Origin of the sequence: Bacillus sp. NPDC094064 (assembly GCF_050279585.1) — a bacterium.
Lineage (GTDB): Bacteria > Bacillota > Bacilli > Bacillales > Bacillaceae_G > Bacillus_A.
Genome location: NZ_JBNNUI010000004.1, coordinates 250,454 through 308,124, shown reverse-complemented (window position 1 = coordinate 308,124; position 57,671 = coordinate 250,454). Strand labels below are relative to the sequence as shown.

Annotated in this window: 47 protein-coding genes, 2 pseudogenes, 1 riboswitch and 1 other annotated feature (1 of these 51 cut by a window edge); of the genes and pseudogenes, 30 read left to right on the top strand and 19 right to left on the bottom strand. The window is 37.7% G+C overall.

Annotated features, from left to right (window positions below):
- On the top strand, positions 1 to 597 hold the 3' portion of the coding sequence (locus ACQKNI_RS12125; protein ID WP_088232324.1) for an ABC transporter permease subunit. 264 nt of this gene lie to the left of the window's left edge; 597 of the gene's 861 nt are visible here — the last part of the coding sequence; its start codon lies beyond the left edge, outside the window; the stop codon is at positions 595 to 597.
- Positions 587 to 1,612, top strand: a complete 1,026-nt coding sequence (locus ACQKNI_RS12120) for an ABC transporter permease subunit (RefSeq protein WP_427282407.1) — start codon at positions 587 to 589, stop codon at positions 1,610 to 1,612. The genes ACQKNI_RS12125 and ACQKNI_RS12120 overlap by 11 nt, the downstream gene beginning before the upstream one ends.
- A 49-nt stretch (positions 1,613 to 1,661) precedes the next feature.
- Here the strand turns inward: ACQKNI_RS12120 and ACQKNI_RS12115 are convergent, their stop codons facing one another.
- Together ACQKNI_RS12115 and ACQKNI_RS12110 are read right to left on the bottom strand one after the other, a co-directional pair.
- A complete protein-coding gene (locus ACQKNI_RS12115; protein ID WP_088232322.1) occupies positions 1,662 to 2,471 on the bottom strand; it encodes an alpha/beta fold hydrolase in 810 nt (269 codons plus the stop codon).
- Between the two features lie 21 nt (positions 2,472 to 2,492).
- On the bottom strand, positions 2,493 to 4,520 hold the full coding sequence (locus tag ACQKNI_RS12110; RefSeq protein WP_427282406.1) for a catalase: 2,028 nt from the start codon (positions 4,518 to 4,520) through the stop codon (positions 2,493 to 2,495).
- 182 nt (positions 4,521 to 4,702) lie between these two features.
- Between ACQKNI_RS12110 and ACQKNI_RS12105 the strand changes: the two genes are divergently transcribed.
- Both ACQKNI_RS12105 and ACQKNI_RS12100 read left to right on the top strand, forming a co-directional pair.
- The gene (locus ACQKNI_RS12105; protein ID WP_098252766.1) at positions 4,703 to 5,956 is read left to right on the top strand and encodes a sensor histidine kinase; all 1,254 of its coding nucleotides are present in this window, start codon (positions 4,703 to 4,705) and stop codon (positions 5,954 to 5,956) included.
- On the top strand, positions 5,953 to 7,170 hold the full coding sequence (locus tag ACQKNI_RS12100; protein ID WP_427282405.1) for an ATP-binding protein: 1,218 nt from the start codon (positions 5,953 to 5,955) through the stop codon (positions 7,168 to 7,170). The genes ACQKNI_RS12105 and ACQKNI_RS12100 overlap by 4 nt, the downstream gene beginning before the upstream one ends.
- A 132-nt stretch (positions 7,171 to 7,302) precedes the next feature.
- Here the strand turns inward: ACQKNI_RS12100 and ACQKNI_RS12095 are convergent, their stop codons facing one another.
- Positions 7,303 to 8,223 (bottom strand): Nif3-like dinuclear metal center hexameric protein, encoded by a 921-nt coding sequence (locus ACQKNI_RS12095; RefSeq protein ID WP_098945663.1) that lies wholly within the window; start codon positions 8,221 to 8,223, stop codon positions 7,303 to 7,305.
- Between the two features lie 117 nt (positions 8,224 to 8,340).
- Here ACQKNI_RS12095 and ACQKNI_RS12090 point away from each other — a divergent pair, with 117 nt between their 5' ends.
- Both ACQKNI_RS12090 and ACQKNI_RS12085 read left to right on the top strand, forming a co-directional pair.
- Positions 8,341 to 8,664 (top strand): iron-sulfur cluster biosynthesis family protein, encoded by a 324-nt coding sequence (locus tag ACQKNI_RS12090; RefSeq protein WP_088232315.1) that lies wholly within the window; start codon positions 8,341 to 8,343, stop codon positions 8,662 to 8,664.
- 175 nt (positions 8,665 to 8,839) lie between these two features.
- The gene (locus tag ACQKNI_RS12085) at positions 8,840 to 9,745 is read left to right on the top strand and encodes a DMT family transporter (protein ID WP_088232314.1); all 906 of its coding nucleotides are present in this window, start codon (positions 8,840 to 8,842) and stop codon (positions 9,743 to 9,745) included.
- Positions 9,746 to 9,773: 28 nt separating this feature from the next.
- Here ACQKNI_RS12085 and ACQKNI_RS12080 read toward each other — a convergent pair whose 3' ends face one another.
- Positions 9,774 to 9,995 (bottom strand): hypothetical protein, encoded by a 222-nt coding sequence (locus tag ACQKNI_RS12080; RefSeq protein ID WP_098252762.1) that lies wholly within the window; start codon positions 9,993 to 9,995, stop codon positions 9,774 to 9,776.
- Between the two features lie 279 nt (positions 9,996 to 10,274).
- Here ACQKNI_RS12080 and ACQKNI_RS12075 point away from each other — a divergent pair, with 279 nt between their 5' ends.
- Positions 10,275 to 10,658 (top strand): ATP synthase subunit I, encoded by a 384-nt coding sequence (locus tag ACQKNI_RS12075; protein WP_098252761.1) that lies wholly within the window; start codon positions 10,275 to 10,277, stop codon positions 10,656 to 10,658.
- A 575-nt stretch (positions 10,659 to 11,233) separates the two neighbouring features.
- Here the strand turns inward: ACQKNI_RS12075 and pckA are convergent.
- On the bottom strand, positions 11,234 to 12,820 hold the full coding sequence (pckA, locus tag ACQKNI_RS12070; RefSeq protein WP_088232312.1) for a phosphoenolpyruvate carboxykinase (ATP): 1,587 nt from the start codon (positions 12,818 to 12,820) through the stop codon (positions 11,234 to 11,236).
- 240 nt (positions 12,821 to 13,060) lie between these two features.
- Positions 13,061 to 13,182, top strand: a riboswitch (SAM riboswitch).
- 169 nt (positions 13,183 to 13,351) lie between these two features.
- Here pckA and metK point away from each other — a divergent pair.
- Positions 13,352 to 14,551, top strand: coding sequence for a methionine adenosyltransferase (metK, locus tag ACQKNI_RS12065; RefSeq protein ID WP_088232311.1), 1,200 nt, complete (start codon positions 13,352 to 13,354; stop codon positions 14,549 to 14,551).
- Positions 14,552 to 14,592: 41 nt separating this feature from the next.
- On the opposite strand, the gene ACQKNI_RS12060 is transcribed toward metK, so the two are convergent.
- Both ACQKNI_RS12060 and ACQKNI_RS12055 read right to left on the bottom strand, forming a co-directional pair.
- Complete coding sequence (locus ACQKNI_RS12060) at positions 14,593 to 14,772, bottom strand: hypothetical protein (protein WP_088232310.1); 180 nt, start codon at positions 14,770 to 14,772, stop codon at positions 14,593 to 14,595.
- A 6-nt stretch (positions 14,773 to 14,778) separates the two neighbouring features.
- Positions 14,779 to 14,958 carry a hypothetical protein gene (locus ACQKNI_RS12055; protein ID WP_000424805.1) on the bottom strand — a complete coding sequence of 60 codons (180 nt, stop codon included), beginning with the start codon at positions 14,956 to 14,958 and terminating at the stop codon, positions 14,779 to 14,781.
- A 330-nt stretch (positions 14,959 to 15,288) separates the two neighbouring features.
- Between ACQKNI_RS12055 and ACQKNI_RS12050 the strand changes: the two genes are divergently transcribed.
- The 8 genes from ACQKNI_RS12050 to ACQKNI_RS12015 all read left to right on the top strand — a co-directional run bounded on the left by ACQKNI_RS12050 (position 15,289) and on the right by ACQKNI_RS12015 (position 33,317).
- On the top strand, positions 15,289 to 15,798 hold the full coding sequence (locus ACQKNI_RS12050; RefSeq protein ID WP_088232309.1) for a MogA/MoaB family molybdenum cofactor biosynthesis protein: 510 nt from the start codon (positions 15,289 to 15,291) through the stop codon (positions 15,796 to 15,798).
- A complete protein-coding gene (locus ACQKNI_RS12045) occupies positions 15,795 to 16,397 on the top strand; it encodes a molybdenum cofactor guanylyltransferase (RefSeq protein WP_098252760.1) in 603 nt (200 codons plus the stop codon). The genes ACQKNI_RS12050 and ACQKNI_RS12045 overlap by 4 nt, the downstream gene beginning before the upstream one ends.
- A 518-nt stretch (positions 16,398 to 16,915) precedes the next feature.
- Positions 16,916 to 18,775, top strand: coding sequence for a GAF domain-containing sensor histidine kinase (locus tag ACQKNI_RS12040; RefSeq protein WP_088232307.1), 1,860 nt, complete (start codon positions 16,916 to 16,918; stop codon positions 18,773 to 18,775).
- Positions 18,750 to 19,388 (top strand): response regulator, encoded by a 639-nt coding sequence (locus tag ACQKNI_RS12035; protein WP_088232306.1) that lies wholly within the window; start codon positions 18,750 to 18,752, stop codon positions 19,386 to 19,388. Before ACQKNI_RS12040 ends, ACQKNI_RS12035 begins: the two co-directional genes overlap by 26 nt.
- Before the next feature lie 242 nt (positions 19,389 to 19,630).
- Positions 19,631 to 23,770, top strand: a complete 4,140-nt coding sequence (locus ACQKNI_RS12030) for a S8 family serine peptidase (protein WP_088232305.1) — start codon at positions 19,631 to 19,633, stop codon at positions 23,768 to 23,770.
- 216 nt (positions 23,771 to 23,986) lie between these two features.
- Positions 23,987 to 28,150 carry a S8 family serine peptidase gene (locus ACQKNI_RS12025; protein WP_427282404.1) on the top strand — a complete coding sequence of 1,388 codons (4,164 nt, stop codon included), beginning with the start codon at positions 23,987 to 23,989 and terminating at the stop codon, positions 28,148 to 28,150.
- A gap of 214 nt (positions 28,151 to 28,364) precedes the next feature.
- Complete coding sequence (locus ACQKNI_RS12020) at positions 28,365 to 32,501, top strand: S8 family serine peptidase (RefSeq protein ID WP_427282403.1); 4,137 nt, start codon at positions 28,365 to 28,367, stop codon at positions 32,499 to 32,501.
- Between the two features lie 216 nt (positions 32,502 to 32,717).
- Positions 32,718 to 33,317, top strand: a complete 600-nt coding sequence (locus ACQKNI_RS12015; protein ID WP_088232302.1) for a TasA family protein — start codon at positions 32,718 to 32,720, stop codon at positions 33,315 to 33,317.
- 127 nt (positions 33,318 to 33,444) lie between these two features.
- On the opposite strand, the gene ACQKNI_RS12010 is transcribed toward ACQKNI_RS12015, so the two are convergent.
- The 3 genes from ACQKNI_RS12010 to ACQKNI_RS12000 all read right to left on the bottom strand — a co-directional run bounded on the left by ACQKNI_RS12010 (position 33,445) and on the right by ACQKNI_RS12000 (position 35,788).
- A complete protein-coding gene (locus ACQKNI_RS12010; RefSeq protein ID WP_098252756.1) occupies positions 33,445 to 34,587 on the bottom strand; it encodes a glycosyltransferase family 4 protein in 1,143 nt (380 codons plus the stop codon).
- A 12-nt stretch (positions 34,588 to 34,599) separates the two neighbouring features.
- Positions 34,600 to 35,133, bottom strand: a complete 534-nt coding sequence (locus tag ACQKNI_RS12005; protein WP_427282402.1) for a phosphatase PAP2 family protein — start codon at positions 35,131 to 35,133, stop codon at positions 34,600 to 34,602.
- A 142-nt stretch (positions 35,134 to 35,275) separates the two neighbouring features.
- A complete protein-coding gene (locus tag ACQKNI_RS12000) occupies positions 35,276 to 35,788 on the bottom strand; it encodes a gamma carbonic anhydrase family protein (protein ID WP_088232299.1) in 513 nt (170 codons plus the stop codon).
- Positions 35,789 to 35,862: 74 nt separating this feature from the next.
- On the opposite strand from ACQKNI_RS12000, the gene ACQKNI_RS11995 reads away from it, so the two are divergent.
- Genes ACQKNI_RS11995 through ACQKNI_RS11985 form a run of 3 tightly spaced genes read left to right on the top strand, consistent with a single transcriptional unit; the run spans position 35,863 to position 38,041 of the window.
- Entirely contained in the window at positions 35,863 to 36,666 is an 804-nt protein-coding gene (locus ACQKNI_RS11995) for an alpha/beta hydrolase (protein WP_088232298.1), read from the top strand.
- A 37-nt stretch (positions 36,667 to 36,703) separates the two neighbouring features.
- On the top strand, positions 36,704 to 37,768 hold the full coding sequence (locus ACQKNI_RS11990) for a tetraprenyl-beta-curcumene synthase family protein (RefSeq protein WP_140417465.1): 1,065 nt from the start codon (positions 36,704 to 36,706) through the stop codon (positions 37,766 to 37,768).
- Positions 37,769 to 37,807: 39 nt separating this feature from the next.
- Positions 37,808 to 38,041, top strand: a complete 234-nt coding sequence (locus ACQKNI_RS11985; protein WP_140417464.1) for a hypothetical protein — start codon at positions 37,808 to 37,810, stop codon at positions 38,039 to 38,041.
- A gap of 36 nt (positions 38,042 to 38,077) precedes the next feature.
- Here ACQKNI_RS11985 and ACQKNI_RS11980 read toward each other — a convergent pair whose 3' ends face one another.
- The 4 genes from ACQKNI_RS11980 to ACQKNI_RS11965 all read right to left on the bottom strand — a co-directional run bounded on the left by ACQKNI_RS11980 (position 38,078) and on the right by ACQKNI_RS11965 (position 41,820).
- Complete coding sequence (locus tag ACQKNI_RS11980; RefSeq protein WP_098356926.1) at positions 38,078 to 39,379, bottom strand: PepSY-associated TM helix domain-containing protein; 1,302 nt, start codon at positions 39,377 to 39,379, stop codon at positions 38,078 to 38,080.
- Positions 39,380 to 39,488: 109 nt separating this feature from the next.
- The gene (locus tag ACQKNI_RS11975; protein ID WP_427282401.1) at positions 39,489 to 40,163 is read right to left on the bottom strand and encodes an aspartate/glutamate racemase family protein; all 675 of its coding nucleotides are present in this window, start codon (positions 40,161 to 40,163) and stop codon (positions 39,489 to 39,491) included.
- 128 nt (positions 40,164 to 40,291) lie between these two features.
- Positions 40,292 to 40,864 carry a class I SAM-dependent methyltransferase gene (locus ACQKNI_RS11970; protein ID WP_427282400.1) on the bottom strand — a complete coding sequence of 191 codons (573 nt, stop codon included), beginning with the start codon at positions 40,862 to 40,864 and terminating at the stop codon, positions 40,292 to 40,294.
- The gene (locus tag ACQKNI_RS11965) at positions 40,861 to 41,820 is read right to left on the bottom strand and encodes a TIGR01212 family radical SAM protein (RefSeq protein WP_088232292.1); all 960 of its coding nucleotides are present in this window, start codon (positions 41,818 to 41,820) and stop codon (positions 40,861 to 40,863) included. Before ACQKNI_RS11965 ends, ACQKNI_RS11970 begins: the two co-directional genes overlap by 4 nt.
- 111 nt (positions 41,821 to 41,931) lie before the next feature.
- Here ACQKNI_RS11965 and ACQKNI_RS11960 point away from each other — a divergent pair, with 111 nt between their 5' ends.
- The 11 genes and pseudogenes from ACQKNI_RS11960 to ACQKNI_RS11910 all read left to right on the top strand — a co-directional run bounded on the left by ACQKNI_RS11960 (position 41,932) and on the right by ACQKNI_RS11910 (position 52,942).
- Positions 41,932 to 42,195, top strand: coding sequence for a YtzC family protein (locus ACQKNI_RS11960; protein ID WP_000840873.1), 264 nt, complete (start codon positions 41,932 to 41,934; stop codon positions 42,193 to 42,195).
- A gap of 15 nt (positions 42,196 to 42,210) precedes the next feature.
- Entirely contained in the window at positions 42,211 to 42,360 is a 150-nt protein-coding gene (locus tag ACQKNI_RS11955) for a hypothetical protein (protein WP_001129345.1), read from the top strand.
- A 136-nt stretch (positions 42,361 to 42,496) separates the two neighbouring features.
- Positions 42,497 to 43,519 carry a DUF418 domain-containing protein gene (locus ACQKNI_RS11950; RefSeq protein ID WP_427282399.1) on the top strand — a complete coding sequence of 341 codons (1,023 nt, stop codon included), beginning with the start codon at positions 42,497 to 42,499 and terminating at the stop codon, positions 43,517 to 43,519.
- A 315-nt stretch (positions 43,520 to 43,834) separates the two neighbouring features.
- On the top strand, positions 43,835 to 44,596 hold the full coding sequence (locus ACQKNI_RS11945; protein ID WP_427282398.1) for an ABC transporter ATP-binding protein: 762 nt from the start codon (positions 43,835 to 43,837) through the stop codon (positions 44,594 to 44,596).
- Positions 44,597 to 44,613: 17 nt separating this feature from the next.
- Entirely contained in the window at positions 44,614 to 46,473 is a 1,860-nt protein-coding gene (locus tag ACQKNI_RS11940; RefSeq protein WP_088232289.1) for an FtsX-like permease family protein, read from the top strand.
- Positions 46,474 to 46,677: 204 nt separating this feature from the next.
- Entirely contained in the window at positions 46,678 to 47,244 is a 567-nt protein-coding gene (locus ACQKNI_RS11935) for a tyrosine-type recombinase/integrase (protein WP_088232288.1), read from the top strand.
- Between the two features lie 34 nt (positions 47,245 to 47,278).
- Positions 47,279 to 47,470, top strand: a pseudogene (locus ACQKNI_RS11930) (cation:proton antiporter regulatory subunit); the annotation flags it as partial.
- A pseudogene (locus tag ACQKNI_RS11925) lies at positions 47,409 to 47,606 on the top strand (cation/H(+) antiporter); the annotation flags it as partial. The pseudogenes ACQKNI_RS11930 and ACQKNI_RS11925, both read left to right, overlap by 62 nt.
- 243 nt (positions 47,607 to 47,849) lie before the next feature.
- The gene (locus ACQKNI_RS11920) at positions 47,850 to 49,043 is read left to right on the top strand and encodes an MDR family MFS transporter (protein WP_088232287.1); all 1,194 of its coding nucleotides are present in this window, start codon (positions 47,850 to 47,852) and stop codon (positions 49,041 to 49,043) included.
- A gap of 187 nt (positions 49,044 to 49,230) precedes the next feature.
- Positions 49,231 to 49,449: a binding site (T-box leader), on the top strand.
- A gap of 65 nt (positions 49,450 to 49,514) precedes the next feature.
- A complete protein-coding gene (gene leuS, locus ACQKNI_RS11915; protein WP_088232286.1) occupies positions 49,515 to 51,923 on the top strand; it encodes a leucine--tRNA ligase in 2,409 nt (802 codons plus the stop codon).
- Between the two features lie 149 nt (positions 51,924 to 52,072).
- Positions 52,073 to 52,942, top strand: a complete 870-nt coding sequence (locus ACQKNI_RS11910; protein ID WP_427282397.1) for a VrrB protein — start codon at positions 52,073 to 52,075, stop codon at positions 52,940 to 52,942.
- A gap of 166 nt (positions 52,943 to 53,108) precedes the next feature.
- On the opposite strand, the gene ACQKNI_RS11905 is transcribed toward ACQKNI_RS11910, so the two are convergent.
- The 5 genes from ACQKNI_RS11905 to ACQKNI_RS11885 all read right to left on the bottom strand — a co-directional run.
- Positions 53,109 to 53,537 carry an HAD family hydrolase gene (locus tag ACQKNI_RS11905; protein ID WP_088232285.1) on the bottom strand — a complete coding sequence of 143 codons (429 nt, stop codon included), beginning with the start codon at positions 53,535 to 53,537 and terminating at the stop codon, positions 53,109 to 53,111.
- A gap of 97 nt (positions 53,538 to 53,634) precedes the next feature.
- On the bottom strand, positions 53,635 to 53,820 hold the full coding sequence (locus ACQKNI_RS11900; protein WP_088232284.1) for a hypothetical protein: 186 nt from the start codon (positions 53,818 to 53,820) through the stop codon (positions 53,635 to 53,637).
- Between the two features lie 92 nt (positions 53,821 to 53,912).
- Positions 53,913 to 54,992 (bottom strand): Ger(x)C family spore germination protein, encoded by a 1,080-nt coding sequence (locus ACQKNI_RS11895; protein WP_088232283.1) that lies wholly within the window; start codon positions 54,990 to 54,992, stop codon positions 53,913 to 53,915.
- Positions 54,968 to 56,062: a spore germination protein gene (locus ACQKNI_RS11890; RefSeq protein ID WP_088232282.1), complete on the bottom strand. Its 1,095-nt coding sequence runs from the start codon at positions 56,060 to 56,062 to the stop codon at positions 54,968 to 54,970. Before ACQKNI_RS11890 ends, ACQKNI_RS11895 begins: the two co-directional genes overlap by 25 nt.
- Positions 56,063 to 56,078: 16 nt before the next feature.
- A partial coding sequence (locus ACQKNI_RS11885; protein WP_427282395.1) for a spore germination protein occupies positions 56,079 to 57,671 on the bottom strand: 1,593 nt, incomplete at its 5' end.

Genomic DNA, 57,671 nt, shown 5'->3' with positions numbered 1-57,671 from the left:
TCAATTAGCCTTTCATTCGTATACTTATTAGTTTCCTCTAAAGTTAAAAAGGGGATTGAGAGTTGTTTAATTTTAGTAGAATCAGTTCCAGATTTATTATTATTTTTTAGTTTGCAATTATTCGTTGTATGGTTGTATAAACAGACAGGATATCGCCTCGTTACTATTTATGCGTTTAATGATGAACGTGCCTATTTCTTACCTATTCTTTGTATGACTATCGTCCCAACTCTGCATTTTTTCCGTATTATCGTTTTATTTTTAATGGAAGAGAAGAATAAGCCTTATGTGGAATTTGCTCGTGCGAAAGGGTTTAGTAATCAATATATACTGTATGTGCATTTATTACGTAATATTATGTACCACCTGTTAAATCACTTACAGCCACTTTTTTTATTCATGATTTCAAGCCTTTTAATGGTAGAGGGAGCTTTTAATATTACGGGATATATGTCTTTCTTAGTAAGGGCAGGCACTTTAAACCCTTTAACGATGGCATGGTGGATTCTTTTATTATTTGTTCCATTCTATATTCTATTTGCCATTATACATTACCGAGTAAATCGTATTACAGGAGGGGCTTCTCATGATATATAGAAACTTTCGCTCCAAACGTTTTTTGTTTGGTGTCCTGTACTTTGTAGGGATTGTTGTAATTAGTTATCTTATTACGTGGTTTGGTAAGGATTTATATACGGGTAAGACAATCTGGATGAGAGATGAGAGTGGGAATGTTGTTGGGGCCGCTCCGTTTAGTCCACTTACAATACCACCGTTCGGTACAGATCGTAACGGTTTTAATTTGTTTTTTCAATTATTAGTAGGGGCGAAGTTTACTATTTTATTCGTATTTGGCATATGTGTTGTACAAGTGTTTCTCGGTACGATATTAGGTGTAGCATTAGCTCATACACCATCTATCGTACAAAATTTATTTCAAAAAATATGTAAAGTGTATTTCTTTATCCCGACAGTGCTATGGGCGATTTTGTGGATGTTTCCAATCATGTTGCACAGTGAATTAACTGGATTTAATATAGATATCATTATAAAGCAGTTTACTGTTCTTTGTTTTGCGCTACTGCCAGCTGTTATTCTTTATGTGAATCAAGAAATCAATTTATTTATGAAAAATGAGTTTGTTACTACTTCGAAAATATTAGGTGCTTCAAGGTTCCGGATTATTAGAAAGCATATATGGTTGTATTTAAAAGAAATTCTTGTCGTTCTTTTTTTACAACAGTTTGTTCAATTATTTACGTTATTAATTCATCTAGCGTTTTTTGGGATTTTAATAGGGGGACGAGGTATAGATTATGATACGAGGAAACCATACTCACTTACGAATGAATGGGCTGGGTTAATTGGTCTATACAAAAATGAATTTTTAGCGGCACCATGGATTGTCATTGCGCCACTACTATTCTTTACTGTTTCTATATTCGTTTTACATCTAATGATTAAAGGAATAAAGAAAGAGCAAGGTAGAGGCTTATATTCTATAGATAAAAAGACAAAGAATGAGCCATATGAACAAGGAAAGGAAAAGAAAGAAATAGATAAAGCTTTGTTCATTCCGGTATCGTCTAAATCGATAGAAAAAGGTAGTTAAGAAAAAAGAATTTGCTGTAAGGGCAAATTCTTTTTTTACTGCAGCGGGACTATGAATTTAAAAATTTTATAAGTTCCGTATTTAATTCATCTGCTTGATCGATTGGGGAGCCGTGGCCACTATTTGTCAGAGCATGTAGTTGTGCATTTTTAATCCGCTTTTGCGTAAGCTCAGCACTTTTATACGGGATAAGTTGATCGTGAACGCCGTGAAATATTTTTGTCGGAACTTTAATTTTGCTTAAATCTTTCGTTACGTCTTCGTTTGCAGCTGCTTGCAAAATTTTGATGAGAGCATAGGAAGCGGACTGCATACCGAGATAAGAAAACCATTCTAACGTAGCAGCCCCTAAGTTTCTATTAAAAAATGATAAAGATACGTCACTTAAAAACTTTGGTAAATTTGCATACATTTGATTAATGAGCGCATCTGCTTGTTCTTTTGATACACCGTAAGGGGATTCTTGATTTTTAACGAATGAAGGAGAGACCGCATCAATTAAAGCGAGCTTAGAAATGCGGCGACCATTATAGCGGGACATGTAGCGAATAGAAAGAGCACCACCGACTGAAAAACCGACTAACGTAGCGTTTTCTACTTGGAGTGCTTCTAGAACAATCGCGATATCATCGGCTAAGCGATCATATGTGTAACCAGTCCACGGTTTATCAGATTGACCATTTCCACGTATATCCATGGCGATGCAGCGAAAGCCATGCTGTGGTAAAACATTGAGTTGATATTGATACATTTGATGATTTAAAGGCCAGCCATGGACGAAAAAAACAGTTTTACTACCAGGACCGGGATTAACGTCTTGCACAAAAATATGCACATCTTTCTCGACCGTAACAAACATGTAGTATCCCCCTTATGTGTATTAAAATGCTCTATCCCAAAAGCGTTGTTTTGTCATCGCTTTAATAAATTCATTCGCAAGTTGTGTAGGGGCTGATTCTGTTAAGACACCAGGCTTTCCTTCAATACGTAAAGATTGAATAATAGTAGAACCATTTTGAAAAGCACCAATTGGTTTAAAGTGGTTATATGATTCTACGACAAATGAACTTGCTTTATTAAGAAAATGATCATCCATCTTGCCACCAATAAGAAGGAGACCGTCGTAAAGAAGTGGAGATCCGGTTAGGAAAGTATCATTTACTTCCCACTGTACATTTTGTGTTCCTTGCACTGTGCCTAGTTTTTCAGAAATAATGACTGGTTGAAGGCCAACTTGCTTCAATTGATTTATTATATATTGTGCATTTTGGCCATCATATCCGTTTGCAACGATGATACCTACTCGTAATGTATTCGGACTAAATGTCGTATTTGCCATGCTAAGTGCTGGAGAGACCGTTGTAACGTTGGACTCTTGAACATTTGGGACTTTTGCTCCGACTGCTTCGGCTACTAATGTGGCTAATTCTGTACTAATATGACCGATCATATTTACGACTTGTTGGCGGACAGATTTACTTTTAACTTTTCCTAATTCAAAGGAGAAGGCTTGCATAATATGAACTTTTTCGACGTGACTCATACTATTCCAAAATAAACGAGCTTGAGAGAAATGGTCTTTGAAACTAGCGGCTGTTTCTCTCGTTTTATGCCCAGATACAGTAGAAGGATATGTAACGAAACCGCCTTTTGTCCCAGGCACAGTGTAAGGAGAATTATTTGCTAAGGAGTTATTATGGTAAGCAACTTTTCCTTTATCGATTATATATTTAGAAGCGCCATCTCTTTGGTTATTATGAAAAGGACATACCGGACGATTAATCGGTAACTCTTGATAATTTGTACCAACGCGTGCTAATTGTGTATCAGTGTAAGAAAAGAGTCTACCTTGTAAGAGAGGATCATTGGTAAAATCAATACCGCGGACGATACTTCCGGGATGTAGTGCAACTTGTTCTGTTTCGGCGAATACATTATCGACGTTACGATTTAACGTCATTTTTCCGATGATTTTAACTGGAAAATCTTCTTCGGGCCAAATTTTCGTTGCATCTAATATGTCGAAATCGTATTTAAATTCATCCTCTTCTTCTAAAATTTGAATGCCAAGTTCATATTCAGGATAGTTTCCAGCATTAATATTTTCCCACAAATCACGGCGATGATAATCTGGATCAGCACCGCCTAACTTTTGAGCTTCATCCCAAATTAATGAATGGACACCGAGCTTTGGTTTCCAGTGAAATTTTACAAAACGGGACTTTCCATTTTTATTCACTAAGCGGAATGTATGAACACCGAAGCCTTGCATCATTCGAAAACTTCGCGGAATCGTACGGTCGGACATAATCCACATCATCATCGCAGCGGATTCTTGATTATTGGCGATGAAATCCCAAAACGTATCGTGCGCTGTTTGTCCTTGTGGAATTTCATTATGAGGTTCGGATTTAAGAGCGTGGATAAGATCGGGAAATTTAATGCCATCTTGAATGAAAAATATCGGGATGTTGTTACCAACTAAATCGAAATTACCTTCTTCTGTATAAAATTTAACAGCGAACCCTCTTACATCTCGATTCGTTTCATTTGCGCCTTTTGATCCCGCTACTTCAGAGAAACGAACGAAAAGTGGCGTTTTTTTTGAAGGATCTTGTAGAAAATGGGCCATTGTTAATTCTTCTAAGGATTCATATAGTTCGAAAATGCCATGTGCGCCGTACCCACGTGCATGAACGACTCTTTCAGGAATTCGTTCACGATCAAAATGAGCAAGCTTTTCTCGCATAAGGAAATCTTCTAGAAGGGTAGGACCACGATCGCCGACGGTTAAAGAGTTTTCATCATTTGAAATTTTAACACCTGTATTTGTTGTCATTTCCTTTCCTTCATTATTACGTGTAAAGGATTCGAGCTGTTCGGTCTTCTTATTTTCTTTGCCGTCCATATAAAACACCTCCCATAATATACGTATTATTGTTTATAGTTTTTATGCGTACATATAGCCTGAAGATATTGCTATTTTGGGATGATTTTCCTCAAATGTTCGATTTATCTTTGTTTGTCTATGAAAATCATTTATTATAATAAATGGTATTCTTCGAGATATTATTTTGAAGGGGTGTTGAAGTGAGAGAAAGTTTTCTATCATATAAAGAAGAAGAAAGGAATGCAAAAATCTTTTTATGGGTGCTATCTGTCATTGTTGTTGTATACCAAGTTCTTTATGCAATCCTATTAGAAAATAAAGCCCCAATGGAAAATTGGCATCGAGAAATGTGGCAAGCTATATGCGGAGTAGCAATACTGTGCGTGAATATATACTTAATAAAAAAAGAGAAAGCAAATCTTATTAAATACGCTGGGATCCTCGTATACATAGGGATAGAAATCGCTAATATACTTTTGTATATGATTTATAATAAGGTGGCATTTGATGGGACGAATGTAATAGAAATTATTCTCATTTTCTTTGTACCTATATTTTTAAATAAAAAATATTTTGTGTGCTTACTGGCGGCTATTATAGGGAAATATTTGATTTATTTATTTGTATTAGAGGAAGTAAAAGCGTTTATGTTTATTATTATGTACACACTTGTATTAATAGCAGCATACATCATTTTAAATCGATTTTTGCAATATCTTTCAGCTGTACAGGAAAGCATTAAGATTGCTGGTGAATCACAAAAACTAGCAGTGATCGGAAAAATGGCAGCGACAGTTGGACATGAAATTAAAAACCCACTCGCTTCATTAAAAGGATTTACACAATTGCAGCGAGAGAAGCATGAGGAAGATCCAATTTATAAACGGATGATTCTTGAAATAGAAAATATGAATAATATGATTAGCGAATTGATGGAAGTTGCTACATGCAAACCTTCTGTTTATAAGCAACATGATGTAGGGGAGATTGTATTACAAGCAGCAACAACTTTTCGCGAAAAAATGTGTGAGTCAAATGTTCAACTTATTTCTAATGTAGAAGAAAAAAAGTTAGAAGTTGAATGTGATGAACGAAAAATAAAAGGCGTATTTATGTATATTATAAAAAATGCTCTGGAGGCAATGGAGCAAGGCGGAATATTAGATTTACGAATAGAAAATAAAAATCAAGATTATGTAATGATCAGTATAATCGATAATGGCTATGGAATTAAGGAAGAATATATAACGCGTGTTACAGAGGCTTTCTATACAACAAAACACGATAAAATCGGCCTGGGGCTGACGGTGGCCAAGCGAATTGTTACCGAGCACTTTGGTGAATTACGTATTTCAAGTGAAAGAAATATTGGAACGAGAATAGACATTTTTCTCCCAAAAAAGTATGGAAATAATGAAATACAGGTAGAGGAAAAGCTAGGAGTTACCATATGAATAAAGACTATATATTTGAAAATGAAGAGATAAAGGCGCTCAAATCATTTTTAAGCTTATTTTTTATTATATTTTTTGTGTATGATCTTGCCTATGAATTTATCGTACCCTTAATAGGAGCAGAACAAGAAGGGGTAGGAGAATTTGAAGATGGTTTAGGTTTATGGCTTTATGTTTTGATGGTAATCTTATTTTGCACCGGAATATATTTTATGAAATGGAAGAATCCATTTGTGGTAAAGTATATGATTCTAATTGGCTATAATCTGTTAGATTTTATCCATAATATTATGATTTACTATGGTAGCGATGCTGAGTTTGATGGTGGAAATATAGTAGAAGGATTTTTTATTTTCTTTGCACCAATCTTTGTGAGTAAAAGATATTTCTGGTTAGTTGCAGGGATATTAGTTGGAAAGTACGCTCTTATAGGGATCATTATTCAATCTGCTCTCGTATTAATCCCAATGGTATTATGTAGCGTATTTGCTATTATATGTTGGATTATATTTTTGAGATTGCAGTCTTACGTTCGTACGCTTGAGATGATGGATAAAGAAATAAAACAAACAGAAAAACTAGCAACTGTTGGGAAAATGGCGACAGTTATTAGTTATAAAATTAGAAGACCTCTAGCAAATTTGAAAAAACTTGTGAATAAGCAAGCGAACAAATATCCAGAAGATAAGATTTATAGTGATATTATGAAACAAGAGGTAGATCGAATTCATACAATTGCTACAGAACTCAGTGGATTGGAGAAATCTAACTCGATAGAATCAGAAACTCATAATATACAAGAAATTATCTCTTACGTTATTCAAGTGATGGGCAAACCCGCTTTAGAACAAGGGGTACACATACAAGGTATTTACAGTAAAGACATACCGTCAATCACATGCGATGAAAAAAGATTAAAACAAGTATTTTTTAATTTAATTAAAAATGCGATTGAATCCATGTCAATTGGCGGAACGATTACGATTAAAGTTACCGTAGAAGATGGAATCATTGTTCAAGTGAAAGATGAAGGTTGCGGTATTCCAAAAGATAAACTTCCGAAGTTAAATGAAGCTTTTTATACAACGAAAGAAACGGGAACAGGCCTAGGATTAGTGGTCACAGAAAAAATTATTAAAGACCACAACGGTAAGATGAGTTTTGAAAGTGAAGTTGGGGTTGGAACGACAGTTAACATTATGTTGCCGATATAATGGTGAAATTTAAAAAAGGGAAATCACTTGTTTGAGAGTGATTTCCCTTTTTATCTCCCTATTTGAGGTCAATAAAATTTTGATTATTATAGACAGAACATCTTTGATTAAAGATTTACTTTATATAAGAGTTTATAACCACCATTTCTCCTGCGGAACGAAAATAACATCCATATCAAAATGCTCTTTAAACCAATCATATATCAATGTCTTTTTCACTAAATATTCAGAGGCAGAGTGTGACACACCGATGAGTGACATATTCGTTTCTTTTACGTAATCCATAATGAGCGAGTATTTATGTTTACCGTAATCATTGTCGATATGGCAATGGATTTCTCCTGTGATATATGCTTCCGCACCTTTTTCTTCTGCTTCTTTCATTAAAGAGACGACATCGCCACATCCAGCGATAATTGCAATTTTTTGGATGGAATCATGTTGTTTACCTTCGAAGTCTGTGTAAGGAATATGAAAGAGATTTTTTAGACGCTTTTGGAGTGCTTCTGTTGATGTTTCATCTATTTCGCAAATAAGGCCAACTGGTTCGTGTTCTGGTCCTCCATATGCAAAGCCGTCAACTACATGAGCATTTAATGCTTTCGCAATTGAAATGCTCGTTCCATACGTTTGATGAAAATCCATTGGACCGTGACATGTATATATAGAAAGGTGTTTTTCTTTTATCGCCTGCAAATATTTTTCTGGAATGGGAACAAAACCACGACCTGATTTTCCAAGCGGATCACCGCACTCCATTACAATTGGATGGTGCATAAAGAGTAAATCACCGGGCGCAGATTGTGAAATGAATGCTTCAAGAACGTCATCGGTAGGGAAGACAGCCAAAAATACTTTATTTACATTTTCAGCTCCTCGTATCATAAGACCGTTAAATAGCTCTACAAAATTTTCTTCAAAAAATTGTTGCCATGGAAATTTGATAGGATCATATACAGCCGGGATAAATCGACTAAAGGCAGTGTCTTTTCCGTATTTTTCGATTTGGAATAAATGATTGAGTGATTGTTCTATCATTTTTAATGATGGCATTGTGATGCCTCCTTTACCATTGTTATTGTATCATTAGTCTTAATTTTCTGTATATAAAATTCAAGAAAAATAGTGGTACAATATATGAATGATACGAGAGAGGATGAACATTAACATATGTACGTTACTGTAACAGAAGCAGCATATAAAAAGATTATGGACACGATTCCGAACGAAGCGAAATATATAAAGTTATTTTACGATAATGAAGGTTGCGGTTGTGTTATGAGCGGAATTATCGATTTAGTAGCTGTAGCAGAAAAAGATGAGCGTGATGTAGATATTGAATCAAGCCTACTTAGCTTTATCGCAGATCGTACAAAGCTTGTATTTATGGATGATAAGTTAACGGTCGATTGGCATGAAGGTGGAGGAACTTTTCAGTTGAAAAGCCCGAGCCAGTTTTATAATCCAAATATGAAGTTACATGTTCGAGTGTAGGAAAGGAAAGGTGGTTCCAAAATGTGTTTTGGAACCACCTTTTTTTGTTGATAAGTCGATATAATTTCATGTGCCAAAGCAAGGGCCTCCATACAATTACGAGGATTTTTTTCACATAATGAAATGTACATATGATTGAATTTTCTGTATAATTTTATTTGCGGAGGGGATACGCATGAGAAGATGGGGAATTGAGTTGTTAATTTTAAGTGTCGTTATTATTTGGGGTATTAACTATACGATTGCAAAATACGGACTTTTAGAATTTACCGCAATTGAGTTTACCGCGCTTCGAATGATGGCTGCGGCACCACTACTGTTATTACTTACATTCTTTATTGAAAAGTCGCTTTACATGGAGCGAAAGGATATACCTAGATTAATCATTGTTAGCGTTGTAGGGATTGTACTGTATCAAACGCTATTTATGGAAACTGTCCAATATACATCCGCTACAAATGCCTCTTTACTCATTTCTATTTCACCAATTTTCACAACTGTATTTGCGATTTTCTTGAAACAAGAAAAGTTTTCTTCTCGAAAGTTCATCGGTTCTATCATTGCCTTTACTGGTGCTGCATTAGTTTTAGTAGCGGGGCATTCACTTGCTAGTTCTTTTTACGGAAATGGAATTGGACTTATTACATCGATCTGTTGGGGACTTTATCCTGTTTTAGCAGGGCCATTAATTAAAAAGTATTCCGCACTACGTGTTACAGCATGGTCGGCATTAGTTGGAGCGATTCCGCTTTTATTGTTAAGTGGTCCACATATATTTGTTATGCCATTTCACATTACACACGGAATGACACTATTTGCCTTACTATATTCTATTTTCTTTGTAACAGTATTCGGCTTAGTGATGTGGTATGTTGGTATCCAAAAAATTGGAGCATCACATACGATGGTATATATGTATATTACACCGCTTGTAGCGGTTTTATTTGCAGCTGTATGGGCAAAGGAATATGTATCGTTACAACAAATAATCGGCGGGATGATTATTTTCTTCGGTTTATGGTTTGTGAAATCAGAGAAAGTAAAAGTGCATTCTACTGCGGGGGAGCCTATATCAAAATAGGAAAACAGATCACCTGTGATCTGCTTTCCTATTTTTTTATTTTTGGTAAGAAGATGAGAAATAAGATCGCAGTAATAAGTGGAATTAAGTTTAAAAATGGAATACGGAAGAGTGTAATAAGAATAATACCTGGAAGAAGAACACCGAGGACAGCATAGAAAATACTATGATTTTTCGTGTACCAATACAATGAAAGTCCAATAAGTGCAGGGACAACGAGATGAATGAGAGCCATTAAAAAATAAATCATTAGACGCCCCCTTTATTTGTGTACTCATTACATCATATCCATATGTTCATAGATTGATATCACTTTTTTCATAAATGGACGAAAAATGTTTGGAAAAACGTCACAAATTATGAGAATATGACGTTTGAAATCTTGTATAATATTATTTTCTAAAAACATTCAAACAACATAAACATTGTGTTTATGTTGTTTTTAATTTGAGTGAAATGGATTTCAGTAGTATGAACTGGAAAGGAATGTGTTGTTGGATAGATAAAAACTAATGAAGAGGAGTACAGCATGATTAGTATGTCATTAAGGTCGTTTAAAATTCAATCGTATTATTTATTAGGTATTTTGTTGCTAGGATGGATGTTAACACCATTTTCAGCGCATTTTTTAGGTGCTGGAATTGGACTTGTTGTAAGTATGTATTGTGTTTGGCTTTTAGGAAGACGGATTGAGAAGCTTGGAGATAGCATTGTAAAGAAGACGAAAGCACCGACGCTCGGTATGTTTAATCGTTTTGCCGCTGCCATTTTGGGTGCTATTATTATGTACGAAATTGAGCATCATATGGTTATGTGGGCATTTGCAGTAGGGATTATGGGCGGTTATTTCTTAATCGTTATTAATTTAGGCTACTATAGCATGAAAGATGAGAAAGAATTAACGAAAAGATGAAGAAAAAGCTAAAAAGCTAAAAAGCTTTTTTAGATGGAATAGAGGATCCAGCGAGGGATAGAAGCGGTCAGAGCCTATTTTAGCCCCATGCGGAGTAAAACCAGAAGGATGTAGTGAGTAGAAATATAATTTATATGTTTGAAGCCATGTTTTGCATGTGTGAAAATCTGAGTATATGAACTGAAAGTTGGTTTAAGTTGGAATAGAGGATCCAGCGAGGGATAGAAGCGGTCAGAGCCTATTTTAGCCCTATGCGGAGTAAAACCAGAAGGATGTAGTGAGTAGAAATATAATTTATATGTTCGAAGCTATGTTTTGCATGTGTGAAAATCTAAGTGTATAAATTGAAAGTTGGTTTAAGTTGGAATAGAGGATCTAGCGGTGGATGAAAGCAGTCAGAGCCTTTTATGAAACATATAAAGAAAGAAGCTTACGTTTTCACGTAAGCTTCTTTTTTATGTAAGTGTGTGTAACCGTTAAGCCGCATTGGGTTTTGTCGGTGAGTACGCGAAACTTTACGGTTACACAGCACTTATTCATATGAGTAAAGGGTTATTTCAACAGAAAATTTGTAATTAAGCGATTGGACCGCCTAAGTTAATAATGTCTTCAGAAACGCTTTCGAACTTTTTGAAGTTCTCTTTGAATTCATTTGCAAGTTCAAGTGCTTTTACTTTGTAAGCATCTTTATCAGCCCATGTTTGTTCAGGCATTAACACTTCGTCAGGTACACCTGGTACGTGAAGTGGAACTTCAAGACCGAAGATGTCGTGTTTTGCTGTTTCAGCTTTTGCAAGTTCACCGCTTAGTGCTGCTTGAATCATTGCACGAGTGTAACCTAAGTTCATACGCTTACCAACGCCGTATTCGCCACCAGTCCAGCCAGTGTTTACTAAGAATACTTTCGCATCGTGTTTCTCGATTTTTTCACCAAGCATTTCAGCATAGCGAGATGCATCAAGTGGTAAGAATGGTGAACCGAAGCAAGTTGAGAATGTAGCTTGCGGAGATGTAACGCCGCGCTCTGTTCCCGCTAATTTACTAGTGTAACCACTTAAGAAATGGTACATAGCTTGTTCTTTTGATAACTTACTGATTGGAGGCAATACGCCAGATGCATCAGCAGTTAAGAAAATAATTGTATTCGGATGTCCAGCAACACTTGGCAGTACGATATTGTCAATCGCATGCATAGGGTATGCAGCACGTGTATTTTCTGTTAAAGTAGTATCGTTATAGTCAGCGACACGTGTTTGGTCATTAATGACAACGTTTTCTAAAACTGAACCGAATTTGATTGCATCGAAGATTTGTGGTTCTTTCTCATGAGAAAGGTTTACACATTTCGCATAGCAACCGCCTTCAATATTGAATACGCCGTTATCAGACCAGCCATGCTCATCATCACCGATTAATTTACGGTTTGGATCAGCAGATAATGTTGTTTTACCTGTTCCAGATAAACCGAAGAATAGTGCTACGTCGCCTTCTTCGCCTACGTTTGCAGAGCAATGCATAGAAAGAATATCTTGTTCAGGTAGTAAGAAGTTCATAATAGAGAAGATTGATTTTTTCATTTCTCCAGCGTACTCTGTGCCACCGATCAGTACGATACGTTTTTCGAATGAAACCATAATGAACGCTTCAGAATTTGTGCCGTCAATTGCTGGATCTGCTTTGAAGTTCGGTGCAGAAACGATTGTAAATTCTGACTCGTGAGTTGTTAATTCTTCTTCAGTTGGACGAATAAATAATTGGTGTACGAACAAATTATGCCATGCGTATTCGTTAACAACTTGAATTGGTAGGCGATAGTTACGGTCAGCGCCAGCAAATCCTTTGAAGACGAATAACTCTTCTTTTTCTTTTAAGTATTCTAATACTTTTGTATATAATTTATTAAAATGTTCTTCAGAAATCGGTTGGTTTACTGCTCCCCAAGCAATTTTGTCAGCAACCGATGCTTCTTTCACAATAAATTTATCTTTAGGAGAACGTCCTGTGTATTTTCCTGTTGAAGCAGAAACTGCACCAGTAGAAGTTAATTTCCCTTCATTTCGCATTAATACTTTTTCCACTAATTGCGGAACACTTAATTGAATCTGTGCATTGCTTCCGTTCAATAATTCATGTAAACCAATTTGGACATTCACAGTACTCATATTTATATACCATCCTTTTCATTTTCATTTTCATCTAATGAAATATTTCTCGTAATCCCCACCAAGAGTATAACACAATTATATAAATAATGTATACTATTTATTTATTTTTGTTTGTGTGAATGTATGATTTCCTTATTAATATTTCATTCTATACGTATTGAGAAAAACTTTCGGGAAAATGTGAATATTAATTGACAAATGAATATCATTTCTTTAGTATAGGTTGGGACGGATACTCTCTTATCCCGAGCTGGCGGAGGGACAGGCCCGATGAAGCCCAGCAACCTCATCTGTATTGGTAAATACAGGTGAATAGGTGCTAAAACCTGTGCGAGGCTACAGGTCTCGAACGATAAGAGCGAAGGGCAAAAAGCAGTATGCAAGTAGCAAATTAAACCTTTCCTCTATGTAAAGTGGGAAAGGTTTTTCTGTATGCTTGTGTGGGAGAATAAATGTATGTCGCAGTTTGTGGCAAATTAAGGATGAGTTCCGTACAATATATACAATTACTGTAGGGAGGTTTACCACATGACAAAAAAACGTCATCTGTTCACATCTGAGTCTGTAACTGAAGGACATCCAGATAAAATTTGTGACCAAATTTCTGATTCAATTTTAGATGCGATCTTATCAAAAGACGCAAATGCACGTGTGGCTTGTGAAACAACTGTAACAACTGGTTTAGTATTGGTAGCGGGGGAAATTACGACTTCTACTTATGTAGACATTCCGAAAATCGTTCGTGAAACAATTCAAGGCATTGGTTACACACGCGCAAAATACGGATTCGATGCAGAAACTTGTGCAGTTTTAACATCTATCGATGAGCAATCTGCTGACATCGCTATGGGTGTTGACCAAGCGCTAGAAGCACGCGAAGGTCTAATGACTGACGCTGAGATTGAGGCAATTGGTGCAGGAGACCAAGGTTTAATGTTTGGTTTTGCATGTAATGAAACACAAGAATTAATGCCACTTCCAATCTCGCTTGCTCACAAATTAGCTCGCCGTTTAACTGAAGTACGTAAAGATGACACATTATCATACTTACGTCCGGATGGAAAAACGCAAGTTACAGTTGAGTATGATGAAAATGGTAAACCTGTACGTGTGGATACAATTGTAATTTCTACACAGCATCACCCAGATGTTACATGGGAAGAAATCGATCGTGACTTAAAAGAGCACGTAATTAAAGCTGTAGTTCCAGCAGAATTAATGGATGGAGAAACGAAATTCTTCATTAATCCAACTGGCCGCTTCGTAATTGGTGGACCACAAGGTGATGCTGGTTTAACAGGACGTAAAATCATCGTTGATACTTACGGTGGATACGCTCGCCACGGTGGCGGTGCATTCTCTGGTAAAGATGCAACGAAAGTTGACCGTTCAGCAGCATATGCAGCTCGTTATGTTGCGAAAAACATCGTAGCAGCTGGTCTTGCTGAAAAAGCAGAAGTACAACTTGCATACGCAATTGGCGTAGCACAACCGGTATCAATTTCAGTTGATACATTTGGCACTGGTAAAGTATCTGAAGACGTACTAGTAGAACTAGTTCGTAACAACTTCGATCTTCGCCCAGCTGGTATTATTAAAATGCTAGACTTACGTCGCCCAATTTACAAACAAACAGCAGCTTACGGCCACTTTGGACGTACTGATGTAGATCTTTCATGGGAACGTACAGACAAAGCTGCAGCTTTAAAAGAGCAAGCTGGTCTATAATATATGAAAAAAAGCTTTGCGCGGTGAGCGCAAAGCTTTTTTTATTTTGTTTTACTTATTATTTGGATACATGAATTACAATATGTTTTTCCTTCTAGCTCAATATACTTTTTCATATTTGTCAGTCCGCTTGTCGGAAATGGCATATAAATCCATGCTTTTTCATGCGTTTGTATTTCTTTTTCGCATGATTTACAAAGGATCGGTTTCTTCTGGAACATATGTAATCAACCTTTCATTTGACGTGCTTTACCCGCGCAAAATGCACTGCTTAGTAAAAATAACGTTGCAAATATAATGCTCACTAATGTAGCGTATGGAATTGCTCCTTTTAGAGAAAAGCCAACAGTAATGGAAGCGACGAATAAGAGGATGAATGTTGTTGTTAATTTTTTATAAAGTTCCATAATAGGTAGACCTCCGTATTTAGAAATAGAACGCTTAAAAATAAAATCCACTATATAGGCAAGGGCAAGTGGAATGGCTGTACTAGTCAAATAGTAACGAATACCACCATCAGGCATCAGTACATACAATTTTAAAAAATTAATATCAAACCCGTAAGCGATGGATTGAAAAAGGGATAATATAATTAAGAATGGTATAATAGGTACATATCGTTTTATGTTATAAAACACGAAAAACTCCTTTATATGGATAAATATACTTATATTGTATCATGTTGAATTATTTGCTTCATACATAATTTTACAAGAAAGTGAAAGGGAAGATGAAAAATGAGTGTCAATGAACATAAAAAACAAGCGCCAAAAGAAGTGCGCTGCAAGATCGTGACGATTTCCGATACACGTACGGAAGAGACAGATAAGAGCGGCCAGCTATTACATGAACTGTTAAAAGAGGCGGGGCATATCGTTACTGCTTATGAAATTGTAAAAGATGATAAAGAGAGTATTCAGCAAGCTGTGTTAGCTGGTTATCATAGGGAAGACGTTGATGTTGTATTAACGAATGGCGGAACTGGTATTACGAAACGTGATGTAACGATTGAAGCAGTATCAGTGCTATTAGATAAAGAAATTGTCGGATTTGGTGAGTTGTTCCGCATGATTAGTTATTTAGAAGATATCGGAAGCAGCGCAATGTTAAGTAGAGCAATCGGCGGTACAATTGGGCGCAAAGTTGTCTTTTCAATGCCAGGGTCTAGCGGAGCAGTTCGTCTTGCGATGAATAAGTTAATTTTACCGGAATTAGGTCATATTACATTTGAGTTGCATCGCCAATGAGTAAGTTTGCTGGAATTGTATTAGCGGGTGGTATGTCGAGCAGATTCGGTGAACCGAAAGCGTTGGCGAGCTGGCAAGGGAGTACTTTTATTGAGCATATTTTAAAAGTGATGATAACTGCGATGCAAGAAGTTGTAGTCATTAGTCACTCCGATATAAAAGAGCGAGTAGAGCAATTCGTACAAGTTCCTGTTATAGAAGATATTCCGCATTATAAAGGAAACGGCCCACTTGCTGGAATTGTATCAGGAATGGAATATATCGAAGCAGATTGGTACGTGATTATGCCTTGCGATGCGCCAAATGTTTCAAAAGAGTGGTTTCTTATTTTATTAAAGCAAACGGGTGACGAGTATGATGCGGTTGTACCTATTATTAATGGAAGAAAACAGCCGTTACTTGCAGCGTATCATAACCGTGTGAAAGAGAAGATTTACACTTTACTTCAAGAAGAGAAAAGAAGTATGGGGCAGCTTTTATCACAATGTAATGTGAAATATGTTGCTGGAGAAGATGTACAAGCGAATGCAGATTGGTTTATGAATGTGAATACGAAAGAAGAGTATGTACAGGCTCAAAAAAACCTTTCAAATGAATGAAAGGTTTTTTGATATACAGAAATTGGGGAACAATTACTGTATAAAGGTATGTGAGTAAGTTGATTTTAAGGGGAATTTCTTAAAATCATCATACAGTAAAAATACTGTATAACCATATTTTAATTTTTATGGGTTTTTATTACAAGTCTGTTTAGTTATGTATATTTTCGTTATAATGAATATAGAAATAAAATGATATTTCACCTTATGTATCATTTAGTGAACGAAGTTTTATAATTGTGTAAGAAACTCCCTCTGTCTAGTTGAAGGGAGTTTTTTTGTTATGAAATTGATTTATATACATCTTTAGTTCTATACGATAGACATAGAATATATTTACAAATATAACATTTGATGGGTAGCTGAAATGGAGAGTCCTGTTTTATACTAATATTGTGTCACCCCTTCTAAGGGACAGTGCACAACCGGTGATTGGCTAATGGGAACATTCTCATTTTGCCAGTGCCGGTTTTTTATTAGATAATGATGGTAATAAATTTTTTGAGGGAGGGATCGTTTTGAAAAAGATAGATTTTACTTCTATGAGAGAGAAAGTAGCTAGTTTTTATATTTATTCTATCTCTTTTCTTGGTTTAATTGCTGTTGTCATTTCCTTATTTTTAAGTGAAATGCCTTCCCATTTTATACTACTTTTGTTGTTAATTATGTTTATGGGAATTACTGAGTATTTTCCTATCCGCATTTGGAGAGGGGGGATCACACTCAGTCTTACGCTTATTTATACAATGAATTGGCAGTTTGGAATGCATATAACTGTTGTTTCGTGTGTGGGTGTGATGTTATGTATCCAATTGTTTCGCCGATTACCTATGCAAAGGACGGTATTTAATTGTGCGCAACTTGCTCTTAGTATCGTATTGGCAGAATGGTTTTCCAGTGGATGTTTCTCATTGTTTATTTCTGGAATGAATCTTTCGGTTTTGTATGAAAAATTCATAATTTTGTTTTTATTCAGCGCATTTCTGTGCCTTTTTAACAGTTTATTTTACGATCTTTTAATCATACTGCTTCCTCAGCCCTATCCGCTAGAAGAGTGGCGTAATAAGAATATGTTAGTACTCTTGAGTTTGAGTTTTTGTTTGTTTTATTCTTCACTTATACATATGTTAGATTACCGATATCGCGGAGTGATGGATGAAATTATGGTTCTGTTCTTCTTTTTCCCGCTTGTGGCAATCTGTATCATTAGCTCTTTCGTTAGACAAATACGGGTGGAAAAAGAAAGATTATATAAGCTTTTTTCCATTACGACGGAATTAAGTCGTGGACTATCTGCCGGCAACTTACAGCAGATGAAACAATCACTGAAAGGATTTCTAGGAATACAGGCATATGTTTTATGGGCGAAAGATGAAGAGAACTGGACACTTTTATTAAAGGATGGAAAAGTACATCGTGATATTTCTAATTATTCTGACCTACATAAGGAGTTTGAAGAGATATCAGAAACTGTTGTTGTTACTGATTGGAAAACAGGTATGGCTCCGGGAGATGAAGTGTTTGAAAATACGATGCGCTCTCTTGTGTATTTACCTCTTAAGGTAAATCATGAATTAGTTGGAATGTTTGTGGCAGGGAAAAGCAGAAGTGCGAGTTTTATTACTGAAGATGTACAAACTTTAGCTACGTTTGCCAATCAATTAGGCAGCTTGCTTAAAACACGGACACTCATTTCTGAACAGGAAAAAAGAACGATTTTAGAAGAAAGAAATCGAATTGCTCGTGAAATCCACGATGGAATCGCACAAGCATTGGCCGGAGTGATATTTCAGATGGAGTCAGCTCAGAAAAAATATGCAGATCGACCAAAAGACATGCAGCAAGTGGTAGATACAAGCATAAAAAAATTACGGAAGAGTTTAAGTGAAGTTCGTTATTCTATTTATGCTTTAAAGCCATATCCAACACAAAGATTAGGACTAAAACAAGCAATTATAAATAAAGTTCAATCCTTAAAACAAGAATATGGTCTAGCCATTACATATCATGAAAGAGGCCGTTCTCGAAAACTTAGTTTTACGAAAGAAAGAGTTATCTTCGATACTTTGCAGGAAAGCTTGCAGAACATTATAAAGCATGCAAGGGCAGATAAAGTTGACATTCTATTAAGCTATCAACGGGAACATGTACTTTTAAAGGTAAAGGATAACGGAATTGGTTTTTCTCTTTTTGAATCGATGATTAAAGCAAAGCATGAGCCGCACTATGGTATATTACATATGAATGAACAGGCTGAACAGCTAGGGGCTGTCCTTCAAATAGATAGTTCAGCAGGAAAAGGGACAGAAATCACATTGTTAATTCCAGATTCAGAAATGGGGGAGGATTACCATGATTCGAATATTAGTAGTGGATGATCATACTGTTTTGCGTGATGGAATTCGAAGTATATTGGAACTCGAATCTGATATGCGAGTAGTTGGAGAAGCTGTTTCCGGGGATGAAGTAGTAAAAAAAGTGGAAGAGTGTAGGCCCGATTGTATCTTAATGGATATTAATTTACCGGGGAAAAATGGTATCGAGGCTACATCACTCGTGAAAGATCAGTATCCGAGCTGCCGTGTTCTCGTATTGACTATGTATGAACATGATGAATACTTGATGGCTGCTCTTCGGGCAGGTGCAGACGGTTATTTACTGAAGGATTCATCATCCGAGCAGGTAGTGGCGGCAATCCGAATGGTATTACAAGGAGATTCTGTGATTCATCCGCGTATGACTAAAAAGTTGATTACATATCATCAGCAAACGAAATCAGAATCAAATGAAAATGAACTAACAGAGCGTGAAAAAGAAATACTGTTTGAATTGGTTAAAGGTCTTAGTAATAAGGAAATTGCTGAAGCTCTATATATCAGTGATAAGACAGTTAAAATCCATATTAATAAGATTTTCAGAAAACTGAATGTAAAAAGCCGTTCACAAGCAGTCATATATGCTGTGCGAAATCAGCTTGTTCCATTTTCTTAAATAAAAATCATTTAAAAGAACTACCCTGCACTTTATTATTTTACTCAAAATAATAAAGTACGGGGTAGTTCTTTTGTACTATACGGTATAGAACTAATAACTAAAAAAATATTACTTTTTGATAATTTTCAGAAAAGTTTTAATTTTATAAGATAAGAAAGTAGATTTGTAGCCTAATAGCTTCGGAAATTTATGTTATGCAATAACTACAGATATAAATAAATTTAGATGGGGGAACTTGTATGAAGAGAGGGAAATTTGGGAGGGTTCTTACAGGAACGTTAGTTGCTGGTATGCTATTGTCACAAGGTGTTCCGTATAATGTATTGGCAGAAAGCGCGGTTGAACTGAAGCCAGTTGATAATGCGGAACAGGTACTAATGAATCTGTCTTCAGAACAAAGAAAGGCGTTGGAACAGTTAGATGTAAGTCCTAATTTTACGATTTCACCTGATATTGACTCTAATAGTTCTGAATTAGTTAACGTTATCGTGGAGTTCAATCAGGCTCCAGCAAAAATTGAAGTGATGAAACAAGCGGCGAAAGGGAAGAAAATAGCTGCTACTACTGCGCAAGCAAAAGTGGATGAAGAACATAAAGTGTTTAAGCAACATATCGAATCTTTAAAATCGAAGAAGGATGCTAGCACGTACGATATGAAAAAAGTGGAAATCACACGTGAATATAAAAATGCGATTAACGGCGTAGCGATGACGTTACCGGGTGTGGCAGTGCAAGAGTTGATCGAATCTGGAGTCGTAAAACGCGTCTTTAAAGATTACGAGGTAAAAGTGGAACCTCCGGTAGAAACGAAAGAAACGGTTGATCCGAAAATGGCGGACAGCATTCCACAAATTGGCGTGGACAAGCTTCATGCAGAAAATATTATGGGTAAAGGAATTAAAGTTGGCGTTCTTGATACAGGTGTGGACTACAATCATCCTGACTTAAAAGATGCTTATAAAGGTGGGTATGATTTTGTAGATAACGATGCAGATCCGATGGAAACGACGTACGAGGATTGGATAAAAGCTGGTAAGCCACAATATCCAGGCTTAGTGTACTATACAAACCATGGTACACATGTAGCGGGGACAATTGCAGCTCAAAAGAAAAACAATGCAGATTACGCTGTAAAAGGTGTAGCACCTGAAGTTGACCTATATTCTTACAGAGTATTAGGCCCTTGGGGCGGAGGGAATTCTGCGGGAATCCTTGCTGGAATCGATAAAGCAATTGCAGATGGTATGGATGTCATCAACATGTCGCTAGGTGCGCAGACGAACGATCCGTTATATGCCACTTCTGTTGCAGTAAATAACGCCATGCTTTCAGGTGTGGTGACAGTTGTTGCTGCAGGTAACGCCGGGCCAAACGAAAAAACACTAGGTTCCCCGGGAACGGCAGCTCTTGGTATTTCAGTAGGGGCAAGTGATGCTGCCATGTCTATTCCTACATTCAGCGGGAGTGTATCTAACGAAAAGTTTGAAAATATGCAGCTATTAGGTAAAGATTTTCCTGATAAGTTAGAAGATTTAGAGGGACAATCGTTACCAATTGTATTTGCGGGACTTGGTAAACCAGCTGATTTTACGGGGAAAGATCTTAACGGAAAAATTGCGTTAATTCAGCGCGGAGAAATTACGTTTGATGAAAAAATTAAAAATGCAAAAAATGCTGGAGCAAAAGCGGTTATCGTATATAACAATGTCGACGGACAAATATCTGCCTACTTAGGTGAAGGAGTAGGTCTTATTCCATCTTTCCGTCTGTCAAAAGCGGATGGAGAACGGTTAAAAGGACTAGGTGAAGTATCTTTCAAATTCGAAACGCTGAGCAATACAAAAACGGAAGGTGATCACTTAGCTGATTTCAGCTCACGTGGACCAGTAAACGGAAATTATGACATTAAGCCGGATGTAGTCGCTCCGGGTGTGTCGGTTTTCTCTACTGCACCGGAATACATCAATGATCCGCAGGACGGCATAAATTACGGCAATGCATATGTACGCTTGTCTGGTACTTCTATGGCGTCTCCTCACGTAGCGGGTACAGCTGCATTGATTTTGCAGGAGCATCCAGAATACACACCTTTCGATGTAAAAGCGGCTCTTATGAATACATCGGATGATTTGAATGGCCAGAACTCCGTATACGAAGTAGGTGCGGGGCGCATTGATGCGTATCAAGCTGTTCATACGGATACATCTATCAAAGTATTGGACAAAACAAAAAATATTGAGAACGGAAATGTTGTTGAAATTGACGAACAAACAGGTTCTATTATGTTTGGCAGACATTTTAAGCAAGATGATAAACCAATTGAAGCAAGCAAAAAAGTAAATGTCCAAAACAACGGTAAAGAAGAAAAATCCTTTAAAGTAGAAGTAGAGTATCACGGTGAACGTACAGGCATTCAAGATGCAGTGAAGAATGGAATACAAGTTGAGGTGCCTGCATCTCTTACAGTGGCAAGCGGACAATCGCAGGAGCTGCAGCCAAAAATTACGATTCCTTCTAGTGCAGCGAAAGGCAGGTATGAAGGATATATTCATGTAACGAATGCGAACAATCCATCCGAAACATATCAAATCCCATTCGCTGTCATGGTGACAGAAAAGGGATTTGAATATATAAAAACGAGTACACCATCCGTAACGAATAATACACCTTTCTGGGATCTTTTAAACACTACGGTCCACGGCATAATGAAGTTGAATAGTCCGATGCAAACAATCGATGTGCTTGTTAAGGACAGTAAGACAGGGAAAGCTGTAGGTTTTGTAGGAACAGCGAACACTAGTAAGTTGCAAACGGACAAAGAAACTTTTCTTGTAGGAGCATTCAATGGTATTGTCTATCCATTTACAAATGATCCTTCCAAGCCGATTAGTGATATTCCTGTGAAGCTTCCAGCAGGCGATTATATACTGGAAACGATTGGGCACGATGAGGAAGGAAAATCATATGTTGCACATAATCCGCTTATTTTGGACAATACAGCACCGGAAGTGAACATGGATAAAAAACCGGGTGTGATTGAAGTGAATGACTCCATGTTTACGGAAGAAGATGGAAAGAAAGCAGTATGGGTGCATGGAACGGCTAAGGATGCGACAGTGGATCTATTGAAGTCCAAAGGCTTGAACGTTGATCAATCATCCAACACCATGGAGTACTATGCAAACTCTGGAATGGTAGGTGGAAGCTTCCCAATCCAAGCAAATGGAGATGTGAAATTCGGTATTGAGGCAAATGATATTGCAAAAAAACCTCTAAATTTGACTTTGAATACGTTTGATATTGCAACGACATTTAATAAGCAAAGCTATGTCTTCGTAAAAGAAGGTACGGAATATACGACTTCTAGTTATGATAAGAAAGACGTAAGAGTCGGCGATACAGTTACGATGACACTTAGTCTCAATAATGTGAAGCAATTTGTATCTGGGGAATTCCAGGTCGAATTCATGAACGATTTATATAAGTTTGAGAATGTGAAATTGAACAATGCGGTAAATGAGTACGCGAAAGAAAATGGCTTGGAAGTATCGCTGCAAGAACCTGTGGTGAAAGAAGGAACTAACACCAATACGGTGAAAGTCGGCGCATCTATGAAAGGGAATGCATTTAACGGTATGGACGGTGATATGCCTTTCCTTGATGTAACGCTCAAATTAGTAAGTGATGCATATTACAATAATGCTACCAAATTTAATGTACCACAGGCGTCTTATATGAAAGCGGGACAAACAGCTGCTACTGCCATTTCTTATTTAAATACGGAGAGCTTTAACATCATTCCAACGCATTCGAGAGTGCTGGGTCCTATCAAGCCAGAAGCATTCTTGACAGCAAGCGGTTCTTTGAAATCAGGAGATTATACAAAAATAGGTGCCGAAGTATATGTGCTGTCCCCAAAAGGTAAAAAATATAAGGGAACAATTGATAGTAAAGGGGCATATACGATTAATGGTATCCCAGCTTCTACTGAAGCACACACAGTTGTTGTCGATGTTCCGGGACATCTGAAAGCGATGAATAAATTTATTCCTGGATATTCTGTAAACGGTGAGGTGCGCGGGCAATATTTCAGATTAGGCACTAAAGGTCTTGCAGGAGATGTGAATGGTGACAGATTGATTGATATTCGAGATATGCAAAGCGTAGTTGATGTATACGGTAAAAAGGATGCATCCATCTTGCCGCAAGATCTCAATCAAGACGGTGTCGTAGATGAGACAGATGTCCGCTTTATTGAGAAAAACTTCTTGCAAAAAGAAGTCGATGTTCCAGAAGTGGTTAAGCCGAAAGAAACAATCGGTAAAAAAGGTCTGGCAGACTTCCTGCGTCAGATTGGTTTAGAGCCGAAATCAAAGTAATAGAGTGAAACTTCTATTAGTGGGGGATTTTCTTCATCCCTCACTAATGATTTCTCACTTAATCTAATGATAGATTGTATCTACTATATTTTTATACAAAGTAAGATCAATAGCTTTAAAGGTTACTTCTTTTGTTTGATTTTCAGAATGGCATCTTAGTTTACTAGTTTCACGGATTGTTTGTAAAACAATTATATGAAGAAAAGAGGATGAGCTATGAAGAGAAGAAAAAGTGGGAAGCTTCTTATAGGAACGTTAGCTGTGGGTATGCTATTGTCACAGGGTATTCCGTATAACGTATTGGCAGAAAGTCCGGCTGAACTGAAGTCAGTTGATAATGTGGAGACAGTCCTGAAGGGCCTATCGGCAGAACAAAGAAAGGCTTTAGAGCAATTGGATGCAAATCCTAACTTTACGATTTCACCTGATATTGATACGAATAGTTCTAAATTAGTTAACGTTATCGTGGAATTCAAGCAGGCTCCGGCGAAAATTGAAGTGATGAAACAAGCGGCGAAAGGAAAGAAAATAGCTGCTACTACTGCGCAAGCAAAAGTGGATGAAGAGCATAAAGTGTTCAAACAACATGTCGAATCTTTAAAATCGAAGAAAGATGTTGGCATTTACGATACGAAAAAAATGGAAATCACACGCGAATATAAAAATGCAATCAACGGTGTAGCGATGACTTTACCTGGTGTGGCTGTGCAGGAGTTGGTCCAATCTGGAGTAGTAAACCGTGTTTTTAAAGACTATGAGGTAAAAGTGGAACCTCCAGTAGAAACGAAAGAAACAATTGATCCGAAAATGGCGGACAGTATTCCGCAAATTGGTGTGGACAAGCTTCATGCAGAAAACATTACAGGTAAAGGGATTAAAGTCGGCGTTCTTGATACAGGTGTTGACTATAATCATCCAGATTTAAAAGATGCTTATAAAGGCGGATATGATTTTGTAGATAACGATGCAGATCCAATGGAAACGACCTACGCTGATTGGATAAAAGCTGGTAAGCCACAATCTCCAGGCTTAGTGTACTATACAAACCATGGTACACATGTAGCAGGAACAATTGCAGCCCAAAAGAAAAACAATACAGATTACGCTGTAAAAGGTGTGGCACCTGATGTAGATTTATATGCTTATAGAGTACTAGGACCATGGGGCGGAGGAAATACAGCGGGAATCCTTGCTGGGATGGATAAAGCAATTGCGGATGGTATGGATGTCATCAACATGTCACTAGGTGCGCAGAAAAATGATCCGCTATATGCTACTTCTGTCGCAGTAAATAACGCCATGCTTTCAGGTGTGGTGACAGTTGTTGCCGCAGGTAACGCTGGACCAAACGAAAAAACACTCGGTTCTCCTGGAACGGCGGCTCTTGGTATTTCAGTAGGGGCAAGTGATGCTGCCATGTCTATTCCTACATTCAGCGGGAGTGCATCTAATGAAAAATTTGAAGGTATGCAGCTATTAGGTAAAGATTTTCCTGATAAGTTAGAAGATCTTGGGGGACAATCCTTCCCGATTGTATTTGCAGGACTTGGTAAAGAAGCTGATTTTACAGGTAAAGATTTAAACGGAAAAATTGCGCTGATTCAGCGCGGGGAAATTACGTTTGATGAAAAAATTAAAAATGCTAAAAAAGCTGGAGCGAAAGCGGTTATCGTGTATAACAATGCTGACGGACAAATATCTGCCTACTTAGGTGAAGGAGTAGGTCTTATTCCATCCTTCCGCCTGTCAAAAGCAGATGGTGAACGGTTAAAGGCACTAGGTGAAGTATCTTTCAAATTCGAAACATTGAGCAATACAAAAACGGAAGGTGATCACTTAGCTGATTTCAGCTCACGCGGACCGGTAAACGGAAATTATGACATTAAGCCAGATGTAGTCGCTCCTGGTGTGTCGGTTTTCTCTACCGCACCGGAATATATTAACGATCCGCAGGACGGCATAAATTACGGCAATGCATATGTACGCTTGTCTGGTACTTCTATGGCTACTCCTCACGTAGCGGGTACAGTAGCATTGATCCTGCAGCAGCATCCAGAATACACACCTTTCGATGTAAAAGCGGCTCTTATGAATACATCTGATGATTTGAATGGCCAGAATTCTGTATACGAAGTAGGCGCAGGGCGCATCGATGCATATGAAGCTGTTCATACGGACACATCCATTAAAGTATTAGACAAAACACAAAATGTCGAGAACGGCAAGGTTGTCGAAATTGACGAACAAACAGGTTCCATCGTGTTTGGCAGACATGTTAAGCAAGATGATAAACCAATTGAAGCGAGCAAAAAGGTGGTTGTCCAGAACAATAGTAAAGACGAAAAATCCTTTAAAGTAGAAGTGGAGTATCACGGTGAGCGTACAGGCATTCAAGATGCAGTAAAGAACGGTATACAAGTTGAGGTGCCGGCGTCCCTTACAGTGGGAAGCGGACAATCACAGGAACTACAGCCGAAAATTACGATTCCTGCTAGCGCAGCGAAAGGCAGATACGAAGGATATATTCATGTAACGAATGCGAACAATCCGGCTGAAACATATCAAATCCCGTTCGCTGTCATGGTGACGGAAAAGGGATTTGAATATTTAAAAACGACTTCACCAGCCGTAACAAATAATACACCTTTCTGGCTATATTTAGCCCCTCCTGTGGTTCACGGAATAATGAAGATGAATAGCTCAATGCAAACAATCGATGTGCTTGTTAAGGATAGTAAAACAGGGAAAGCTGTAGGTTTTATAGGAACAGCGAATACTAGTAAATTAATGACAGACGTAGAAACTTATCTTATGAATGCATTCGGCGGTACTGTCTATCCATTTACAAATGATCCTTCCAAGCCGATTAGCGATCTTCCTGTGAAGCTTCCAGCAGGCGATTATATACTGGAAACGATTGGGCACGATGAGGAAGGGAAATCATATGTTGTAGACAATCCGCTTATTGTGGACAATACAGCACCAGAAGTGAACATGGATAAAAAACCGGGTGTAATTGAGGTTAATGACTCCATGTTTACAGTAGAGGATGGACAAAAAGCGGTATGGCTGCATGGAACAGCTAAAGATTCCACAGTAGATGTATTGAAATCGAAAGGTTTAAACTATGATCAGTCTTCCAACAGCATGGCTTACGCTGTAAATCCTATGTTCATAGATGATGGGTATTTTCCGATTCAACCGAATGGAGATGTAAAATTCGGAATTGAAGAAAGTGATATTGCAACAAAACCGTTACAATTGAAGTTGACTACGTTTGATATTGCAACGGCAGTTGATACACAAAAATATGTCTTTGTGAAAGAAGGTACGGAATATACGACTTCTAGTTACGATAAGAAGGATGTAAAAATTGACGATACAGTTACGATGACACTGAGCCTCAATAATGTAAAGCAGCTTGTATCTGGAGAATTCCAAGTCGAATTTAGCAAAGATTTTTTCAAGTTTGAGAATGTGAAGCTGAACAATGCGGCAAACGAGTACGCGAAGGAAAAAGGCTTGGAAGTATCACTGCAAGAACCTGTGGTGACAGAAGGAACTTTCAAGAATACGGTGAAAGTTGGCGCATCTATGAAAGGGAATGCATTTAGCGGTATGGACGGCGATATGCCTTTCCTTGATGTAACATTCAAATTAGTAAGTGATGCAGATTTCGATAATGATATTAAATTTGATGTAAAGCAGGCGTCTTATATGAAAGCAGGACAAACAGCAGCTACTGCCATTCCCAATTTCAGTACGGAAAGCTTTAAAGTCATTCCAACGCATTCGAGAGTACAGGGTTCTATCTGGCCGGAAGCATTTTTGAATCGGGATGGGAGCTATGAATATTTGAGAAAAGTGGATTATACAAAAGTCGGTGCTCAAATATATGCGATGTCTCCAAAAGGGAAAAAATATCAGGGAACAATTGATGATAAAGGACGATACGTCATTAACGGTATCCCAGCTTCTACTGAAGCATACACAGTTGTTTTAGATGTTCCGGGACATCTTAAAGCGATGAAGAAGTTTATTCCTGGATATCCTGTAAACGGTGAGATGCGCGGACAACATTTTACATTCGGTGCTTCTTCTCTGAAAAATCTTGCAGGGGACGTGAATGGTGATAGATTGATTGACATTCGCGATATGCAAAGTGTAGTTGAAGCATACGGCAAGAAAGATGCATCTATCTTGCCACAAGATCTCAACCAAGACGGTGTCGTAGACGAGACAGATGTCCGCTTCATTGAGAAAAACTTCTTGCAAAAAGAAGTCGGTGTCCCAGAAGTAGTTAAACCGAAAGAAACAATTGGTAAAAAAGGACTGGCAGATTTCTTACGTCAGATCGGTTTGGCGCCAAAATCAAAGTAATGCAGTGAAACTTCCATTAGTGGGGCCTTTCTTCATTCCCCACTAATGATTCCTCACTTAATCTAATGATAGATTTTATCCGCTATATCTTTACAAAAAGTGAGATCAATAGCTTTAAAGATTACTTCTTTTGTTTGATTTTCAGAATGGCATCTTAGTTACTAGCTTCACAGATTGTTTGTAAAACAATTATATGAGGAAAAGAGGATGAGCTATGAAGAGAAGAAAAAAAGGGAAGCTTCTTATAGGAACGTTAGCTGTAGGCATGCTATTGTCACAAGGTATTCCATATAACGTATTGGCAGAAAGTCCGGTTGAACTGAATCCAGTTGATAATGTGGAGAAAATCTTGACGAACCTGTCGGCAGATCAAAGAAAGGCTTTAGAGCAATTAGATGTAAACCCTAACTTTACAATTTCGCCTGATATTGATGCTAGTAGTCCTGAACTAGTCAAAGTTATCGTGGAATTCAATCAGGCGCCAGCGAAAATTGAAGTGATGAAACAAGCGGCGAAAGGAAAGAAAATCGCTGCTACTACTGCGCAAGCAAAAGTGGATGAAGAACATAAAGTGTTTAAGCAACATGTCGAATCTTTAAAATCGAAGAAGGACGCTGGCACTTATGATACGCAAAAAGTGGAAATCACACGCGAATATAAGAATGCAATCAACGGTGTAGCGATGACTCTACCTGGTGTTGCAGTGCAAGAGCTGATCCAATCTGGAGTCGTAAAACGTGTTTATAAAGATTACGAGGTAAAAGTGGAACCGCCGGTAGAAACGAAGGAAACAATCAATCCGAAAATGGCAGACAGCATCCCGCAAATTGGTGTGGACAAGCTTCATGCAGAAAATATTATGGGTAAAGGGGTTAAAGTCGGCGTTCTTGATACAGGTGTTGACTACAATCATCCTGACTTAAAAGGTGCCTATAAAGGCGGATATGATTTTGTTGATAACGATGCAGATCCGATGGAAACAACATACGAGGATTGGATAAAAGCTGGTAAGCCAGAATATCCTGGCTATAAGTATTACACAAATCATGGTACACATGTAGCGGGGACGATTGCAGCTCAAAAGAAAAATAACGCGGATTATGCTGTGAAAGGTGTAGCACCTGAAGTAGATTTATATGCTTACAGAGTACTAGGCCCTTGGGGAGCAGGATCTACAGAAGGAATTCTTGCTGGAATCGATAAAGCGATTGCAGATGGTATGGACGTTATCAACATGTCGCTAGGTGCGCAGACGAACAATCCGCTATACGCTACTTCTGTCGCAGTAAATAACGCCATGCTTTCAGGTGTGGTAACAGTTGTTGCTGCAGGTAACGCCGGGCCAAACGAAAAAACACTCGGTTCCCCGGGAACGGCAGCTCTTGGTATTTCAGTAGGAGCAAGTGATGCTGCCATGTCTATTCCTACATTCAGCGGGAGTGCTGCGAACGAAAAGTTTGAAGGTATGCAGCTATTAGGTAAAGATTTTCCTGATAAGTTAGAAGATTTCGAAGGACAATCCTTACCGGTTGTATTTGCAGGACTTGGTAAAGAAGCAGATTTTACTGGAAAAGACCTCAATGGAAAAATTGCGTTGATTCAGCGCGGGGAAATAACGTTTGATGAAAAAATCAAAAACGCCAAAAAAGCCGGAGCGAAGGCTGCTATCGTGTATAACAATGTAGACGGACAAATATCTGCCTACTTAGGTGAGGGGGTAGGTCTTCTTCCATCTTTCCGCCTGTCAAAAGCGGATGGCGAACGGTTAAAAGGACTAGGTGAAGTATCTTTCAAATTCGAAACGCTGAGCAATACAAAAACGGAAGGCGATCACTTAGCTGATTTTAGTTCACGTGGACCGGTAGAAGGAAACTACGATATTAAGCCAGATGTAGTCGCTCCGGGTGTGTCTGTTTTCTCTACTGCACCGGAATATATTAATGATCCACAGGACGGCGTAAATTACAGCAATGCATATGTACGCTTGTCTGGTACTTCTATGGCTACTCCTCACGTAGCGGGTACAGTAGCATTGATCCTGCAGGAGCATCCGGAATATACACCATTTGATGTAAAAGCGGCTCTTATGAATACATCTGATGATTTGAATGGGGACTATTCCGTATACGAGGCGGGTGCTGGGCGCATTGATGCGTATGAAGCCGTTCATACGGACACATCCATTAAAGTATTAGACAAAACACAAAATGTCGAGAATGGAAATGTTGTCGAAATTGATGAACAAACAGGTTCTATCGTGTTTGGCAGACATGTTAGGCAAGGGGATAAACCGATTGAAGCGAGCAAAAAAGTAAATGTCCAAAACAACGGCAAAGAAGAAAAATCATTTAAAGTAGAAGTAGAGTATCACGGCGAACGTACAGGTATTCAAGATGCGGTGAAGAACGGTGTACAAGTTGAGGTGCCGGCATCTCTTACAGTAGCAAGTGGAAAATCACAGGAGCTACAGCCGAAAATCACGGTTCCTTCTAGCGCCGCGGCAGGCAGATACGAAGGATATATTCATGTAACGAATGCGAACAATCCGGCCGAAACGTATCAAATTCCGTTCGCCGTCATGGTGACGGAAAAGGGATTTGCCTATATGGAAACGGAACGACCATCAGTAACAAATAATACGCCTTTCTGGCAATACATGAGGCCATTCATCTTTGGACTCATGAAGTTGAATAGCCCAATGGAAACAATCGATATCGTTGTCAAAGACAGCAAATCGGGGAAAGCTGTAGGATTGACTGGAACGATAGACGCCAGCAATATGATGACAGATATAGATTATGCTGGAATAGTATTCAATAGCTATGTCTATCCATTTACAAATGATCCTTCCAAGCCAATCGGAGATGTCCCTGTAAAACTTCCAGAAGGAGACTATACAATTGAAATGATCGGGCATGATGAGGAAGGAAAATCATATGTGGTAGGCAAACCGATGATCGTGGATAATACAGCACCAGAAGTAAACATGGATAAAAAACCAGGTATAATCGAGATTAACGACTCCATGTTTACAGTAGAGGATGGACAAAAAGCGGTATGGCTCCATGGAACAGCTAAAGATTACACAATAGATGTATTACAATCGAAAGGCTTAAACTATGATCAATCTTCCAATACAATGGCTTACTATTTAGAGTCTGGATTTATAGGTGGATTCTTCCCGATACAAGCAAACGGAGATGTGAAATTTGGTATTGAGGAAAGCGACATTGCAACAAAACCTTTAAGTTTGAAGTTGACTACGTTTGATATCGCAACGGCAGTTGGTAGACAAAACTATATCTTCATGAAAGAAGGTACAGAGTATACGACTTCTAGTTACGATAAGAAGGATTTAAAAGTCGGCGATCCTGTAACAATGACACTGAGCTTGAATAATGTAAAGCAGCTTGTATCTGGGGAATTCCAGGTAGAGTTCATCAAAGATTTGTTTAAGTTTGAAAATGTGAAGCTGAACAATGCGGCAAACGAGTATGCGAAGGAAAAGGGCTTGGAAGTATCACTGCAAGAGCCTGTAGTGACGGAAGGAAATTACTTTAGTACGGTGAAAGTCGGTGCATCTATGACAGGGGATACGTTCAGCGGTATGGACGGAGATATGCCTTTCCTTGATGTTACGTTCAAAGCAGTACATGATGAATGGTATAGTGACCCTATCTTTATGGATGTAAAACAGGTATCTTATATGAAAGCGGGGCAAACAGCCGCTACTGCTATTCCTTTTTACAACACGGAAAATGTAAACATCATTACGAAGCATTCAAGTGTGTCAGGTTATATTGGGCCGGAAGCCTTTTTGACAGAAGGCGGTTATTTGAAAAAGGGAGACTATACAAAAATTGGTGCCCAAGTATATGCGCTGTCTCCAAGCGGTAAAAAATATAAGGGAACCATTGATACAAAAGGAAAATATCGTATCGATGGTATCCCGGCTTCTGATGAAGTATTCACAGTTGTTGCCGAGGTTCCGGGACATTTTAAAGCAATGAGGAATTTTATTCCTGGATATTTTGTAAACGGTGAACAGCGTGGGCAAAACTTTAATTTTGCTTCCCTAAAAGGTCGTGCAGGGGACGTGAATGGTGATAGATTGATTGACATTCGCGATATACAAAGTGTAGTCGATGTATATGGTAAGAAGGATGCATCTATCGTGCCGCAAGACATCAATCAAGACGGTGTCGTAGATGAGACAGATGTCCGGTTCGTTGAGAAAAACTTCTTGCAAAAAGAAGTCGGCGTCCCAGAAGTAGTTAAACCAAAAGAAACAATCGGTAAAAAAGGCCTGGCAGATTTCTTACGTCAGATCGGTCTAGAACCGAAGAAATAAAATAGGGTGACCTAGGAGTGGTTGTTGATAAAAGAGGGGGGAATTTCATCTTCTGCAAATATCGATAGTCGCTCTTAAATAAAACACTAAGTTCTTTATTAAGAACTTAGTGGCTATCTAAAAGGCATCAAATAAGGAAATAATTCGTTTTTACTTCATATGGGCTTATCAGCTTTTGAGTGGTTTAAATATTATAAAAATAGGGGGATTATTAAAATGAGTCTTAAGAAAAAAATTGGTATGGGTGTTGTATCTGCAGCTCTTGGTTTATCTTTAATCGGAGGCGGAACGTTTGCGTACTTTAGTGATAAAGAAGTATCAGAAAACACGTTTGCGGCTGGTACGTTAGATTTGAGCATTGATCCACAAGTTATCATCGATGTTGACAAAATCAAACCAGGTGATCAAATAGAACGTGATTTCCACTTAATCAACAGCGGTACTTTGAAAATTAAGGACGTTCATCTTCTTACTGATTACACTGTAATAGATGCAAAAGGTGATAATGGAAATGCTGATTTCGGTGATCATGTCAAAGTAGAGTTTTTATGGAACATAGACAAAAATACAGTTCCTGTATGGGAAACTACTTTGTCTGAATTGAAAAAGGCCACTGCTGATGGCAGCTTTCCTGATCTTGTAGAAAAAGGTGTCGTAAACTGGGAAGGAAACGGACTTGCTCCGGGCAAGGATGACAGTTTCTATGTGAAATTCATATTTGAAGATAATGGAGAAGATCAAAACGTATTCCAAGGAGATACATTGAAATTGAACTGGACGTTTAATGCGAACCAAACAAAAGGTAAAGAAAAATAAGTTCAAATTTTATTTATTATATTTATGTACCAAATGAACCGCTAAATAAAAACGCAATGTAAAAAGAGGTCACACTTCGAAAGGTGGCCTCTTTTTATATTGTGAATTGATGATACATAAGCTGAGTTTAAGCTAGCATTTCCGTTTTTCGACTTTGAATCGCATCATCATAATGCATGAGTAAATCATTGAAAATTTCATCCCAGCTTTGTGTAGCGGCATAGGATTGAGCATCTTGGCTCATTTGTTTACGTGTTTCTTCATTATTTAACAAGTTATAAATAGATGATAAAAATGAGTCTTCATTTTTAGGTTCACATAGAACTCCCGTTTTTCCATCTTTAATAATATTTTTAACCCCGCCACTATTTGCACCAATGACAGGTGTGCCACATGCAAGGGATTCAAGTACAACATTTCCAAAGGTCTCAGTAGATGATGGAAATACCATTAGATCAGAAGAAGCATAGGATTCAGCTAAATCCTCACCTTGTAAATAGCCAGTAAAGGTTACATTTGTTTGCGGAACAGCTTCACGTAAATTTGGTGCTAGAGGACCATCTCCAGCGATGAGCCAATGAATATCGTCACGTTCTTTGTTTGTCGTTTGAATAAGTGTTTGAAGAGTGTCGATATCTTTTTCAGGAGCAATTCTTCCAACGTAGGAAAGAACGTACTTCGCTGTAATATTATATTTTTTTCGGAATAGGTCTGTATTGTAAGATGGATGAAAGATTGTGCAATCTACCCCGCGTCCCCATATAGAGAGAGCCTGAAAGCCTTTATTTTTTAATTGATGTAATGTTTCAGAGGATGGAACGAAATTTTTTTGCATATGACTATGAAACCATTTTAAATAGTTCCAAAGCATATTGGAGAGAAATTCGATTTTGTAATAGCGTAAATAGGCGTCAAAATCAGTATGATAAGAACCGACAACCGGGATGTTCAACTTTTTTGCGTAATATAACCCACAAAGTCCCATGTTGAAAGGTGTGGCAATGTGAATCATATCAGGTTTAAAGGCAAGAAGTTCCCGCTTAATGCGCGGAGTAGGAAAAGAAAAGCGACATTCTGGATATAATATTGTTAACGGGATACTTCTCATTTTGTTCACATTCGCTACGAAATTATCTTCAGCCGTATGCTGAGGGGCGAAAACAGAGTAGGCGATATTTTCTTTCTGAAAATATCGTGTTAACCGCTCTAACGTTTTCGCAACCCCGTTCACTTGTGGTGTAAAAGTATCGGTAAATATGGCGACTCTCATCATATCGCTCCTTTATGTGAAAAGTGGGATGAATTGATAATAAGAGACAATGCCAGAGCAAGTGCCGAGGCACATACCGACGAATACATCTGACGGATAATGAAGTCCTAAATAAATACGAGAAATACCGATGCATAGTGCTAGCGGTAATAGAAAAACGAGTAAGCTTGGATTATAGCAAATAAAAGGAATGAAGACCGAGAAAACAGCCGTTGTATGACCAGACGGGAAAGAGTGATCTTTCAATGGATGGACTGGATATTTCGCATCTTGAATTGTTAAATAAGGACGTTTTCGTGGATACCATCTTTTTAATATTTGCACTGGAATATGGCTAATTGCTAACGAAATAGCAGTTGCAATTGCAGCTTGGTGCAAAGTTCCATCTGCGAAAATTAAAAAGAACAGTGTGAGTGCGATGGAGAAAGTCGCGCCACCGATATGAGTAATATTGCTGAAAAAGATATTTAACGTTTTTTGATCAAAGTATCGGTTAATTCCTTTGAAAATGTAACATTCTATTTTATACAGTCCACTGGCCTTCATGAAAATTCTCCTCCCTCGTTTACATATATATGGAGATATTAGCTTTTATTTTAATAAGATTTTGTTGAGGGAGTAATAATGTTTTGTAAAGAAAAAGTTAGATTTTATAAAAAAAGCTGCCAGTATTATGGCAGCGATAAAATCATTTTTGCAGTGATTTATAATATTGACCTTTTTCAACATATTGTGTGCGAATACGCTCCATGTCTTTACGGTCTTCTTCTGTTAATTCACGAACGACTTTCGCTGGACGACCGAAAGCTAATGTGTTTGGCGGGATTTTCTTTCCTTGTGAAACGAGGCTCCCAGCACCGATAAAGGCTCCTTCGCCAATTTCAGCACCATCTAATATAATAGAGCCCATTCCAATTAAAGCATCTTTTTTAATATGACAGCTATGTAAAATAACTTGATGCCCAACTGTAACGTCATCTTCTAAAATAAGAGGATACTGTGGGCTTTGATGAAGTGTACATTGGTCTTGTACATTTACCCGGTCTCCGATGATTGTTGGTGATACATCACCTCGGATGACTGTATTAAACCAAATACTTGCTTCCTCACCAATTGTCACATCACCTGTAATGGTTACGTAGTCAGCGATAAAAGCACTACTCGAAATTTTCGGATTTTTTTCTTTGTAAGGATATATCATGTAAAGCCTTCCTTTCCTAGAGACTAGTTTAAGTGTATCAAATTATGAAAAAGAGTGAAATGGAGGAGGTCCGTATGTGGAATTATGAAGCAGAGGAAGCGAAAGCTGTATTCGTTATTGTGCACGGCGCTATGGAGTATCACGGACGTTACGAAGCAGTCGCGGAAATGTGGAATCATATCGGCTATCATGTCGTGATGGGGGACCTTCCGTCACATGGAACGACCTCAAGAAATAGAGGACATATTGCTTCATTTGATGAATATATAGAGGAAGTTAAAGTATGGGTGAAAGAAGCAAGAAAGTATCGATTACCCATTTTTCTATTCGGTCATAGTATGGGTGGCCTTATCGTTATTCGTATGATGCAAGAAACGAAGAGAGAGGATATAGATGGTATTGTTTTAAGTTCGCCATGTTTAGGTGTATTAGCTTCACCTGCTACTCCGCTTCGAGCTGCGTCAAAAATATTAAACATCGTTGCTCCAAAATTGCAATTTGCAACGAATCTTACGGTGGAAATGTCAACACGCAATCATGAAGTGAGAGATGCGATGGAGAATGATTCGTTGTTCTTGCGCAAAGTGTCAGTACGTTGGTATAGTGAATTAATTAAGTCTATTGAAATTGCTCATAAAAAAATAGGCGATTTTCCAGATGTTCCACTCTTGCTAATGCAAGCATGTGAGGATAAACTTGTAGATAAAACACGTGTCCGCACCTGGTTTGATAATGTTAAAATAAGTGATAAGGCATATAAAGAATGGCCGAATTGTTATCATGAGTTATTAAATGAATATGAGCGTGATGAAATTTTGAATTATATTCAGGCATTTACTGAAATACGTATCCATAACATAATAGAAACAAATAAGTAAATTATTTGTACATTGAATAGAGGAGATGAAGGAAGAAGTGAACGTACCGAGTAATCCCATAACGCTCATGGCGAAAGTATACCGTGATGTGTTTCCGGTTGTACACCATGAGCTAGCGATGTGGAAAGAGCGTGCCTACCATATTCCGAATGATGAGCTTCATAGTCAGGCAATCGCAAGTATTGAGCATAAAACGTTTCATTGCGAGGGCGGTGGCATTTTAGCCTTGTTAGCGAATGAGCACCGAGAGGAATGTATTCGTTTTATCGTAGCGTATCAAACGATTAGCGACTATTTAGATAATTTATGTGATCGCAGTACATCACTTGACCCAAATGATTTTGCCGCGCTGCATGAATCGATGTTAATGGCATTATCACCTGAAGTAGAAGGTGGCGGTAATTATTATCGTTACCGTGATGATCAAGATGATGGTGGTTATTTAGATGAACTTGTTGAAACGTGCCAAGATGTTTTAAAGAAAACGAAGCATTATGACAAAATCGCTCCTGTTCTTCATGAACTTGCTTGTTATTACTGTGATTTGCAAATTCATAAACACGTGAAGTTAGAAGAAAGGGAACCACGCTTACAAACATGGTTTGAAGCACATAAAGAAAACTTACCTGAGATGAGTTGGTTTGAATTTTCAGCATGTGCCGGTTCTACGCTTGGAATCTTCTGTCTTGTAGCATATGCATTCCATGATGAATTACATGATGAAGATATTGCGAAAATTAGACAAGGATATTTCCCTTACGTACAAGGACTTCACATTTTACTTGATTATTTCATCGATCAAGAAGAAGACCGCGCCGGCGGGGACTTGAATTTCTGTAGTTATTATGAAAACGAGCAAGCTATATTAGATCGCATGAAACATTTTGTAGAAGAAGCAGAGAAGAGCATTGGTGATTTGCCTCATGCGAAGTTTCATCGTCTCATAAGCCGAGGATTACTTGGCATTTATTTATCAGATCAAAAAGTATCAGCACAAAAGAATATGCACAAAATGGCACGGCGAATCGTAAAATACGGAGGTCTCACTTCACGATTCTTCTACTGGAACGGGAAGATGTACCGAAAGAAAATGGCGCAGTGATGAAGAAAACCACTCTTATAGAGTGGTTTTTGTTATAATATGGTAAAGGTAGTGGCGGAAATGAAGCGATTGTTTCAAAAGCTATATGACCATATTGAAGTAACATTACTCGTGCTACTTTCCATTTCATTTGTAACTGGAATGTATATGATGATGAATAAAGCCGGCGGTCCTACAACGATGGATTATGTAGCTCAAGTTATCATTGCATTGATTATTACCGTAGATATTGTCTTTTTAATAAGTGGTAGAAAAAAAGAAAATAGTAAATAAAAAGCATTTGTACACGGTAGTACAAATGCTTTTTTATTAAGATCGTATTTTTGAAAATACATATATAAGAAGTTCAATCGCGAAAATAACTAAAATAGACAGTCCAAATAAAGGCATGACAGCGCCTAGTATAACCATCATGATAAAGAAAACGAGTACGCTTTTCTTATCTCTTTGCTTTGGAGGTGCTGCTAATTTTCCTTTCGGCTTTCTTGCTAACCACATTTTTATTCCGTAATAAATGAGAAGTAATAAAGATAATGTCGTTAGTAAGCATACTATTTTATTTGGCCATCCGAATAAATGCCCTTCATGAAGCGGGATACCGTAAGTGAACCATTGTGCAAATAATCCATAATCACGATAGTCCGTTTTGGAAATGAGTTCTCCGCTATACTGATCAAAGTAAGCTGTTATTTCTTCATTCGGTGCGACATGCATACCTGTAATACCAGAACCGCTCGATTTTGAAACAGTGAATACACCTTTCGGATCAGTTGGTAGAGAGATAACATAAGGCTTCTTTATTTCAATTCCTTTTTGTAATTCATCGACAGAAAGTGCTTTTGGCTCATTTGAATTCGATTCAGGAGGAGCTTCCTTTCTTGTTGCCCACGGTAATTCTTTTACCTTTGATTCAGGTGGTGCCATATACAATTTTGGATATCCGATTGATTCATTCGACGATGCGATTTTATAAATTTGGTTTCCCATAAATCCTGACCATGGCAATCCAGATGCGACTAGCAGAACGAGAGGAATTGTAAATATAATACCGATAATAGAATGACGTCGTTTTGCTTTTTCTCGCTTATTGGATGATGGTGTGTTTTTGAATTGGCGTATACTCATATACAACCCAGTCACAATTAAAAAGATTGTCCAGCACGCTGCAAGTTCTACAATATAGTTGACGACAGTACCACCAACTAAAAGGGAACTATGTAATTCCCGCATTATATTAGCAAATGTTTCACTTGCGTTTTGATCTCCGACAATTTGATTATTGCTATCTAAATACACATATTTTTGTTGTCCAGTATATTCATTTGCAATGGTAAGTCGTGTATTATAATCCCCATTAAATTCACTAATTTTCGCCACACTGTAATGTGGATATTTTTTCTCTGTTAATAAAAGCGAATCAGCCATCGAAATAGATTCTGTTTGGGCGCTCTTCCCAAAATATAAATCTTTATAGATGAAATCTTCAACCTCTTCCCGAAATAAATACCCAATTCCGCTCAGTGACAACGTAATAAGAAGCGGCGTAATAAAGAGCCCAGCATAAAAATGCCAACGCCAAAAAATGTAATGAAGCGAACGATTTTGTTTCATACTTTCAGTTCCCCTAACCTTCCCTATATGAATAGATTACTCATTTAATATAGCGAGATTAAGTGTGGATATTTTGAAAGAATTGTGAAGAAAGTTAAAAATTTTATGCTTATGAAGACCTCTTTGTATTTGATACATACATTCTAACAACCGCTTCAGCAAGACATTGAGCAGAATCAACAAAATCCTCACTCGCTACCACATTCAAATCGGTACATGCGATAATAGCAGTATCTACTTCATCTCTCAATTGTAAAACGAGCGTACTCCATAATTTGCGGGCTTCTTCAATCTCTCCAGATTTAATCCAAGTAATAATTTGATTAATCACCTCTTGCCATTTTTCATGATGAATGTATTCTATATTACGCTTTGCAATGCCATCTTGGTAAATCCCTGCTTGAACAGTTGCTTCTGTTGCGAGAAGAGCGACTCTTTTTATATTTTCAGGAATTGTTTGTAACGTTTCATCGACTATATTCAAAATAGGAATGGAAAGAGAATGCTGTAATTCTTCAAAATAAAGATGCGCCGTATTACACGGCATAGCGATAAAGTTAACGCCAGTACTTTCAAGTTTTTGTGCTCCTTCAATAATCGCTTTTTTCATCGCTTCGTGATCAATAGGGTGATCCATATAAAACGGTGTTGGGCAAGAATAAATCATCATATGAGGAAAGTCCATATCATGCTTTGCTCCGTATATTGTTTGGCATTTTGCTACAACTGTATCAACGAATGATCCGGTTGATTTTGGCCCCATTCCTGCTAGTATTCCGATCATTGTTTCATCTCCTTTAATATTGTATACATCCATTATATAGGAGAATAACAAACAGACGTGCAATGATTGCACGTCTTTTTCTTATGCTTTGTCGATAAGTCAATATGTTGTGTTGAATCGTCGATATATTATCGCTTCTCAATCGCCACGATAAATGGCGGGTTATTTTGCTGGTTAATGAAGCCGTATCGCAAAACGTGAGCTTGTTTTTGGTCTAGCTCTTCTGCAAATTTAAGTACAGCGTCGCGTTCTACTTGGCCTTCTGGGTGTCCGTGGTAAATAACAAGGACGATGATACCTTCAGGTGCCATTACTTCTAATAATTGTTCAATCGCTGAGATTGTTGAGTTCGGTTTTGTAACGATATGTTTGTCTCCGCCAGGAAGGTAACCTAAGTTGAAAATGGCGCCTGTTACTTTTCCTTTTGCATCTTCTGGTAGTACAGATAAAAGTGTGTCGTGACTATCGTGAACTAAAACAGTACGTTCGAAAAGTTCTTGTTCTTTTAGGCGGACAGTAGAGCTTTCAATCGCCTCTTTTTGAATATCAAATCCAAATACTTTTCCGTTATCCCCAACGATTTCAGCTAGGAAGCAAGTGTCATGCCCATTGCCGAGTGTTGCATCTACAGCGTAATCGCCTTCTTTTACTGCCGTTTGCAGTAGTGAGCGAGCAAACGGTAATACACGTTCTAATTTCATTTTTGTTTCTCCTCATTTGCATATTTTCCTTGCCAGCTTCCGCGGCGTACAAATTCTGCATCGATGGAATTTAATACTTCCCATTTATTTAAGCTCCACATTGGACCGATCATTAAATCAGGTGGACCGTCACCTGTGATGCGGTGCACAATTACGTCTTCTGGAATAATTTCAAGTTGGTCAACAACGAGACTTACGTAATCCTCCAGAGAAAGGAATTCTAGTTGTCCTTTTTCATATTGCTTCACCATTGGCGTTCCTTTTAATAAATGAAGTAAATGAATTTTAATTCCTTGTACGTCAAGCTTCGCTACTTCACGAGCTGTTTCCATCATCATGTCGTAATCTTCAAGTGGAAGACCGTTAATAATATGAGAGCAAACTCGAATACCGTGCTTACGTAATTTATTTACACCTTCCACATAAGACGGATAATCGTGAGCGCGGTTAATCAGGTTTGCAGTTCGTTCATGAACAGTTTGTAATCCGAGTTCAACCCAAAGGTACGTGCGTTTATTTAAGTCCGCTAAATATTCAATGACATCGTCCGGTAAGCAATCTGGACGAGTTGCGATAGAAAGACCGACAACGTCTTTTTCTGCTAGAAGCGGTTCGAATTTTTCTTTTAGCACTTCAAGTGGTGCGTGTGTATTTGTGTAAGCTTGGAAATAAGCGATACATTTCCCGTCTTTCCACTTTGAGCGCATTTTTTCTTTCATTTCATGATATTGCGTTATAACATCATCGCGGCGATCGCCAGCGAAGTCACCAGATCCAGCGGCACTGCAAAATGTACAACCGCCGTAAGCAACGGTACCGTCACGGTTCGGACAATCGAAGCCAGCATCTAATGAAACTTTAAAGATTTTTTCACCAAATTCATTTCGTAAATGGTAATTCCATGTGTGATAACGTTTATTGTCGTTTGTATATGGAAAAGGGTTTTGAACCTTCATTATTTTCCCTCCTAAGCCGAGTCAAAATGAAACAAAATACATTATAACATACTCATAAGGTTCAGATGGAAGGGACACACTAAAGGGGAATTGAAGCAAGGAGGGACAATTATGGCAGAGCGTCAATCACTTGAATCGTATATTACACAAGCGGAACAAGCGGTGGAATATGCGAAAGAACAATTAAATCTTGGCATGAGACAAGAGCATTACAATACGATGGAGTATTCAGATGCGCAGTTACAATTAGAACAAGCATATAACGATTTACAAACAATGCAACAACATGCAAATGATGAGCAACGTGAGCAGTTAAATAGAGCACGTATGGCAATTCGCCAATTGCAACATCAAATGATTATTACACCGCACTAATAAGGAGTGAATGTAATGGCGAAACGTTCAGATCAAAATAACCCAGAGCAAAAAACGCAAAACGGACATAACGCTGAGTTTTCGAATGAGCTTGATCCAGTTGTTCAAGTGAAACAGCGTAACAGTAAAAAGGGACAACCTCAAAGATCGAAGCAATCAGAGTAGACCAGGTCGCAATATGACCTGGTTTTATTTTGTTATATTACAATAATGTAAGATTCCTGTAAGGTTTGTCGATAGTTGTGAGCCGCTTTCTCCGATAGAGTAGGGAAGGATTAAATTTTAGACAAGGAGTTGCTTTATGGGGAACACTATTACAAACAAACGAATTGATGAGTTAGATTACATTCGTGGCTTCGCATTACTGGGGATTATTTTAGTAAATATTCTTGCACTACTTAACATTAAAATTCCAGATCCTAATACAGTGGATGCTAGCTATCAAAGGTTTTTATACTTATTTGTAGAAGGTCGTTTCTTCTCAATCTTCTCATTCTTATTTGGAGTAGGATTTTATATCTTTATCTCTAGAGCGATTGCAAAGGGTAAAAATGGGTATGTTTTATTTTTACGCCGCATAGTGGCATTATTTATTTTTGGCTATATCCATCAAATGTTTCAACCTGGAGAGGCATTAGCGTTATATGCAATTTGCGGATTGATCGTTTTACCGTTTTATAAAGCGAAAAAAGAAGTGAACCTAGTACTAGGGCTTATTTTGACAATTACCTTCAGTGTAATGGGAGCTAAAGAATTTTTACCGCTAGGTCTAATTTTATTAGGGCTTGCTGCAGGACAGTATAAAGTGTTTGAAAATCTTTCAGCGAAAATAAAGCAAGTCGCTATTTTTACAGGTATTATGTTTGTTTTAAGTGTCATAGCTGTATGGTATCAATATGGGCACGTTCCTGCTAATCCATTTGTGAACATGATACTTATGAATGAGGATGGGACAATGGATGCCGCAAGTCAGTTTTTAAAAATTGGCGTTACAGTTGGACCAATCATTTCAGCTTTCTATGTTGGAGCATTAATTTTATTACTTCAATTAAAACCAGTTCAAACAGTATTAGCGCCACTGAAATATTACGGTCGTATGGCGTTAACGAATTATATTGGACAAACTGCAATGATTTTAATTGCAGGAAGTGTATTTAATTTTGCAGGGAATTTAACTTACATGCAGACGTTATACGTATGTATTGCAATTTATGTAATCCAAATTATTTTTAGCGTAATTTGGATGGAAATCTTTAAAATGGGTCCACTAGAATGGATTTGGCGTGTTATTACGTATTGGACGGTAACACCTTTAAAGAAATAAAGAGAGAAGTGGGCTGTTCCTTTTGTGGAGCAGCCTATTTTTATTGTCATTCTTTGTCGGCAAATCGATATTCCTTGTCGAATCGCCGATATATTTGGAGTTGTGGTCGATATAATTTGAAAATCGCCGATATATTTGGAGTTGTGGTCGATATATTTGAAAAATCGCCGATAAAAATTTCATTTACCAATGAACATTACACACTCATCCTTTTGACATTACAAAACTGTAAGGTAAATGTAATGTTAACAAATAGCAGTTCATCTCCAAAAGGCGCAAAATAGGTAATGGAAAAACAAGCGTAGGAGGATATATATGACGAAACCAGTTGTAGACGTAAAAAACGTTCAAAAAGTGTACGGTAAAAAAGGTGAGAATCAATCACATGCGTTAAAAGGTGTATCATTCTCAATTCAAGAGGGTGAGTTTGTTGGAATTATGGGACCATCTGGTTCTGGTAAAACGACACTATTAAGTGTAATTTCAACGCTTGATAAAGCGACAGGCGGCGTTGTTGAGATTGCGGGTACGGATATTACAAAAATGAAGCAAGGTGAGCTTTCAGATTTCCGCTCACAAAAGTTAGGATTCATCTTCCAAGACTTTAACTTATTAGAGAACTTATCTATTTACGAAAACATTGCACTTCCACTATCTCTTCAAGGTGTTTCGTCACGAAATATTGGACCGAAAGTAGAAAAAGTAGCAGATATGTTAGGCATTTCGGCAATTCTTCAAAAATATCCATCTGAAGTATCTGGTGGACAGAAACAGCGTTCAGCAGCAGCGCGTGCGTTAGTGCATGAGCCAGCAATTATTTTAGGAGACGAGCCAACAGGAGCTCTTGATTCTAAAAATGCAACGAGTTTACTTGATGCGATGACAAACTTAAACAAAGATCAAGGTGTGTCTATTATGATGGTCACGCATGATCCGTACAGTGCAAGTTACTGTCAGCGTATTTTATTCATTCAAGATGGTGAGCTATATAAAGAAATTCACCGCGGTGGTACACGTGAAGAATTTTATAAAGAAATTTTAGACGTACTTGCAGATTTAGGTACACAAAAAGCGTAAGAAAGGAGGTCTAGGATATGTTATTCAAACTTTCCATGTCAGGACTAAAAAGTAAGCTGAAAGATTATATCGTCTTACTTGTCGGTCTTGTCATGTCTATCTCAATTTTTTATATGTTTCAAACGTTAGCGCTGAATAAAGCGTTTATCGAATCTAACTCAGTTATTCAATCAATTGGATTTGTATTCCAAGCAGGTTCATTTTTATTAGCTATCATAACGTTCTTCTATATTTTATATGCGAACTCTTTCTTATTATCTCTTCGTCAAAAAGAGTTTGGTATGTATATGATGTTAGGAGCAAAAAAGCATAAAGTTACATTACTTATGTTTATTGAGACAATTGTATTAGGTGCTGCATCTCTTGTGATTGGACTTGCAGTTGGTGTAGGACTTGCAGAAGGTATCGGACAGTTATTAATGAAGCAACTTGAATTTGCTGGTGAAGGCTATAAAGCATTTTATCTTCCGTCTATGACTGTTACTTGCATCTTCTTCTTTGCACTATTTGTACTATCAGCAATTATGAATAGTATTAAATTATCTCGCATTTCTGTACTGCAACTTGTACATGCAGATGCACAAACAGAGCGTGTTACAGTAAAAGGAAAAATGACAGGTGTAGTTGCTTTCCTTGCTGTTATTTTATTAGGAATTGGCTATGCATCAATGGTTTACATGGAAAAACTAAGAGAAATGGGAATCCTTATTGCATTAATTACAACAACAGCTGGTACTTATATGCTATTTGGATCACTTCTTCCAGTCTTTATTAAAAAGTTAAAAAGTAATAAAAAACGAAGCGAAAAAGGGCTTAATGCCTTTACATTTGCACAATTAAACTTCCGTATTAATAGCCTAACAAAGGTGCTTGCGACAGTAGCGATGTTAGTTGCTCTTGGAGCGGGTGCAATTTCAGGTGGTATGGCATTTAAAAATAACGTTATAAAAATGGCTGACGGTTTAGTAACATATGATTCAGTAGTTCATAATCTTACAGCTGAAGAAAAGAAAATTTTAGATGGTATTACATTTAAAGAAAAAAATGAATATCGTTACAAAGTCGATGATAAATACGTTTACTATGTAAAAGAGGATTTAGAGAAAAATCGTCCTTTAATAAAAGATATGTCAAATATGAAGTCGATGAAGGATTTAGTGAATACAAAGAAAGTTTCAGCGGATCTGCCAGTAGGTGCAGTTTCTCGAGAAATGAATGAAAAAGATGCGAACGCTAAAGCACTTCCAGAAGAATGGGATGAGGCTTTCCGAACAATCCAGCCATTCTACGTATATGAAGATCATGCAATTAAAATTGTAGATCAAAAACTATATGATACTGTAAATGGTAAAGAAGGAATCGTATTTACTGGAAAAACAGATGATTTTGAAGCGCACACAAAAGAATGGAAAAAACTTGACGAGTTGCAGCTAGTTAAATATAAAAATGTAAAAGCTGAAAGATTAGATAGTAAATATCAAACTTACGACATGTTATACGGCGTTGCGAGCGGAACAGTGTTTATGGGCTTCTTCCTTGGAATTGCTTTCTTAGCGATGATGGCAAGCTGTCTTATGTTTAAAATTCTTTCTGGTGCATCAAAAGATATTACACGTTATCAAATGCTTCGTAAAATTGGTGTACGCCGTGAATTATTAACAAAATCTATTTATAAAGAGTTATTCTTAGTATTCTTATTCCCGGGGATTGTGGGTATTGCTCACGTATTAGTTGGTATGAATATTTTCGGGTTTATTTTAATCGATCCGTACTTCCGTATTTGGTTACCGATTGTTATTTTCGTAATCATTTACTCGATTTATTACTTCATTACAGTTCAATTGTATAAGGGAATTGTTCTTCCGAAAGAAGATTAATTTAAAAGCCGAGCGAAACTGCTCGGTTTTTATTATTTTTACCCATATTTGTATAGAAGTAAGTTTCCGCATTGAAAATGATTATAATCAATAGGCATACCGCGTGAAAATAATGGAGAATACATGGAAATTCAGTAACGTGATAAGGTAAAATGGACAACATGATGAGAAAATTACCGTTCATAAGATGAGGAGAATACGTGCATGGAAGTTGTAGAGGCGTTAAAAGATATAAGCCAAATTGAGGCTATGAAAAAATATTTGAAAGAGCATTCGCAGCGAGATTATCTTTTATTCGTTATTGGGATTAATACGGGATTAAAAATTACAGAACTGCTGAGCATGAAATTTGAAGATGTATTACATGAAGATGGAACTGTTAAAGAGTTTTATTCTCTTCCTGTGAAAGATGAAAAGTTTAAACAAGATATTTACTTAAATGCAAAAGTAAAAGAAGCGCTTATAGAGTATGTACAATCTTTTGATATGAAAAGAGAAAACTACGTATTTCAATCTAATAAAACGACAAATGCAATTACGCGCCAACAAGCGTATCGTGTGATTCACAGTGCTGCGGAAGCTGTTGGAATCCCTGGAAAAATTGGAACGAACTCAATGAGAAAAACATTTGGATTTCACGCGTACAAAAGAGGTGTAGCGATTGCGTTATTGCAAAAACATTTTCATCACGCGACACCTTCAGAGACGTTGAAGTATTTGGGGATCTCAAAAGATGAAGAGTTTAAAACAGAGATTGATGTAGATTTATAAAAGCCGTAACTAAAAACTTTAGGAGGCGGAAAATATGAATATTAGAGAAAGTGAACTTCCGGGCATTGGTTGTAAGTTTGAAGTAATTACAAAAGGTAATGAAAAAATGGTTATCGTTATTCATGATGATGGAAGAAGAGAAATGTATCATTTTGACGCGGATCATGATGAGAGTATTTCAAGCATTTCTCTTCGCGATTCTGAAGCGAGACAAATTTATTCCGTTTCTCATTATACTCGGTATGCTAGTAGGGCCCCATGCCCCAGATTTAGGGCTTATCGATTTAAGATTTATTGAAAGCGGAGAAGTTATTTCCTTCCTTGGCCGTATCACGCGGAGAATTCTCTATTTATTTATATATTGTTACTGATGTCGTTTTTTGTCGGTAAGTCGATATATTTTAATAATCGCTGATATATTTTGAGTTGCGGTCGATATATTTCAAAAATCGCTGATATATTTCAAGCGGCAATCAATGTAATTTCATTTACCAACATCTATTATCTGAATTTCATCAACTATTAATCAGTTGCCTTCCCATTTAAAAACGACTACAATTTTACTGTTATAGATGAACGAAAAAAATAGAATAGGAGGGGAGACTATGCCAAGGAAAGTATGGCTATTAGTAGCTGGGATGATTATTAATGTCACGGGTGCTTCTTTTTTATGGCCTTTTAATACAATTTATTTGCATGATCACCTAGGAAAATCTTTATCTGTGGCCGGAATGGTATTAATGATCAACTCGCTTACTGGTGTAATCGGAAACTTGCTCGGCGGTGTTTTATTTGATAAATGGGGCGGTTATAAATCAACTTTAGTAGGGATTGTTATTACACTCGTATCAATTTTAGGTCTCGTGTTCTTCCATGGTTGGCCTTTATACGTTGTGTGGCTAGCGTTAATCGGATTCGGTTCTGGAATGGTCTTCCCATCGATGTATGCGATGGTTGGTACGGTTTGGCCAGAGGGCGGAAGACGAGCATTTAATGCGATGTATGTTGGACAAAACGTTGGTATTGCGATCGGAACAGCGTGTGGTGGATTAGTTGCATCGTATCGTTTTGATTATATTTTCTTAGCGAACTTTATTTTATACTTTGTTTTCTTCTTGATTGCTTTTATTGGATTCCGTGGTATGGAAGACAAAAAAGAGCCAGGAGCGCAAAAAGAAGCTGAAACGGAAAAAGGCTGGTCACTTACACCAGGATTCAAAGCACTTCTTATTGTGTGTGTAGCATATGCTTTATGCTGGGTTACATACGTACAGTGGCAAGGGGCGATTGCGACACATATGCAGGAGTTAAATATTAGCCTTCGTCACTATAGTTTATTATGGACGATAAATGGAGCGATGATTGTTTTTGCGCAGCCATTAGTTAGTATGCTAATTCGCTGGATGAAGCGTTCTTTAAAACAACAAATTATGATTGGAATCATCATTTTTGCGGCGTCATTCGTTGTGTTAAGTCAAGCGCAGCAATTTACGATGTTCCTCGTTGCAATGGTAACATTAACGATTGGTGAATTATTTGTTTGGCCAGCAGTTCCGACCATTGCCAATATACTTGCGCCAAAAGATAAGTTAGGTTTTTATCAAGGGGTCGTAAATAGCGCGGCGACTGTAGGGAAAATGTTCGGCCCGGTCGTTGGTGGAGCAATTGTTGATTTATACAATATGGAAGTATTGTTTATAGCAATCATGGTAATGCTTGTAGTAGCGCTTATTGCAACGAGCATTTATGATAAACGAGTTAAAGTAGAAGAAACAGTTGAAGAAAAAATTGCAGTTTAGTTTGACGGAACATGTAACATGTTTTAGAATATATTTAAATAAAACAACCTTTGGAACAAGGGAGATAGCTCGGCTGTCCTAAGACGAATTCGTTAGTTATTAAGAGTAACGATTAACCGAGAAGCCCTGCTTCAAGTAAGCTCTTAAGAGATACGAGGCGGAGGGTAGTTCCCATTAACTCATATTTGTAATAACAGTGAGAAGGAGTAGTAGTAATAGAAGCTGGTTTAGAGAGTTGACGGTCGGTGCAAGTCAATCCACGTTTCGTTATGAACTCGCCTTTGAGTTGCAGTTGTGAAACTAGTAGTAGCAATTGCCGTTAATCCACGTTACGGATCTAAGCGAATGTATTTTTTACATTAATTTAGGGTGGTACCGCGGGAATCTATAACCTCTCGTCCCTTTCCAGGGATGAGAGGTTTTTTGTATTTTGGGCGGTGAAAATAAATAGAATTTCAAGGAGGGTATCTCATGAGCTTTAATCATCAAGAAATTGAGAAAAAGTGGCAAGGGTATTGGGAAGAGAATAAAACATTCCGTACGCCAGATGAGACAGAAAAACCAAAATTTTATGCACTAGATATGTTCCCATATCCATCAGGTGCAGGTTTACACGTAGGACATCCAGAAGGTTATACAGCGACAGATATTTTATCTCGTATGAAGCGTATGCAAGGATATAACGTTCTTCATCCAATGGGATGGGATGCATTCGGTCTTCCAGCAGAGCAATACGCACTGGATACTGGGAACAGCCCAGCAGAATTTACAGAGCACAATATTAATACATTCCGTAATCAAATTAAATCATTAGGTTTCTCTTACGATTGGGACCGTGAAGTAAATACAACGGATCCAAACTACTACAAGTGGACACAATGGATCTTCCTAAAACTATTTGAAAAAGGCTTAGCTTACGTTGATGAAGTACCTGTAAACTGGTGCCCAGCACTTGGTACAGTACTTGCAAACGAAGAAATCATTGACGGTAAAAGTGAGCGCGGTGGACATCCAGTTGAGCGTCGTCCGATGAGACAGTGGATGTTAAAAATTACAGCTTACGGAGATCGTCTATTAGAAGATCTAGATGAGCTTGATTGGCCAGAAAGCTTAAAAGATATGCAACGTAACTGGATCGGTCGTTCTGAAGGTGCAGAAGTACACTTCAACATCGACGGTACAGATGAGAAGTTCACAGTTTTCACAACGCGCCCTGATACACTATTTGGAGCAAGCTACTGTGTACTTGCTCCAGAGCATGCGCTTGTTGCAGACATTACAACAGCAGAACAAAAAGAAGCTGTAGAAGCTTACATTAACGCTGTAAAAATGAAGAGTGACCTAGAGCGTACAGAACTTGCAAAAGAGAAAACTGGTGTATTCACTGGTGCTTACGCAGTTAACCCGGTAAACGGTGAGAAATTACCAATCTGGATCGCTGATTACGTTCTTGCAACTTACGGAACAGGTGCTGTAATGGCAGTTCCAGCTCACGATGAGCGTGACTATGAATTTGCATCAACATTCAATCTTCCAATGAAGGAAGTTGTAAAAGGTGGAGACATTACGAAAGAAGCATACACAGGTGATGGTGCTCACGTAAACTCAGCATTCCTTGATGGTTTAAATAAAGAAGAAGCAATCGTAAAAATGATTGAATGGCTTGAAGTAACGAGCGCAGGAAATCAAAAAGTAACGTACCGTCTACGTGATTGGCTATTTAGCCGTCAACGTTACTGGGGTGAGCCAATTCCAGTAATCCACTGGGAAGATGGCACAATGACAGCTGTGAAAGAAGAGGAGTTACCATTAGTTCTTCCGAAAACAGAAAACATCCGTCCTTCAGGTACAGGTGAATCACCACTAGCTAACATTGAAGAGTGGGTAAATGTTGTGGATCCTGAAACTGGTAAAAAAGGTCGTCGTGAAACGAACACAATGCCACAATGGGCTGGTAGCTGCTGGTATTACCTACGTTACATCGATCCAAACAACAGCGAAGCACTTGTAGACCCTGAAAAAGTAAAACAATGGCTTCCAGTTGATATTTATATCGGCGGAGCAGAGCACGCTGTACTTCACTTACTATATGCTCGTTTCTGGCATAAAGTATTATATGATATCGGTGTAGTTCCAACGAAAGAGCCGTTCCAACAATTATTCAACCAAGGTATGATTCTAGGTGAAAACAACGAGAAAATGAGTAAATCAAAAGGTAACGTTGTAAACCCTGATGATATCGTAGCAAGCCACGGTGCAGATACACTTCGTCTATACGAAATGTTCATGGGACCGTTAGATGCTTCAATCGCTTGGTCTGAAAATGGTCTTGACGGAGCTCGTCGTTTCCTAGACCGCGTATGGCGCCTATTCGTTCAAGATAACGGTGAATTAAGTGAGAAAATTACTGATGCACCAAATAAAGAGCTTGAAAAAGCTTACCACCAAACAGTGAAGAAAGTAACGGAAGACTATGCAGAGCTTCGCTTCAACACAGCGATTTCTCAAATGATGGTATTCATCAACGATGCATACAAAGCTGAAACACTTCCGAAAGAATATGTAGAAGGTTTCGTGAAAATGATTGCACCAGTAGCACCTCACATCGGGGAAGAACTATGGAGCAAACTTGGATACAATGAAACAATCACATATGCAAGCTGGCCAACATTTGATGAGTCTAAACTTGTAGAAGATGAAGTTGAAATCGTTGTTCAAGTTATGGGTAAAGTTCGCGCAAAACTAACAATGAGTAAAGACGCATCAAAAGAAGAAATGGAACAACTTGCACTTGAAGCAATTCAAGACCAAATTGAAGGGAAAACAGTTCGTAAAGTAATTGTAGTTCCTGGAAAACTTGTTAACGTTGTTGCAAACTAATGAATGAAAAGCTCAGAGCCTTTACGCTCTGAGCTTTTTTATTATGAATGAAGAAAAAGATGTGAAATTCCCACAAAGACAAACACCTATTCTTCTATAAGAAATATGATAAAAAAGGTAGGCTAAATTGAGAAGAAGAGGTGAAAGGAATGAAAGGGATGGACAATAATGCACCACATGGCTTCTTCGGAGGTGGATCGGATAGTTATGGACAAATGATGTTCATGGGAGGAGATGGACATCACGGGTATGGTGGAATGCCAAGTTGGATGGGAGGAACAGCTGGAGGATTTCCGTCGTCGGTAGCGGGAGTACAAACAGGATTTCCGTCGTCAGTAGCGGGAGTACAAACAGGATTCCCAACATCAGTAGCTGGAGCACAAACAGGAATTCCAACATTAGTAGGAGGCGCACAAGGGGGCGTTCCTGTAGGTATGCCGACTATGTTTCCACCTTTCGTTGGAGGCGTACAGACAGGATTTCCTGTACCTGGAATCGGTGTTGTAGCTGGTGGTGTCGGCGGTTTCCCTCAAGGTGTTCACGGTCATCATCATCACGGTCACCAGCATCACGGTCATCATCATCATCACGGTCACCATCACCAAGGTCATCATCACCAAGGTCATCACCACCAACAACAAGTACATCATCACGGCCATCACCAGCTTCATCCGCAGGCGGTTTTGTATCAAACACACCAAGGTCAACACCATCACCAAGGTCAACACCATCACCAAGGTCAACACCATCACCAAGGTCAACACCATCATCAAGGTCAACACCATCACCAAGGCCAGCAACACCACCAAGGCCAGCAACACCACCAAGGCCAGCAACACCACCAAGGCCAGCAACACCACCAAGGCCAGCAACACCATCAAGGTCAACAACAATATCAGCAACAACAATATCAGCAACAACAGCAGCCGTGGGCTAGTGGAATGGGTGCCGGAACAGCAGCTGGGGCGGCGGCTGCAACAGCAGGAGCAGCGGGGCATGCTGGACATGTGGGACATTAATGAATTACATGAAAAATTCTCTTGTGCGCAAGGGGATTTTTTATTTTGAGGGAAAATATATTTATATTTTGGAATGTGATATGGAGTAGTAAAATATGAAGTTCATGATTTGTGAATAAGAGTATAAAAAAAACTGCTAAGAATATTCCTAGCAGTTCCTCTTGTATTATTTACTAGCGTTTGCCAATACTTCTTGACGTTGGCGTTCGATTTCAGCACGAAGTTGTGGTTCTGGTGCTTGCCATCCTTCAGGTTTTAGAATTTTGCCGTCGCCTTCACGGAAGCGAGGTTTCCCATCAGGGAATAGTTTTGCCATGTTAGCGTTGTTTACAATTTCAAATCCTTTATCTGGACGTACGCCCATTTCTGCAAACGTTCCGAATGCAAAGTAAATAAGGTCAATAAGTGCATCATATTGGTCTTCAACAGTTGTTGCTTCTAGAAATTCTTCTAGTTCTTCTTGCATAAAGCTAGCACGAATTTTTGCGCGCTCATCTGTTAATTTTGTTGGGGTATTTGTCACAGGATGCCCGAATACTTCATGCATTTTCGCAACAAGTTCGTACCCTTTATCTAAACCTTTTTCGTTTGTCATGTTGTTTCATCCTTTCTCGTTTTGTGCCGAATTTCATTGTAACATAAGGTGATTATGAAATGAAAAGAACATCTTATAGAAATAAGATGTTCGCTAGTTATTCTTCTTTTTTTATTAACATGGATAGAATAAGATCGATGCCAAACATACCAACGAGTAGCATTGGTATAACGACGAGTAAATAACGTGTGAAGGAAACATTTTTTAAGTATGTATGAGCAAATAAAAAGACGCCGAGAAATAAAATACCATTTAAAATAGGCTTTATTAATTTTTTTGACATAAGCTCCCCCGTAAATATCTTCTCTCTCTATTTGGTAATAAAAAACTCCTCTCTCCGTTGTATCATGCTGGAGAGAGGAGTTCAATCATTTCTCATTCAATTACACCAGAATTTGTAATATTCATAGTGTATTTTAAGTTTATTGGTACATCTTTGTACATCCGTCGCCACTCTTCTAATTTGAATGGACGATAATGCTGTTTATATTTTGCTCCTAGCCCAAGAGGGTCGACACCTAAAGATTTAAACTGTTTAATTAGTTTGTTACCTTGTGTATCCAATTGTTTTTGGATGGATTTTTCAATATTGCTTGTGTTTTTTTCGTTTTCTAAGTTAATTTGTTTCGATAATTCTTGAATACGGGCATCAAGGTGAACGTGAATGAAAAAAGAAGGTTTCCCGTTTTTAATTTTTATATCGTAAGTTGGAACGGAGCGAATATTATTAACCACTACGTACCCAGAATCAGCTTTAAATTCATGCGAATCTAATTTATGTTTCTCTAACAGTCCTTTAAATAGGAACATATCTTTTTCAGCGATTTTACCGACATATTTATCCTTTTTAAAAAGACCAATTCCGACAATTTTTATTTTATCGGCATGTTTTTTTAGAATCGGAATATAGTAATCTTGGCCTTCTTGATAATAACGGAATGCTCCTAAATGCAGGTTATCCTTTGGTAAAGGGCCGGTTTCCATGTTATGTTCTAGCAATTTTTTTATATAGATTGCAACGTTGGATGCTGTTGTATATTTCCCTTTTAAAAGTTCAGTACCACTTCCCTCTAATAAAGAAACATATAAAGCGTTTCCTATATTTACATCTCGAATTAATGTGTCAAATGAAGTAGACATTCCTTTTTTAGCAAGTTTTGTAGTAAATAGAGCAACCCGCATTTGTCCGCTAGCAAATGGTTGAGAAGACTCTAAAGATGTATTTGCTTTTACTTGTTTTACCGCATTTGCTGTTCCTTCAAAAATTTGAACCTTATTTCCTTTTTGCTGAATAGGGCAAACAAACGTCACTTTTACTTTATTATCTTTTGCTACATCAAAAACAGTTCCTTGAATAAGCTGTACATCATCGACAATATTTTTTTGTAAACATCCAGTTAAACTGAAGAGTGTTATACAAGAAATAAGTATTAATTTGCTTTTGATTTTTTCCATTTTCTTTTCACCCACACAATAATAAATAGGATAGGGATGTATACATAGATAAGCCCAAAACTAACTTCCGCTGAATAGCTAATAAAGTTATTAATAGCATGTCTGTTTGATAACAATTGTGAAACAATGAGGGTGATAAGCAATAAGGCAAGTAGTACACCTCTTTGTTTTACACGAAATATTTCATGGATTCCCCTTGTTGCTGCCCATAACGGAAGGATAAAACTCGTAATAATAACGAGTGCATAAGCTGAAATCGCAATATATTCTAGCCTTTCTATGAATGGTAATTGAATTACTTGAGTCATGGAAAGTTGTGACCATATCGTTTTTAACAATTGCTTCTCACTAAAAAACACAAAGGCTAAAAGGGTACTAAATAAAAATAAGAGGTTTGAAAATAGTGCCCCGTATTGAGCAAATTTATGAGATTGTTTAGGGTTTTTTACAAATGGATATACCATGAGATAGACCTCAAACCCTGTCATACTATAAACTGCAAGATGGGCAGCTTGTAAAATATCTGAAAAAGAATGTGTGAACACAGGTAGTAGATTATCCCAATGTGAGTATTTCAAAACGAAAAGGCTAAGAAATAAATATCCTAATGTACCGCCAACTGAAATGACGCAAATACCAGTAATGACACGAAATCCAGAAGAAATAATGTAGTAGCTAACTAAGCATAAAAAGAGAGTTAACATCCAAGTTGAAGCGGTAGGAAACATCCATACTTGAATAATTTCAACGTATGTTCGAATGACTGAAATACTGACGGCGAAAAAATAAGCCATAAAGATGAGGCTAATGCCGTTTCCTAGCCATTTTCCAAATGTTTGTCGATGTAAATCAACTAAGTTTCCGTTTGTTTCTTTTAATAAAAAGTACATCATCCATATAAGAATATGGACACAAACTCCTATAATTAGAACTCCCATCCAGCCGTCATATCCAGCGGCTTTTGCAATAATGCGAGCGAATCCGAGAACTCCGGCACCAAACTGTGCACTGTGAATTAAGAAGAAAACAAAGATAGGAGATATTTGATATTTTTCTTGAACTTTACTCATCAATGCACCTCATTTCTTAATCGTCAAAATCGGATCTATGTTTTGTTGAAATCCCTTTTGCAGATTTTTTTACATGTTGTGGCCTTGCTTGTATATCTCTTGTATCAATCATTGTTAATGGAAAACGAATCCAAGAGTCTTTAACAGATTGTTGTCTTGTCGGATAAAACAACGCGTACGGTTTACGTAAAGAAGTAAGTCTAAATAAATGGGTAAATAAAAAGATGAATCCAAGAGAAATCCCGAGAAGTCCTCCTATTTCTGCAAATATGAGAAATGGGAAACGGAGTAACCGAACCGCGTTACCCATTTTATAAATAGGTGTAATAAAGGATGCAAGTGCTGATAAGGCAACGATAATTAATAAAATATTACTCGTTAAACCAGCTTGTACAGATGCTTGTCCGATTACGATACCGCCTACAATACCAAGTGTTTGACCAACTTTCATCGGTAATCTCGCACCAGCTTCTCTTAATAAATCAATGGCAAGTTCTAAGAATAGCGCTTCAATTAAAGGTGGAAACGGTACTTGTGCCCTTGATAAAATTAACGTTTCTAATAAATCACTAGGAATTAATTCATAGTGATAGTTTAAAGTGGCAACATATAATGGTGTCGCGCAAATTGAGAATAAAACAGCGATTAGACGTAAAATTCTTGAAAATGTAGCGTATAACCAAGAGACGTTATAGTCTTCTGGTGAAATGAAAAAATCGAAATATGATACAGGTGTTAGTAAAACACTTGGAGAACCATCAACAAAAATAGCGATTTTCCCATCAATAAGTGCTTTTGTAACTCTATCAGTGCGTTCTGTATTGATATAGAGAGGGAAAATCGACTTTTCCCCCATTAATTCTTGTATATAAGCACTATCATTAATTTGATCATACTCAAGAGCGCGTAATGATTCCTCGAGAAAATCTACATTCTCTTTTTCAGCGAGGTTGTCTAAATACATCATGACAACTTTTGTTTTTGAAAATTCGCCGATAATCATCTCTTTTGTTTGTAAATCTAAAACGGGAAGGCGTTTTCGAACTAAATTAATATTTGTATCAACATCCTCTACGAATCCCTCTTGAGGACCGATAACAGTTGATTCATTTAATGGAGGAGTTGGTGCACGATAATTATCAATCGCAATATTCGCGAGCATACACTTTTGATCTTGCTGATTTAATTGAATAATTGCATGACCTTTTAAAACCATGTCCTCAATCTTTTGTAAATCGTTTGTAATTGTAATGCCGCTCATTGGAATATGTTCTTTCAGCTCTTCTAGTGAAGCATTAGGTCGTTCCAAAAGGATAGGCATTAAATACTTTTGCAATTTCTCACCATCAAGTGAAGGACGATAATAAGAAATCCAATAAGGCATCGTTTCATCGTCAGATGTATGGTAATTAACAAAATCGCTAGACCTTTTTAGTTTCTCTATTAAATCTTGGAGCGAATGAATATGGTCTGTTTCTGGTTTTGTAAAATCATAAATACTATTACTTTCAGAGCTTTGTTGTTTATTTTGAGACGAGTCATCTTGCTTCGAGTTTTGTTGCTTATTTTGAGACGAGTCATCTTGCTCCGAGCTTTGTTGTTTATTTTG

Coding starts and splice junctions, on each gene's coding strand:
- ACQKNI_RS12010 (WP_098252756.1), bottom strand. CDS start 34,587: ATGAGAGTCGCCATATTTACCGATACTTTTACACCACAAGTGAACGGG.
- ACQKNI_RS12030 (WP_088232305.1), top strand. CDS start 19,631: ATGAAGAGAGGGAAATTTGGGAGGGTTCTTACAGGAACGTTAGTTGCT.
- ACQKNI_RS11960 (WP_000840873.1), top strand. CDS start 41,932: ATGGCAGAGCGTCAATCACTTGAATCGTATATTACACAAGCGGAACAA.
- ACQKNI_RS11945 (WP_427282398.1), top strand. CDS start 43,835: ATGACGAAACCAGTTGTAGACGTAAAAAACGTTCAAAAAGTGTACGGT.
- ACQKNI_RS12035 (WP_088232306.1), top strand. CDS start 18,750: ATGATTCGAATATTAGTAGTGGATGATCATACTGTTTTGCGTGATGGA.
- ACQKNI_RS11920 (WP_088232287.1), top strand. CDS start 47,850: ATGCCAAGGAAAGTATGGCTATTAGTAGCTGGGATGATTATTAATGTC.
- ACQKNI_RS12120 (WP_427282407.1), top strand. CDS start 587: ATGATATATAGAAACTTTCGCTCCAAACGTTTTTTGTTTGGTGTCCTG.
- ACQKNI_RS11890 (WP_088232282.1), bottom strand. CDS start 56,062: ATGAGTAAAGTTCAAGAAAAATATCAAATATCTCCTATCTTTGTTTTC.
- ACQKNI_RS11935 (WP_088232288.1), top strand. CDS start 46,678: ATGGAAGTTGTAGAGGCGTTAAAAGATATAAGCCAAATTGAGGCTATG.
- ACQKNI_RS12050 (WP_088232309.1), top strand. CDS start 15,289: ATGAGTGTCAATGAACATAAAAAACAAGCGCCAAAAGAAGTGCGCTGC.
- ACQKNI_RS11910 (WP_427282397.1), top strand. CDS start 52,073: ATGAAAGGGATGGACAATAATGCACCACATGGCTTCTTCGGAGGTGGA.
- ACQKNI_RS12080 (WP_098252762.1), bottom strand. CDS start 9,995: ATGATTTATTTTTTAATGGCTCTCATTCATCTCGTTGTCCCTGCACTT.
- ACQKNI_RS11900 (WP_088232284.1), bottom strand. CDS start 53,820: ATGTCAAAAAAATTAATAAAGCCTATTTTAAATGGTATTTTATTTCTC.
- ACQKNI_RS12110 (WP_427282406.1), bottom strand. CDS start 4,520: ATGGACGGCAAAGAAAATAAGAAGACCGAACAGCTCGAATCCTTTACA.
- ACQKNI_RS12100 (WP_427282405.1), top strand. CDS start 5,953: ATGAATAAAGACTATATATTTGAAAATGAAGAGATAAAGGCGCTCAAA.
- ACQKNI_RS12060 (WP_088232310.1), bottom strand. CDS start 14,772: ATGTTCCAGAAGAAACCGATCCTTTGTAAATCATGCGAAAAAGAAATA.
- ACQKNI_RS11965 (WP_088232292.1), bottom strand. CDS start 41,820: ATGAAGGTTCAAAACCCTTTTCCATATACAAACGACAATAAACGTTAT.
- ACQKNI_RS11895 (WP_088232283.1), bottom strand. CDS start 54,992: ATGGAAAAAATCAAAAGCAAATTAATACTTATTTCTTGTATAACACTC.
- ACQKNI_RS11950 (WP_427282399.1), top strand. CDS start 42,497: ATGGGGAACACTATTACAAACAAACGAATTGATGAGTTAGATTACATT.
- ACQKNI_RS11955 (WP_001129345.1), top strand. CDS start 42,211: ATGGCGAAACGTTCAGATCAAAATAACCCAGAGCAAAAAACGCAAAAC.
- ACQKNI_RS12000 (WP_088232299.1), bottom strand. CDS start 35,788: ATGATATATCCTTACAAAGAAAAAAATCCGAAAATTTCGAGTAGTGCT.
- pckA (WP_088232312.1), bottom strand. CDS start 12,820: ATGAGTACTGTGAATGTCCAAATTGGTTTACATGAATTATTGAACGGA.
- ACQKNI_RS11905 (WP_088232285.1), bottom strand. CDS start 53,537: ATGACAAACGAAAAAGGTTTAGATAAAGGGTACGAACTTGTTGCGAAA.
- ACQKNI_RS11995 (WP_088232298.1), top strand. CDS start 35,863: ATGTGGAATTATGAAGCAGAGGAAGCGAAAGCTGTATTCGTTATTGTG.
- ACQKNI_RS12005 (WP_427282402.1), bottom strand. CDS start 35,133: ATGAAGGCCAGTGGACTGTATAAAATAGAATGTTACATTTTCAAAGGA.
- leuS (WP_088232286.1), top strand. CDS start 49,515: ATGAGCTTTAATCATCAAGAAATTGAGAAAAAGTGGCAAGGGTATTGG.
- ACQKNI_RS12055 (WP_000424805.1), bottom strand. CDS start 14,958: ATGGAACTTTATAAAAAATTAACAACAACATTCATCCTCTTATTCGTC.
- ACQKNI_RS12115 (WP_088232322.1), bottom strand. CDS start 2,471: ATGTTTGTTACGGTCGAGAAAGATGTGCATATTTTTGTGCAAGACGTT.
- ACQKNI_RS12085 (WP_088232314.1), top strand. CDS start 8,840: ATGAGAAGATGGGGAATTGAGTTGTTAATTTTAAGTGTCGTTATTATT.
- ACQKNI_RS12090 (WP_088232315.1), top strand. CDS start 8,341: ATGTACGTTACTGTAACAGAAGCAGCATATAAAAAGATTATGGACACG.
- ACQKNI_RS12075 (WP_098252761.1), top strand. CDS start 10,275: ATGATTAGTATGTCATTAAGGTCGTTTAAAATTCAATCGTATTATTTA.
- ACQKNI_RS12015 (WP_088232302.1), top strand. CDS start 32,718: ATGAGTCTTAAGAAAAAAATTGGTATGGGTGTTGTATCTGCAGCTCTT.
- ACQKNI_RS11970 (WP_427282400.1), bottom strand. CDS start 40,864: ATGAAATTAGAACGTGTATTACCGTTTGCTCGCTCACTACTGCAAACG.
- ACQKNI_RS12025 (WP_427282404.1), top strand. CDS start 23,987: ATGAAGAGAAGAAAAAGTGGGAAGCTTCTTATAGGAACGTTAGCTGTG.
- ACQKNI_RS11985 (WP_140417464.1), top strand. CDS start 37,808: ATGGTAAAGGTAGTGGCGGAAATGAAGCGATTGTTTCAAAAGCTATAT.
- ACQKNI_RS12095 (WP_098945663.1), bottom strand. CDS start 8,223: ATGCCATCATTAAAAATGATAGAACAATCACTCAATCATTTATTCCAA.
- metK (WP_088232311.1), top strand. CDS start 13,352: ATGACAAAAAAACGTCATCTGTTCACATCTGAGTCTGTAACTGAAGGA.
- ACQKNI_RS12045 (WP_098252760.1), top strand. CDS start 15,795: ATGAGTAAGTTTGCTGGAATTGTATTAGCGGGTGGTATGTCGAGCAGA.
- ACQKNI_RS11975 (WP_427282401.1), bottom strand. CDS start 40,163: ATGATCGGAATACTAGCAGGAATGGGGCCAAAATCAACCGGATCATTC.
- ACQKNI_RS11940 (WP_088232289.1), top strand. CDS start 44,614: ATGTTATTCAAACTTTCCATGTCAGGACTAAAAAGTAAGCTGAAAGAT.
- ACQKNI_RS11980 (WP_098356926.1), bottom strand. CDS start 39,379: ATGAAACAAAATCGTTCGCTTCATTACATTTTTTGGCGTTGGCATTTT.
- ACQKNI_RS12020 (WP_427282403.1), top strand. CDS start 28,365: ATGAAGAGAAGAAAAAAAGGGAAGCTTCTTATAGGAACGTTAGCTGTA.